Genomic DNA, 56,535 nt, shown 5'->3' with positions numbered 1-56,535 from the left:
CCTCCGCCTCCCCCGTTCCCATCGCCCTCGGGCAGGAAGGGGGAAGCCAGTTCCTCCGTTCCATCGTCTCGAAGGCGATGACCGGGGAGAAAGCCCAAAGCCTTTTGGAAGAGCTCCAGGGGAAAGAGAAGTTGAATTTTTTCGAGAAGGTTCGGCAACTTCATCCCAAAATGGTCTCCACCTTTTTGAGGAATGAGCATCCCCAGACGATCGCCATCATCCTGACCCATCTCGATTCGGATCAGAGCTCGGCCATCCTCAAAGAGCTTCCCTCGAGAGTCCAAGCCGAGGTGGTCAGCCGGATTGCCGAGCTGGAGGATATCCCTCCAGAGGTCGTGGAAGAGATTGACCAGGTCCTCCAACAGGAGATCGCTTCTATCAAGAGTTACGAAGGCCAGAAGCGAGGGGGCCTCCGCCTGGCCGCCGAGATCCTGAACCAGATGGACAGCGCCACGGAAGAGACGATTTTGAAGGAGATCGAGGAGAAGAAACAGAACCTGGCCGAGGAGATCCGAAAACTGATGTTCGTCTTCGAGGACCTCCTGCAGGTGGACGATCGGGGGATCATGGCCATCCTCAAGGAGATCAACAATGAGACGTTGACGATGGCGATGAAGACCGCTTCGGAAGAGTTGAAGGAGAAGATCTTCAAAAATATGTCGGAGCGGGCCGCCCAGATGTTGAAGGAGGACCTGGAGGTGATGGGGCCTGCCCGGCTCAAAGATGTGGAAGCGGCTCAGCAGGCCATCCTGAAGGTGGCCAAAAAGCTCGAGAGCGAAGGGAAGATCGTTCTGTCGAGCAAAGGGAAGGAGGATGTCTTTGTCTGAAAAATTCGTCCCGGGCCTCGTCGGCGAGAAGGCAACCCCTCCAAAGGCCCTTAAAATGGCCTGGCCTGATCTCTCTCCTGCGCCCTCGCAGGCCTTCTACCCAGGCTATAGAGAACTGGAGAGCAGGGTGATGAAGGATTTAGAAGAGAAGGTCCTTCACATCGAAAAAGAGGCTTACGAAAGGGGATTTGAGCAAGGGGAGCGGGATGGGAGGGAACTGGGGTTGAGAAGACTTGAGACCGTGATCCACCAGCTCGGGAAGGTGTTGGCGGAGGTGGAGAGGCAGAAGCAGGAGGTCTTCAAGAGCTGCGAGAAAGAGTTGATGAGATGGATGATCGAGATCGGGAGAAGGCTTTTTCGGAGGGCCGTCCTCCTCCACGAGTCAATGATCCTGGAGGTTTTGAAGGAGGCCTTCCAATATGTGAAGGACCGGAGCGAAATCCTTCTCTACCTCAACCCCATCGATTATCAATATCTCTCGACCCATCCCGAGGCACGACCTTATCTCTCCGATAACGGGGTTGGCCTTCGAATCGTCCCGGATCCCGATGTCACGCGCGGGGGGTGTCTTTTGGAGACCGATTTCGGGACGATCGACGCCACCTTCGAAACCCAATTTGAGGAACTGATTTCTTCGCTCCTCCCACCGCGAGAATCCTCTTCAGGGGAGAATCGACCTTGAGGACTGAGGGCTTAACGGGCTTCTTCAGGGGGGCGCCCGAGGACCATGCCCAGAGACCGGTGAGGATGGTCCGGTGCTACGGGAGGGTGATCCAGGTGGTCGGCCTCGTGATCGAGGGAATCGGCCCCCCTCTGGCCGTGGGAGAAGTCTGCCATATTGAGCGGACCGAAGGGTTGGGGCCCATCGTCGCCGAGGTGGTCGGATTCCGGGAGAAGCGAATGCTCTTCATGCCCCTCGGAGAGACCCGGGGGGTCCAACCAGGGGCCAGAATCCTCCCTCTGGACCGTCCGGCTCAGGTGAAGGTCGGGATGGGGTTGTTGGGCCGCATTCTCGACGGTCTGGGAGAGACCATCGACCAGAGGGGGCCTTTCGTATCCGAACAGGTGTACCCGATCTATGGCTCACCCCCGCCCCCGCTTCTACGACGGAGGATCACCGCTCCGATGGACGTGGGGATCAAAGCCATCAACGGGCTGGTCACCCTCGGAAAAGGACAGCGGATGGCCATCTTCTCGGGATCGGGCGTAGGGAAGAGCACGCTGTTAGGAATGATCGCGCGCCATAGCGCAGCCGATGTCAACGTCGTCGGCCTGATCGGGGAACGGGGCAGGGAGGTGAGGGAATTTATCGAAAGGGACCTCGGGGAGGAGGGATTGAGACGGTCGGTCGTGGTCGTTGCGACCTCCGATCAACCTCCCCTCATCCGCATGCGTGGGGCTTACCTGGCCACGGCGGTGGCCGAATTTTTCAGGGACCAGGGGAAGGACGTCCTCCTGATGATCGACTCCTTGACCCGTTTTGCCATGGCCGCCCGGGAAGTCGGCCTGGCCGTAGGAGAACCCCCTGCTTCGAAGGGATACACGCCGAGCGTCTTCGCCCAGCTCCCCCAGTTACTCGAACGGGCGGGCACCCGGGAGGGAGAGGGGAGCATCACGGGCCTTTACAATGTCCTGGCCGAAGGGGATGACATTCAGGATCCGATCGTGGATGCGGTCCGTTCCATCGTCGATGGCCACCTCGTCCTCAGCCGAGACCTGGCCAACCAACATCATTACCCCGCGATCGACGTCCTCGGGAGCATCAGCCGGGTGATGAACGATATCGTAGGAAAAGATCACCTGGAGGCCCGGGCCAGGATGGTGAGGTTGATGGCGACCTATAAAAAGGCAGAAGATCTGATCCAAATCGGCGCCTATGTCTCGGGGAACAACCCTCAGATCGACGAGGCCATCAAGAAGATGCCCGCCATCCTCCACTACCTTCAACAGGACATCGATGAAAAGGTCGATCTCGAACAGTCGGTGCGACTCCTGAAGGCGGCCTGCGCCTGAGAAAGACCCTCTTCGGAGCGATAAAGGCGACGTTGAGATTTCTCTTCAGATTCCAAACCTTGCTGAACTGGAAGCAGAGCCTGGAGGAGCTTTCCCGCCTCACCTTGGCCAGGCTAAGCCTCCAACGGGAGAGGCAGGAGGAGGAGCTTCGGACCCTCCTCGCCCAGCGGGCAGAGGCCGATCGTTTCCTACGGCGTTCGATGGAGAAAGGGGTTCCGGGTTGGGAGTGTCAAATCTACAAGGACTACGCGGAGGAAGGCTACCAGAATCGGGTTCGGATGGAAGCGAGGAGGCGGGAGATCGAACAGAGGATGGAAGAGGAACGGAACCGGTTGGTTCAACGGATGCAGGAGCGGAAGATCTTCGAGAAGCTGAAGGAGCGGAGATACCGAGATCTGGTCCGCGAGATGGAGAGGAAAGGGCAGAAGGAGCTCGACGACCTCGCGGTCCGGGAGCGTGGCCAAAGGCCGGACCCTTTTCGGTCGGCTCCGGAATGAGGCGGAGATCGTTTGGAGCCTTTTCTCAATCTTTACTCCCTCCTGTTTTTATGTTATTTACGCTTAAAAAGTTCCGTTTAACCCGTTTATTTTTCTTTTCTTATGCCGATCCCTCTACCCAAGAGAAAAAGATGGATCCTCCTCTTTCTGGTTCTGGGCCTATTCGTTCTTCTGATTTACCGCTTCAATTCCGTGCTGTGGGATGAGCTCGTTCAAATCTATAAGCTCCTCCACGACCAACACCACCTCAAAGAGATCATCACTGGCTTCGGGGCCTATTCATTCCTCGCCTACATCCTGATCCAGGCCCTCCAGGTCGTGGTCGTCCCCATCCCGGGGGGATTGATCGAGTTCATCGGGGGTTACCTCTTCGGCGTAAAACTGGGCTTCCTATACTCGATCCTCGGGTCCGTCTTGGGTTCCTGGTTGGCCTTCTCCCTCGCGAGGGCCTTCGAGAGGGTCGCAGTCGAGAAGTTCGTTCACATCCAGACGATGAAAAAATTTGACTATCTGATCGGCCACGAGGGAGTGATCCTCAGCTTCCTTCTCTTTCTCATCCCAGGATTTCCGAAGGATGCCCTCTGTTATATCTTAGGGTTGACGCCCATGCACCTCGGAATCTTTCTCATCATCTCCACGATCGGAAGGATCCCTGGAACCCTGATGGCCTGCCTCCAGGGGGGGAAAGCCTACGACCATCAGTATAAGACCATGTTGATCCTTTTCGGGATCTCGGCCCTGGTCATCTTGATCTTTTATGTCTACCACGAAAAAATTCATCGCTGGATCAAACAACTGAGGAAGGTCTAGACTTAAGGCATCTCGAAAGCGATTCCGTTTCGACCAGAGCGCTATGAGAGGATTGGGAAAGGAGCCTCGCGGGAAATATACCTCTGAACTCGTGATGGACCTTTATGCCACCCTGGTTTTCGAGCTCTGGGAGATCGTCTCGGCGATGTTGGGCGAGGCCGTCTTGGCCCTCTTGTTCAGCCTCTCCCTCAAACACCTCAAAGAGAGGTATCCTTTTTTAGGCCTCGTGGAGGTCTCCGAGGAGGGGGTCGATCTCTCCAAGGTGAGGGAGGAATGCCTGGACCTCTCCCCTACGGAGCTTCACAAAGGGTTTCAGGGGTTGGTCAATCACCTTCTCAACCTCTTTTCGGCATTGACCGAAGGCGTGATCAGCCGGGAGGTCTTCCCCAAGGTTTTTCCGAGGATCCGGGAAGCGGAGCGCCTTGTCTCGCAGAAGTAGGGGAGAAGATGAGACTCATCGTGAAAAACCTCAACCTCCTCCGGTCGATTCTCAACGCCATCAATACGAGTTTCGAGGTGAAGGAGATCGTGGAGGCGGCTGGCGACCATCTGCCGAGCCTCTTCCAATTCTCCGTCCTGGGCGTCCTCTGGAAGGAGTCCTCCGTCCTCTACCTCTACCAGGAGGAGTCCTGTCCGCCAGCCTTCACCCAGCAGGTGGTGGAGAACATGTTGAGGGTCTTCTCGCTCCTGGGGGAGAAACCCGTGGAACCAAACGAGGTGAGCCTCGAGGTCGAAAAGAGGAAGCTTCGACCCTCCCACATGATCATGGATCCGAAGGCGACGCTCAAATCCTACCTGATCCTCCCGCTATCGATTGAGAACGAGATCATCGGGATGATCTCGCTCAACAGCGAACAGCCCAATGCCTTCGACGCCCAGGACCTCCAGTTCTTCTCGGTCATCGGCTACCAGATGGCCGCCACCCTGAAACATTTTCAGAGGTTCAGCTCGGTCAAGAGCATGGCCGTCTACGACACCCTCACCTCCCTCTATAATCGGCGGTATTTCGACGAGCGGCTGGTCGTGGAAACCCAGAAGGCCTTCTATGGCGGGTCCGCCCTCTCCCTGGTGATGGTCGACATCGACCATTTCAAACGGATCAATGACACCTTCGGCCACACCGAAGGGGACAAGGTGCTGAAGGAGATCGCCCTCCTCCTCAAGGCATCGGTCCGGAAGAAGGACACGGTCTCCCGTTATGGGGGAGAGGAGTTCGTGCTGATCCTCCCCGATGCGGGGTTGGAGGAGGCGGTGGCGATCTCGGAGAGGATTCGGCGTCTGGTGGAGCAGACCCTCTTCGATGTCGGAAAGGCGAAGATCCACGTGACGGTCAGCCTGGGCATTGCCAACTCGCCAAGCCATCGGGCCCGGACGAAGGAAGACCTGGTACGGATGGCGGACCAGGCCCTCTATGATGCCAAAAGGGGGGGGAGGAACCGGGTCTGCATCTACAGCCCGCACTAAAGCGAGGAAGCATCCGGGACATTACAACACAGGAGGGAAGATCGATGGAGCCGAAGAAGATTCTATCCATACTCATTCCGATGGGGATGGTGTTCTTCCTCCTCGCCACCGCTTCCATGGCCCAGGAGAAGATGGTCGTGGTCGGCATCGTCAAGGGCATCGAAGGGAGGATGGTGATGGAGATCGAGAACGAGAAGGATAAGTCTTTGATGAGCTTCCGGATAGGACGGAAGACCGTTTACAGCCCGAAGCGGTATCCGGTCCCCGGAGAGAGAGTCAAGGTCGAATATATGCTCCACCGAGGCAGTCTGGTCGCCTATACGGTGACGATCTTGGGCTCGGAAGATTCGAAGGAGAGTCCCAAGGGGAAGACGAAGTAACCCCCCTGAAAAGGCACGAGGCCAGACCGGAAGGCCCTGAGATCGAGAGGGCCTTTTTTCATTTCTCACAAGGGGGGAGGCTTTCTCTTTTCGATGACCCTCGCCAGAATCAGGCCGATCTCGAAGAGGAGGTAGAGGGGACCGCCCATCAGGGCCATGTTGAAGACGTCCGGCGTGGGGGTGAGAAGGGCCGAGAGGATGGCAATGAGGAGGATGGCGTATCTGCGGTGGCGGGCCAAAAAAGAGGCATGGATCGCCCCGAGATAGCTGAGGAGGGCGAGAAGAAGGGGAAGCTCGAAGAGAAGGCCGAAGGCGAAGATAAAGGTGACGCAGAAGGAGAGAAATTTTCCCACCGAGATCATGGGCCTGATCGTTTCCGACTGGTAGCCCATGAGGAAGCGAATGCCAAAGGGAAGGGTGAGGAAGTAGCAGAAGAGGGCTCCCCCATAGAAAAGGAAGATGGCGCTCAGGGGGATCAGGACAGAGGATTTTAACCCCCGCCTGAGGAAGAGAGGAGAAAAGGCCCTCCAGAGGAAGAAAAAGAGGAGCGGCATCGAGAGAAAGAGGCTGGAAAAGACCGTCACCTTGAGGAGGGAGAGGAAGGCCTCCGGAATGCCATAGGCCACCAGATCTTCCTGGAGGGGACGGTGGAGCCACCGGAGGATTTCCTTCGAGAAGGGGAAAAGGAGGAGGCTCAAAAGGATCAGCGTGCCGATCATCATCAAGAGTCTTCTTCTCAATCTCCCCAGGGCCTGAAACAGTTCCTGCCGTTCGATCTTCATCACAGCCTCTCTTGGTGCCATCCCAGACGGAGGTAATGTAACATAAATACCCTCTCCTCGAAATATTGCTCCCTTCACCTCCACAAGGTTTCCTTTCCGAGACCTCGTATTGACAAAGGCGGAAAACGAAGATATAGAGTCACTGAAGGATGAAGGCGTCCTGGAAGCGATTGAGAGTCGGAATCACGTACAATCTGAGAAAGGACTTCTCCTGGCAAGAGGGGCAGCCGATCGACTCCTTCGAGGAGTTCGATTCGGAGGAGACAATCGACGCGATCTGTGAGGTCCTTGAGAGCGAGGGACACGAGGTCATCCGGCTGGGCGGCGACGTGGGGCTGCTCGATCGATTGAGGGCCTCCCGCCCCGACATCGTCTTTAACATCGCGGAGGGGACAGGAGGGCGAAACCGGGAGGCCCACATCCCCGCCCTCCTCGAATTCTTGAACATCCCTTACACCGGATCCGATCCCCTTACCCTCTCCCTCACCCTTGACAAATCGATGGCCAAAAAAGTGGTTCGGAGCGAGGGGATCCCGACCCCTCCTTTCAAAAAGGTCGAGAGCCTACAGGACCTTCAGGACCTCGGCCTCCGCTATCCTCTCTTCGTGAAATTATGTTATGAGGGTTCGAGCAAAGGGGTTCGCCTCGATTCGAAGATCTCCGATTTCTCCCTCTTAAGAGAGAAGGTGAGCTGGCTCCTCGAGACCTATGGCCCGCCCCTCCTGGTGGAGGAGTTCGTGAGCGGTCCGGAGTTCACCGTGGGCATCCTGGGGAATTTGAACCCCGAGGTCCTTGGGGTGATGCAGATCGAGGTGATCGGATCCGCGGCCGAAGAGGCGATCTACTCCCTCGAGGTCAAGCGGGAATGGGAGGAGAGGGTCCGATACCACTGCCCGCCTCCGATCTCCGGGGAGTTGAAGGGCAGGATTGAAGAGGTGGCCTTGCGCGCCTATCGCGCCCTCGAATGCAGGGACGTTTCTCGAGTCGACATCCGGGTGGGAGCCGACGGGGTCCCCTACTTTTTGGAGATCAACCCCTTGCCTGGCCTCTCTCCGGTATATGGCGACCTTCCTATCATGGCTAGGCGGATGGGATGGGAGTATCGGGAGCTGGTTCGGGCCATCTTCCACCACGCCCTGAAACGGTACGGGATGGAGGGGTGACCGATGAAGACCCAACGGCCCGATCCAAACCTCTTTGAAACCATCTTGAGGCATCTGAAGGAGGCCGTGGTCTTCGCGGACGAGCGAGGACGGATCCGAATCTTCAACCCCATGGCCGCAGAATTCTTCAAGGTGAAAGAGAAACAGGCCTTGGGGGAGAGGGTGGAGCGGATCCTTCCCTACCAGCCGATCCGAAAGCAATTCGATGCCGTCTATGAAACCCGGGAAGGGCATCACGATATCGAGCTGGCCATCCATGTCCCGTCTCCGTCCCAGGTCGAGACCCGGCTCCTGCGGTGCAGTTTCTACCCGGTCTTTGATCCCGAGGAGACGTTCATGGGATGTCTGGCCACCTTTGCCGATATCACCGAAAAGGGGATGCTCTCCCGCGAGATCAGCCAGAGCAAAGACCTCTCCACGATCGGGATGCTCGCCCGATGGATGGCCCACGAGATCCGCAATCCTCTCAGCTCCCTCAATATCAACATCGAACTCTTGAGGGACGAAATTCTGGGGGAGGCCCAGCTCTCCAAAAAAGAGGAGATCCAATCCCTCCTCAATTTTATCAGTTACGAGACCCTTCGGCTGGAGAACAACCTGAAGGAGTTTTTGGATTTCAACCGCCTCCCCCCTCTGAAGTTCGAATGGGTCCAGCTGAACGAGGTGCTGGACTCGGTCGTGCGACTGCTCAGGCCCGATGCCCAGATGAAAAAGGCCAGGCTGGAGACCCATTTCCAGAAGAACCTCCCTTTGGTGAAGATCGACGTAAGCCAGATCAATCTGGCCGTCTCCAATCTCCTCATCAACAGCATTCAGGCCGTCTCCGAGAAAGGGGAGGTCCACCTCATCACCCGCGCCTCCAAGAAGAATGTCTTTATCGTCGTCAAAGACAACGGGGTAGGGATTCCCAAAGAGCACCTGCCGAGAATCTTCGACTTCATGTTCAGCACCAAACCGACGGGTTCGGGCCTTGGCCTCTCGATCGTCAAGAAGATCATCGCGGACCACCATGGCGACATCACGGTCAAAAGCGAGGTGAACCGCGGGTCCATCTTTCGGGTCCGGCTTCCGCTCACCCCGAGGGCGGGCTGAGGGCGCCTCTCATGGAAGACCTCCATCTTTCCGTCCTCGCCGGTCGCCCAAGGCGACGGGTGTGAAGGGAAGAGCCCAAGCCCAAACCCGAGGACCGGTGATCCTTCGAAGGCGGGGTTACGGTTGCGACTCAAATGGATAGGAAGACGATCCTCATTGTGGAAGACGATCCGGGAGTAGGCGAGAGCCTGAGCCTCCTCTTCAAAAAGAAGGGGTACCAGGTCCTTCTGGCCTCAAGCGGCAAGGAGGGGTTTCAACTCTTCCAGCAGGAGATGATCGACCTGGTCATCACCGACCTGGTCATGCCGAAGATGGACGGGCTCCAGCTCCTCGAGGCGGTCAAGGGGCTCAGACCCGAGACAGAGGTCATCGTCATCTCGGCCCAGGGCACGATCGAGAAGGCGGTCCAGGCCATGAAGCTGGGCGCTTTCGATTTTATCGAAAAACCGATCAACCCGAAGGTCCTCCCCCTGCTGGCCGAGAGGGCTCTGGAGAAGCAGACCCTGATCTTGCAGAATCGGGACCTCCGTTCCCAGTTAGAAGACCGGTTCCATTTCAAGAACATCATCGGAAGAAGCGAAAAGATGGTCAAGATCTTCGACCTCATCCGCCATATTGCCCCCTACGACAGTTCGGTTCTCATCATCGGGGAGAGCGGGACGGGCAAAGAGCTCATAGCCAACGCCATCCATTACAACAGTCCCCGGGCGGCCAAACCCTTCATCAAAGTGAGCTGCGCCTCCTTGAGCGAAGGGATCATCGAGAGTGAGCTCTTCGGCCACGAAAAGGGGGCCTTTACCGGAGCGATCGCCTCCCGGAAGGGCCGATTCGAACTTGCCCACGAAGGGACCCTCTTTTTAGATGAGGTCGAGGATATCCCCTTGGCCACGCAGACCAAACTCTTAAGGGTCCTCCAGGAGGGGGAATTCGAGCGGGTGGGGGGAAACCGGACGATCAAGGTCAATATCCGAATCATCGCGGCCAGCAACAGAGACCTGCAGGAAGCGGTCAGGAATGGGACCTTCCGGGAGGACCTCTACTATCGGCTCAATGTGGTCAACCTCAGGCTTCCGCCCTTGAGGGAGCGAAAGGAAGACATTCCCTTTTTGGTCCAGTTCTTCCTCGAAAAATTCAACAAGAAGTACCAGATGAAGGTGAGGGGCGTCTCCCAAAAGGCGATGAGCCTGCTCATGAATTATTCTTGGAGCGGGAATGTTCGGGAGCTGGAAAATACGATCGAGTCTTCCCTGGTCATCCACAACCCCGAAATCCTGGACGTCCATCATCTCCCTTTGGAAATCAGGGAGCCTATGGATGAAGAACCCGGGGTGATCACGATCAAAATTGGGACGCCTCTGGAGGAGGTGGAGAGGGAGGTTCTCTTCCATACCCTGAGGGCGACCAAAGGGAACAAGCAGCGGGCGGCCAAACTGCTGGGCATCAACGTCCGGACGATCCATAGAAAGATCGAGGAAATCCAGAAAATTTCCCCAGCGTTGGAAAAGGCCGGCGGAAACCTGCCAAAAAGTCATGATTTTTAAAGAAAATCTGAGAAACTATGACAATTTGTCATGGTTCTTGGTAGGAGTAATGCCATTTTATCGTTCCATTGATGAGGAGGGTTGGATCGGGTTTTCGGACGATGAGTTCGAACAAGTTTAACCCATTGAATTAATTTGGCTTTTGCGGACACGCCCAACCATGGGAAATTTGGCACAAAAATTGTTAAAACAAGCTCGGTATGGTGGAGAAGGTCAAGAGGGCATTCATTTTAGATCGGGACGAGTTCCTCCGGCTCAGCCTGAACAAGATCCTCAAGAAATATGGATTTGAGGTCGAAGAGATCGAGGATCTTGAAGAGCTGGAGAAAAGAAAGAAAGAGATCAAGGAGGGGATGATCATCGCGGATCTGGACTTGGAGACCCTCGACCGGTGGCTGCCTTACCTGAAGCGATGGAACGATCGGTTCATCCTGATGACCTCCTTGATCACTGACGAGCTCTCCCAGCGGTTGAAACAGATCGGCCTCCATCGCATTTTAAAAAAGCCGGTCGAACCGAAACTCCTGAGGAAGGCGATCGGGGAGATCCCCTTCCCCGGGGAGATCCGGTTTCCGGGATCAAGGAAGACGAAGGGAGCACACTCAACCCGGTCAGAAAGGAGGTGAAGGGAGATGAGGAAATGGGTACTTCTCTTTTTCGCGATGGTGCTCGTCGTGAACCTTGCCGCCATGGGCATCGGGTGCAAAGCCAAGGCCCCTGAGAAACCAGCGGTGAAAGAAGAGGCCAAACCGGCCGAAGCTCCGGCTCCGGCTCCGGAGAAACCCGCAGAGGCCCCACCGGCAGTGAAGCCTGGGGAGGCCAAGCCGGCCGAAGCACCGAAGAAGTAAAGACCCAAACGGGCCCGTTTAACCTTTAACCGAAACGAGGTACATCGTGGGTGGTTGGCGTCCCCTCCTTAAACGAGAGGACGCCAACACAAATTTCTTTATGGGAGCAAAGATTCGGTCGTCCATCACCAACCGAAAGAAACGAAAAAGTGCATGCCTGCCCATTGGAGGAGGGATCCTTTCTGAAAGAGGAGGTATCGAAGGGGATATCTCCTCTTTTGTTTTCGGGGAGGGTCATCCCCCAGGCAGGGATGCGGGAAGGAGCCGAGATGGAGCCTGCTTCAGACTCTAATTTGTCTATCCCGCCGAGAAGAGCGGAGAGACCTTGCCAGCTCAGCCTGTTCCGTCCTGTGGAGGGCGAAAAGACCGAGTTCGAGGCCAGAGAGTCCATTCCTTTTTACTGGAGGGAGGTGAAGGAGCGAGATTGGAACGATTGGAGATGGCAGCTCCGGCACCGCATCACGACGCTGGAACAGCTGAAGGAGATCCTCCAACTGACCCCGGAGGAGATCGAGGGGATCAAACATTCCAAGGGAAGGTTGGCCTTGGCGGTCACCCCCTACTTCGTCAGCCTGATGGACCCGTTGAATCCAAACTGTCCGATCAGGCGGCAGGCCATTCCCCGGGTGGAGGAACTCCGTCTCTCCAAGAACGATATGGTCGATCCCTGTGGGGAAGATAAGGATTCCCCCGTTCCGGGACTGGTACACCGATATCCGGACCGGGTCCTCCTTCTCGTCACGGATCAGTGTGCCGTCTATTGCCGTTATTGTACCCGGAGGAGGCTGGTCGGAAGCACGGAGCGGTCGATCACCCAGGGCAATTTCGAGGAGGTCCTGAAATACCTGAGAAAGAATCGGAGGGTTCGGGATGTCCTGCTTTCGGGCGGCGATCCCCTCCTGTTGGAGAATGAAAGGCTGGAGGAGATTCTGAGTCGACTCCGGGCCATCCCGCATATCGAACTCCTAAGGATCGGAACGAGAGTTCCCGTCTCCCTTCCTCAGAGGATCACGCCGGGTCTGGTGAAGATGCTCAAGAGGTTCCATCCTCTGATGATCTCCATTCATTTCACCCATCCCAAGGAGATCACCGATGCCGTAAGAAAGGCATGCAACGACCTGGCCGACGGCGGCATCCCCCTGGGAAGCCAGACCGTGCTCCTGAAAGGGATCAACGACAAACCCCAGATCATGAAGAAACTGGTCCATGAGCTCCTCAAGATCCGGGTCCGCCCCTACTATATCTACCAATGTGACCTGGCCATGGGGACGGAACATTTCAGGACCTCGGTCGCCACGGGCATTCAGATCATCGAGAAACTCCGTGGGTTTACCACAGGCTATGCCGTGCCGACCTTCGTGGTGGATGCGCCAGGGGGAGGGGGGAAGATCCCGCTTGAGCCCAACTACCTGGTGGCGAGGGAGAAGGGAAAGGTCCTCCTGAGAAATTACGAAGGGAAGGTCTACGAATACCCAGAGCCCAACATCATCGAATTCAAGAAGGTTGCCGAGAAGATTGCCGCCAAGAAGGCGATCGTTCGACCTTGATCTTGAGGGGATGGCTTTCCTTCTTCGATGGAAAGCGGGTTCTCTTTCCGTCCTGAGGGAAAGAGGGGGGCAAGGGTCGAGTCCTCCGAGGATAGAGAAGGGCCTCGCAGGGCCATGGGGGATTTGAAATGGCGGAATTGAAGGTGGCCGTTCTTTACAATCTCCTTGAGCGCCTCGAGAAGGGTGAGGAGAAGGACTTTGTGGCCGAGGCAGCGATCGTCGAGGAGATCGGGGCCATCGAGGAAGGCCTTCGCTTCAATGGATATCTCTCCTATGTCCTGGCCGTCCGCGACGAAATCGAGTCTGTGATCCATTGGTTGCAGAAGATCCGGCCGGATGTGGTGTTCAATCTCTGCGAGAGCATTTACGGAGATGCCCGTCTTGAGATGACCATCCCGGCCCTGCTCGACCTGCTTCGGATTCCCTATACGGGCTCTTCTGCCCTCACCCTCGGCCTCTGTCAGGACAAGGGAAAGGTGAAGGATATCCTCACCTCCCACGGAATCCTCACTCCCAAATATAAAGTTTTTGATCGGGAGGTTGGGGTGTTGAAAGGCCATCTCTTTCCGATGATCGTCAAGCCCCTCCACGAGGATGGCAGCCTAGGCATCTCCAAGGAGAGCGTGGTCTTTTCCGACGAGGACCTGAACCGTCAGGTCCGGTATGTGATCGAAAGGTATCGACAGCCCGCCTTAGTCGAAGAATTCATCGAGGGTCGGGAGCTGAATGTGGGTTTGATGGAATCGGATGGGAGGGTGGAGGTCCTGCCCATCTCGGAGATCGATTATTCGGAGTTTCCCGAGGGAATTCCAAAGATCTGTAGTTATGAGGCGAAATGGGTTCAGGAGAGCCCTGAGTATCAGAAGTCGAAACCCATCTGCCCCGCGGCCTTGGACTGGATCCTGCAGAAACAAGTCGAGCACCTCGCCGTCCGGGTCTTCAAACTCTTCGGCTGTCGGGACTATGCCCGGGTGGATATGCGGATCGGCCGGGACGGGAAGATCTATATTCTCGAGGTGAACCCCAATCCCGACATCTCCCCTCCTTCCGGGATGGTCAGGGCGATCAAGGCCAAGGGGATGACCTATGCCGAATTCATCCGGAAGGTAATCGAAAGGGCCCACCTAAGAGGTGCAAAGAGGTGAGGGCTTAAGCGGACAAGCCTTCGCCTCCGATTGAGACATGGCCATCCTGCCGAGGATCGTCCTTAAAAAAGGAAAGGAGATGCCTCTCCTCCGGGGCCATCCCTGGATCTTCTCCGGCGCCGTCGCCAAGGCCGAAGGGGACCTGGAGCCCGGGGAGATCGCTCAGGTCTATTCCAGCGACGGAAGATTTTTAGGGACCGGATACTTCAATCCCCGCTCCCAGATCACCCTCCGTTTGCTCACGAGAAACCGGGAAGCCATCGATTCCTCCTTTTTTAGGGGCCGACTGGTCCAGGCCGATCGCCTCAGGGGGAGGGGACTCCGGGGGCAGACCACTGCCTACCGGGTCGTCAATGGAGAGGGAGATCACCTGCCTGGGTTGATCGTGGATCGGTATGGAGAGACCCTCGTGATTCAATGTTTGACCGCGGGGATCGAACGGGTGAAGAGGCTTCTGGTCGACCTCCTCGTTCAAGAGTTTAGGCCTCAGACCGTCTATGAAAGGAGCGACGTCCCCGCGCGAAAAGAGGAGGGATTGCCCGAGACAAAGGGCCTCCTCTATGGGGAAGGGGTCCCCTCTTTCATCGAGATGGCTGAGCACGGCGGTCGTTTCCTCATCGACATAGAGAATGGCCAAAAGACCGGGTTCTATCTGGATCAGAGGGAGAATCGGTCGACCCTCCAAAAGATGGCCGGGGGGAAGAGGGTGCTCGATTGCTTCAGCTATACGGGGGCCTTCTCCATCCATGCCGGACTGGGCGGGGCCTCGGAGGTCACCCTCGTCGAATCTTCCGAAGAGGCCTTGAGGAGGGCAGAAGAGCATCGGAGGCTCAATGGATTGGAGAAGACTCCCTTTCGACTGATCAAAGGGGATGCCTTCGAGGTGTTGAGGGGCCTCGAGCCTGGTTATGACGTGGTGATCCTCGACCCCCCTCCTTTTGCGAAGAGGAAGGGCCATCTGCCCGGGGCCTCAAGGGGCTACAAAGAGCTCAACCTCCAGGCCTTCCGTCTCCTGCGGGAGGGAGGCCTTCTCTTCACCTTTTCCTGTTCCCACCACGTGGGCTGGGACCTTTTCCAAAAAATCGTCCTGTCGGCAGCGGTCGATGCGGGCAGGGGCGTCCAACTCCTGGGGCGGAGGGGCCATCCCATCGACCATCCTGTCGATCTCTTCCACCCCGAAGGGGAGTATTTGAGAGGGATGATTTTAAGGGTCCGCTGACTCCTTGACCCGAATTGGAGATTGGGTTAACATTTTTTTTTAAAAAACCTTCTCACCGAAATCCCAAATCAACGCAAAGGGAATCATGAATGAATCGAAGGTGACGATCGACCTGCTTGGAGACTGGAGGCGGACCGATTATTGCGGAGAACTTCGCAGAAAGGACTCGGGCCGGGAGGTGACCCTTTTGGGATGGGTTCAGAAGAGAAGGGACCTCGGAGGGCTTATCTTCATCGAGTTGAGGGATCGCCAGGGCCTGGTTCAGGTCGTCTTCAGTCCGGAGGCCAGCCGCCAGGCCCATGAGAAGGCCCAGGGTCTCAGGAGCGAGTATGTGGTCGGGGTTAAAGGAGAGGTCCTTTTGAGGCCCGAGGGGACGGCCAACCCGAAACTCCCCACGGGAGAGGTCGAGGTGGTCGCCCGGGAGTTGAAGATCCTCAATGTCTCCAAGACCCCGCCCTTTCTCATCGAAGATGAAGAGGGGGTGGGGGAGAACACCCGCCTCAAATACCGGTATCTCGACCTCAGGAGGCCAAGCCTTCAGAGAAACCTCATGCTCCGGCACAGGCTGGCCAAGGAGGTGAGGGCCTATTTCGACCGCCTCGGTTTTCTCGAGATCGAAACGCCCATGCTCACCAAATCGACCCCTGAGGGCGCCAGGGACTTTCTCGTTCCCAGTCGGCTGAGTCCAGGCCATTTTTATGCCCTTCCCCAGTCCCCTCAGCTCTTCAAACAGATCCTGATGGTCGCAGGCTATGACCGCTACTTCCAGATCGTCCGGTGTTTCAGGGACGAGGACCTTCGATCCGACCGGCAGCCCGAGTTTACACAGATCGACGTGGAGATGTCCTTTGTCACCGTCGAGGATATCCGGAGGACGATGGAAGGATTGATGGTCCATCTCTTCAAGGAGGTGATGGGGATCGACCTCAAGACCCCCTTCCCTGTTTTAAGTTACGACGAGGCCATGGATCGCTACGGGACGGACAAACCCGACCTTCGGTTTGGCCTGGAGTTGCGGGACCTCAGCTCCCTGTTGCAAGGCACGACCTTCAAGATCTTCGAGGAGGCATTGGCCCAGGGAGGGATCGTCAAGGCGATCAATGTGAAGGGAGGGGCCAATTTTTCGAGGAAGGAGATCGACGACCTTACCCGGTTCGTTTACGATTACGGGGCCAAAGGCTTGATCTCTGCGAGGGTCGGAACGGGGGAGTGGCAGTCACCTCTGCAGAAATCCCTGAGTGCGGAAGAACGGAGGAAGGTGGAGGAGAGGATGGAGGCCCGAGAGGGGGACCTCCTCCTCTTCATCGCCGGGGCATCCAGGGTGGTGAACCAGTCCCTGGCCAATCTTCGGCTCCATCTCGGCCGGAAATTGAACCTCATTCCGGAGGAGGAGTATCGTTTTGTATGGATCCTGGATTTTCCGCTGCTCGAATATGACCCTGAAGAGGGCCGATATGTCGCGGTTCACCATCCCTTCACCGCGCCCAAAGACGAAGACCTCTCGAAACTGAAGGACCGTCCCGAAGAGGTGAAGGCCAAGGCCTATGACCTGGTCCTGAACGGTTCGGAGATCGGGGGGGGGAGCATCCGGAATCACCTGAAGGAGGTTCAGTCCCTCCTTTTCGAAAAGTTGGGGATGGGCGAGGAGGAGGCGAGGCAGCGGTTCGGGTTTCTCCTGGAGGCGCTCGAATATGGCACGCCTCCCCACGGGGGGATCGCCTTCGGGTTCGATCGTCTGGTCATGATCCTGACCCATTCGGGGTCGATCCGGGACGTGATCGCCTTTCCGAAGACCCAGAAGGGGACCTGTCTGATGACGGACGCCCCTTCCAGGGTCGATGCAAAACAGCTCGATGAACTCTGGATCAAGCTGAAAGTTTAACGCCCCTTGCCTACGGAGGAATGCCAATGGTCCTGACGAAAAAGAAGAGAGCGATCCTTGCCAAGACCGCCAACGTCCAGTTTCCGCTCATCGACACTCAGGAGCCGAATCTCTACCGTCACATCTTCCCTTACGACGAGGTCTGCAGGATCGAATTCGACAACCGGTTTGTCTTCATCGACCCTCCCGAGGAGATCTTCATCACGGACACGACCTTCCGGGATGGCCAGCAGGCGAGGCCTCCCTACACGGTGGAGCAGATCGTCGACCTATTCGACATGCTCCATAAATTGGGAGGGGCCAACGGCGTGATCCGTCAGTGCGAATTCTTTCTCTACAGCGAGAAGGACAAGGAAGCGGTCCGAAGGTGCCAGGAGCGCAACTACCGGTATCCTGAAATCACCGGCTGGATCCGCGCCGTCAAGGAGGATTTCAAGCTGGTCAAGGAGATGGGGCTGAAGGAGACCGGCATCCTCACCTCGGTCTCTGATTATCATATCTTCTTGAAGCTGAGGAAGAACCGAAGGGCCGTGCTGAGGGAGTACCTCTCCATCGTCTCGGCGGCCCTCGAACTGGGCATCACGCCCCGTTGCCATTTCGAGGACGTGACCCGGGCCGACATCTACGGGTTCTGCGTTCCCTTCGCCCAGGACCTGATGCGCCTTTCCGAGGAGGCCAAGCTCCCGGTCAAGATCCGGCTCTGCGATACCCTCGGATTCGGGGTGACCTATCCCGGCGCAGCCCTCCCGAGATGCGTCCCCAAGATCATCCGGGCGATGATCGACGATGCGGGCGTTCCCTCGGAATATTTAGAGTGGCACGGCCATAACGATTTCCACAAGGGCCTGATCAACGCCACCACGGCCTGGCTTTACGGTTGCTCGGCGGCCAACGGCACCCTCCTCGGATTCGGCGAGCGGACGGGCAATCCTCCCCTGGAGGGGTTGGTCATCGAATACATCAGCCTGATGGGCCACAACAACGGCGTCGATACCACGATGATCACCGAGATCCGCAACTATTTCGAGCGGAACATCGGGGTCCAGATCCCGGCCAATATGCCCTTCGTGGGAGCCAACTTCAATGCCACGAGCGCGGGCATCCATGCCGATGGGATCCTGAAGAACGAGGAGATCTACAACATCTTCAACACCGCCAAGATCCTCAACCGGCCCATCTCCATCTCGGTCAACGACAAATCGGGCCTGGCGGGGATCGCCCAGTGGATCAACTCCCACTTCGCCCTGACCGGAAAGGACCGGATCGAGAAGACCCATCCGGGGGTGGCGAAGATCAATCGTTGGGTGATGAAACAGTACGAGGAGGGGAGGACGACGTCCATCTCCGATCAGGAGATGGAGAAGGTGGCCCGGAAGTACCTGCCCGAGATCTTCGTCTCCGAATTCGACATGTTGAAGACGAGGGCCAAGGAGATGGCCTACCACATCATCGAACGGGTGATCGAGGAGCCCGGCATCAAATCGATGGATCCAGCCCAGATGGAACCGATCCTCCAGTCGCTCGTGGACGAATATCCTTACCTGCAATATGTCTATGTGGTCAACATCCACGGGATCAAGATCACCCGCACCATCGTTCAACCTGTGGATCAGTCGAAATTTGCCCACGTCGGGGTGGGCGAGGATTATTCTGATCGTTCTTGGTTCATCGCGCCCCTGAAGGACGGCAAGATCCACGTGACCGACCTCTACACCTCGAAACATACCGGGGCCCTCTGCATCACGCTCTCCGGACCGATCCGGAACGAGATGGGAGAGATCAAGGGCGTGCTCGGAATGGATATCCGGTTTGAAGACCTGACCAAGAGCGAAAGCGAATAGGGGGAGAGGGAAGGATGAACCTGGTGGAGACCTTGAAAAAGGCGAGCAAGCTCTTTCCTGGGAAAGAGGCGATCGTCTGCGGAGGGAGGCGTTGGAGCTATCGACAATTTCAGGAAAGGATCAACCAGCTCTCCCGGGTCTTGCGGTCCCTCGGCGTCGAGAAAGGGGACAAGGTGGCGATCCTACACCCCAACTGCCACACCTTTCTCGAGTCCTATTATGGGATCGGCCAGATCGGGGCCATCGCGGTCCCCATCAACATCCGTCTCTCGCCCGGAGAGATGGCCTATATCCTCGAGGACTCGGAATCGAAGGTGTTGATCTCTGATCCCCAATACAGGGGGCCGATCGACTCGATCCGGGAGCGGCTCCCGGGGGTGAAAAGGATCCTCTGGACTGGAGACCCGAGCGGGCTGACGGGGGAGGCAGCCTCCTCCTATGAGGAGATGCTCCGGAGGGAGGCCCCGGATCCCCTCCCCGAAGTCCCGATCGACGGAGAGGACATCGCCCAGCTCTACTACACGAGCGGGACCACAGGGAGGCCCAAAGGGGTGATGCTCACCCATAAGAATGTCACCACCCATGCCCTCGGAACGATCGCCGAGCTTCACCTGACCGACCGGGATGTCTGGGTCCACGTCGCCCCCCTCTTCCACCTGGCCGATGCCTGGGCCACCTGGGCCATCACCTGGGTCGGCGGAACCCATGTCCTGGTGAGGGAGTTCAACCCCAAGGTCGTGCTCGAGACGATCGAGAAGGAGAGGGTGACCCTGACCAATCTGATCCCCACCATGCTCAACCTGATGGTGAACCATCCGGACGCAGGAAGGCACGATTACAGCAGCCTGAGGGTTCTTTTGAGCGGAGGTGCGCCCATCGCGCCAGAGGTGGTCCGGAAGATCGTGGCGACCTTCAAATGCGATTACATCCAGACCTACGGGATGACCGAGACCAGCCCTTACCTCACCCTGTCCATTCTCAAGGAGCCTCTGAGGAGGCTTCCGGAGGAGGACCAGTTGAGATTTAAGTCGAAGACCGGGAGGGAGTTCATCGCGGTAGAGTTGAAGGTGGTCAACGAGAAAGGGGAAGAGGTCCAAAAGGACGAGAAAGAGGTGGGGGAGATCATCGTGAGGGGCGATATCGTGACCCCGGGCTACTGGAAGCTTCCCGAGGAGACGGCCAAGGCGATCCGCCAGGGCTGGCTCTACACCGGCGACATGGCCGTGATGGACGAAGAAGGGTATGTGACGATCGTCGATCGCAAAAAAGATATGATCCTCACCGGAGGCGAAAACGTCTACTCCACCGAGGTGGAGAATGTCCTTTACATGCACCCCGCCATCTTGGAATGCGCGGTCATCGGCGTTCCCGATGAAAAATGGGGCGAGGCGGTCAAAGGGATCGTCGTGCTCAAGCCCGGCGCCCAGGCCACGGCCGAGGAGATCATCCAGTTCTGCAAGGAACGGATCGCCCATTACAAGGCCCCCAAGTCGATCGACTTCCTGGAGGCCCTGCCCAAAACGGGCTCCGGAAAGATCCAGAAGAAAGAACTCCGAGAGCCTTACTGGAAAGGGTACGAGAAGAAGGTCCACTGAAGGAGTGGCAAGGCCTTCCTTGGTCCCATCCTGAACCATGGCTTACCCCGCCGAGCTCAGAGCCTTGATTCGAAGGGTCGAAGAGACCCGGCCCGAACGTCTGGCCAAGAAGCGGGAGGGCTGGGAGTTTCCGAGGCTCTCCCTCTCGGAGAAGGAAGAGCGGCTCAGGCAGTTTCATCCCTCCTACGTCGAAGGGGCCCTGAGGCCGTTGCGGATCGGTCCGAGCAAGGGCTACGCCGTCCCCGTGGAGATTTGTGAGATCTTGGAGGCCTGGGGCCGAATCGACCCGGACCGGGTCGACCTTTCGGATGTGAGTCTCGAAACCGATGTTCTAATCATCGGTGGGGGAGGGGCGGGGACGGCCGCAAGTCTCATCGCCCAGGAACAAGGGGCCAGGGTCCTGCTCGCCACCAAACTGAGACACGGGGATGCCAACACGATGATGGCCGAGGGAGGGATCCAGGCCGCCTCTCGACCGGGCAAGGACTCTCCTTATTATCACTACCTCGATACGATCGGAGGCGGCCACTTCACCAACGTCCCCGAACTCGTCTATACCCTCGTGACGCAGGCCCCCAGGGTCCTGCAATGGCTCGAGGGGCTGGGCGTGATCTTCGACAAGAAACCGGACGGAAACCTCAAGACCTTCCACCTCGGAGGGATGTCCCGGAAGAGGGATCACGTGGCGGCCGACATCACGGGCACGGAGATCATGCGAACCCTCAGGGACGAGGCGCGGAACAGGCCGGGGATCCAGATCCTCGAGTTCACCCCGGCGGTGGAGCTGCTTCTCAACGAGCATGGCGATTGCGCCGGCGCCCTCCTCTACAACCTCGAAACGGAGGAGTATCATCTGGTCAGGGCGAAGGCCGTGATTCTCGCCACCGGAGGTTCCGGTCGGTTACACATCGGCGGCTTTCCCACGACCAATCATTACGGGGCCACGGGCGATGGTCTGGTCCTGGCCTATCGGGCAGGCGTGGAGGTCTGCTTCCTTCACACGACCCAGTATCATCCGACGGGTGCGGTCTTCCCGGAGCAGGCGGAGGGGTTGTTGATCTCCGAAAAGTTCAGGGGAGCGGGGGCCCAGCTGCTCAACATCGAAGGGAGGCCCTTCGTCTGCGAGACAGAGCCCCGGGATGCCTGTGCCTCTTCCATCATCCGGGAGTGCCGTCTGGGGAAGGGGGTCGAAACCCCTTCCGGGAAGGTCGGGGTCTGGCTCGATACGCCGATGATCGATCTCCTCTACGGAGAGGGGACGGTTGCCCAACAGTTCGTCGGAAAGTTTAAGCTCTTCAAACGATATGGGATCGACCTTTCGAAGGATCCTCTCTTGGTCTATCCGACCCTCCATTACCAGAACGGGGGGCTGAGGTTTAACGAGAAAGGGGAGACCTCGATCAGAGGTCTTTATGCCGCTGGCGAGGTGACCGGAGGGGTCCACGGAGAGAACCGCTTGGGAGGAAACTCCCTCATGGATGTCCTCGTCTTCGGAAGGATCGCCGGGAGAAACGGTGCCCTCTATGCCTTGGACATGGCTCGGCAGGGCCGTCTGAGCCTCGACCACGTGAGGAGATTTCACGAGGAGTTGAGAGAGGCAGGCGTCGACCGGCGGAGGATCTCCCCCCTTCTTCTTCCGGATTACACCAATCCTCTCGTGAGAAACCGTCAGCTGACGACAGTATACGAAGGGACCCTCAGGTAGGAAGCTCTTCTATGTCCCCATCTTGTCCGTGAGGAGGATGGCCTCGGCGATCTCCCGCATGCTCTTTCGGCTGTCCATGCTGGCCTTCCGAATCCGTTTGAAGGCCTCCTCTTCGCTCAACCCTTGACGCCTCATCAGGACGCCCTTGGCCCGCTCGACCAGCTTCCTCGCCTCCAGCTCCTCCTGGATCACCTTCGTCTTCACCATCAGCTCCGTGCTCTCGATGCAGATGGCCGCCTGGCTGGCCACCGCCGTGAGGATCTCTTTCTCGCCTTCGGTGAATTGATGGGGATAAGAGGTATAGCAGTTGATGACCCCGATGACCTTGTCCTTGACGCAGAGGGGGACGCTGATCATGGAGACGAGCCCCTCCTTCTTGGCCAGTTCTTTCTCCTTGTAGCGGGGCTCCTTCAGGACGTCGAGGATCGTCAGGGGTTTACGGGTCTGGGCCACGTATCCGACGATCCCTTCTCCTAGCTTGAGGCTCCTCTCCTTGAGGTATTCCTCGCTCATCGTCTGGGTGGCCCGGATCTTCAGCACCTTCTCCTTCTCGTCGAGGAGCCAGAGGGAACAGATCTTCGAGTCCATCACGTTGGCCGTCACCGTGACGATCAGCTTCAAGATGTCGTCGAGGTAGCGGTCCGAGGCGATGGCCTTGCTGATCTCCGTCAGGGCCTTGATCTGCTCTTTGTAGGAGGTCTTTTTCGAAGCCAGAGGCCTCCTCCAGGTTCGAGGTTCCCTCAATTTAAAAAAAAAAGCCTTCCCTGTCAACGGCCCTTTCTGCGAGAGTTGACCGTCCACGGGTCTTTATGCTACATGATAAAAAAATTTAGGGGGGAACGGAGGTCATGGCGACGCTAAACAAGAAGGATGTGTTGCGGATCGTGAAAGAGAAGAAGGTCAAGTTCGTCCGGCTCTGGTTCACCGACATCCTCGGGTTTTTGAAGAGCTTTTCGATCACCGTCCGCGAGCTGGAGGCCGCCCTGGAGGACGGCATGGGGTTCGACGGTTCCTCGATCGCTGGATTTGCCCGCATCGACGAGAGCGATATGGTGGCCAAACCCGATCCTTCCACCTTCCGGATCTTTCCCTGGAAAACGAACGATCATGTGGTGGCCGTGATGTTCTGCGACATCCTCCAACCGGATGGCAGCCCCTATCAGAGCGATCCCCGGTGGGTTTTGAAGAAGAATTTGGAGCGGGCGAGGAAGATGGGGTTTACCTTCAACGTCGGGCCTGAACTCGAATTCTTCTTTTTCAAAAATTCGACCGGAAAGCCCGAGTTTCTCGACTCGGGGGGCTATTTCGACCTCACCCCCCTCGATGTGGCGAGCGACCTCCGGAAGCAGATCGTGATGGCCCTCGAGGAGATGGGCGTCCCCGTAGAATACAGCCACCATGAGGTGGCCCCGAGCCAGCACGAGATCGATCTTAAATATTCGGACGCCCTCACCATGGCCGATCGGACGATGATCTATCGGTTGATCGTCAAGGAGGTGGCCCTCAAGAACGGGGTCTATGCCAGCTTCATGCCCAAACCGGTCTATGGGGTCAACGGAAGCGGGATGCACACCCATCAATCTCTCTTCCGGGGAGGGAAGAACGCCTTCTTCGATCCGAAAGACAAGTACCACCTCTCCGAGATCGCCAAGCACTATATCGCCGGTCTGATGAGACATGCCCGGGAGATCACGCTGGTCACCAACCAGTGGGTGAATTCCTACAAGCGGCTGGTGCCGGGATACGAGGCGCCCGTCTATATCTCTTGGGCCCAACGAAACCGCTCCGACCTCATCCGGATTCCGGTCTACAAACCCGGAAAGGAGATGGCCACCCGAGTCGAATACCGGTGTCCGGATCCGGCCTGCAACCCCTATCTGGCCTTTGCCGTCATGTTGGCGGCGGGCTTGGAGGGGATCGAGAAGAAGTATCCCCTGAGGGATCCGGTGGAGAGAAATGTCTACGAAATGACCGAGAAGGAACGGAGAAGATACCGGATCGAGACGCTACCGGAGGATCTCTGGGAAGCGATCCAGGTGACCGAGAAGAGCGATCTGGTCCGAAGGGCCCTGGGAGACGAGGTCTTTTTTAAATTCATCGAGAACAAGAAGATGGAATGGGAGCGTTACCGGGCCAGGGTGACGGACTACGAGCTGGAGCAGTACTTCTCGATCCTATAGGAGGGGGGCGATGGACTCGATCAAGCGGTGGTGGGCAGAAGAGAGGGCCAAAAGGGCGGTGGAGAGGTTGGAGGCCCACGACTTCAAGGCGGCCTACGTGAGAGATCGGCAGGAGGCCGTATCCGAGATTCTAAAGCAGGTGGCGGCTGGCCAGACCATCGGCGTGGGCGGCTCCCTTACGATCAGGGAATTGGGGATCCTCGAAACGTTAAAAGCGAGGGGCCACCGGCTCTATGACCACTGGGCCTCGGGACTTTCAAAGGAGGAGGTCCTTTCGACCCGAAAGGCCCAGATGGGCTCCGATCTTTTTTTGAGCAGCGTCAATGCGATCACCCTAAACGGAGAGCTGGTCAATATCGACGGGATCGGCAACCGGGTCAATTCGACGATCTTCGGCCCAGGGAAGGTCTTGCTCGTGGCCGGGTATAACAAGATCGTCGAGGACGTTCAGGAGGCGATCCGGAGGATCAAGAACGTCTCGGCACCCCTCAATGCGAGGCGCCTCAATCTCGATCTCCCCTGTGCTCGGGCGGCCCGCTGCGTCGATTGCAACTCCCCTCAGCGGATCTGCAGGGTGATCGTCATCCACGAGAGAAGGCCCTCGTTGACCGAGATGTCGATCCTCATCGTCGGGGAAGAGCTTGGGTTCTGATCTTTTTCATCTGCGCAAGGGGGTTTCCGGGTTTCGCCCCCGGAAACTCCTATCATCCACCTCGAAGGGGAAGCAATCATGGGTAAAATCGGAAGGGCACTGATCAGCGTCTCGGACAAGACAGGGGTCGCCTCCTTTGCCAAGGCACTGGCGGAGATGGGGGTGGAGATCCTCTCGACCGGTGGGACGGCCAGGCTATTGCGAGATCAAGGGATCCCCGTCAAGGAGATCTCGGATTACACAGGATTTCCCGAGATGATGGATGGGAGGGTCAAGACCCTCCACCCCAAGATCCACGGAGGCCTCCTGGGACAACGGTCCAAACCGGAGCATGTCAGGACGATGGAGGAACACGGCATCCTTCCCATCGACCTCGTGGCCGTCAATCTCTATCCATTCGAGGCGACGGTCGCCAGAGAGGATTGCTCGCTGGAGGAGGCCATCGAGAATATCGACATCGGCGGTCCCACGATGCTCCGTTCTGCGGCCAAAAACTATCCGGATGTCACCGTGGTGGTCGATCCCGGCGATTACGATCCGATCCTCACCGAATTGAGGGCCAAGGGGGAGATCTCCCTGGAGACCAATTTTCGGCTGGCGAGGAAGGTCTTTCAGCATACCGCCCGTTACGATGGGGCGATCTCCAACTATTTGGGCCAGATCGAACAAGGAAAGAAGGCCTTCGAATTTCCGGAGACCTTTACCTTTCAGGTCAAGAAGGTCCAGGAGCTCCGCTACGGCGAAAACCCGCATCAGCGGGGAGCCTTTTACCGGGAATATGGCTTGACCGAACCCTCCGTCTCCAATGCGGTCCAGCTTCACGGCAAAGAGCTCTCCTATAACAACATCTTGGACCTCGACTCGGCCTACGAGACCGTGAAGGAATTCGAAGAGACCGCTGTGGTGATCATCAAACACAACAATCCCTGCGGGGTGGCGATCTCCTCGACGAGCCTGGCCGATGCCTATCGAAAGGCCAGGGATTGTGACCCGGTTTCGGCCTTCGGCGGGATCGTCGGGTTCAACCGGCCCGTCGATCCCGAGACCGCCCTCGAGATGCGGGACCTCTTCCTCGAGGCGATCATCGCGCCCGGATACGATCCCGAGGCGCTCGAGATCCTAAAAACCAAAAAGGATCTCCGGATCCTCCAGACGCCTCCTCTCGCCTCCTATTCCCCTCAGAAAGGATACGACCTTCGAAAGGTCGTGGGAGGCCTTCTCGTCCAGGATCGGGACCTCGGCAAGGTCCCCATGGATCAATGGAGGGTGGTGACGAAGAGAAGGCCGACCCCGGAGGAGATGAGGGCCATGGCCTTCGGATGGAAGGTGGCGAAACATGTCAAGTCGAACGCCATCGTCCTGGTCCGAGAGGACCGGACCGTCGGCATCGGAGCGGGCCAGATGAGCCGGGTGGATTCCACCCGGCTGGCGGTGATGAAGGCCAGGAGCACGACCAAGGGAACGGTTCTGGCCTCGGATGCCATGTTTCCCTTCAGGGACAATGTCGATACGGCTGCCGAGGCCGGGGCCGTGGCCATCATCCAGCCGGGAGGTTCGATCCGGGACGAAGAGGTCATCGCGGCTGCGGACGAGTATCACATCGCCATGGTCTTCACAGGGATGCGACATTTTCGGCATTAAACGAAGAGGCGGAGGGAGACGATGAAGGTCCTCGTGGTGGGTGGAGGGGGCAGGGAACATGCCCTGGTCTGGAAGATCGGCCAAAGCCCCCTCGTCTCGAAAGTCTACTGCGCTCCTGGCAATGCCGGGATCTCGCGACAGGCCCATATCGTCCCCATCTCCGCCAGCGATCTGGAGGGCCTTCTGAACTTTGCCCTGGCCGAAAAGATCGATCTCACCGTGGTCGGGCCTGAGGATCCCCTCGCCCGGGGGATCGTGGACCTCTTCGAATCGAGAGGGCTTTCCATCTTCGGCCCGAGCCAGAGGGCGTCCGAACTGGAAGGGAGCAAGGCCTTTGCAAAGCAACTGATGAAAAAGTATCACATCCCCACCGCCTCCTTCGAGGTCTTCGAGGACCGTGACAAGGCCCATGCCCATATCCGTCGGCAGGGCGCACCCCTCGTGGTCAAGGCCGACGGCCTGGCTTCGGGCAAGGGCGTCATCCTCTGCAGGACGGAGGAGGAGGCCCTCCGGGCCGTCGATCAGATGATGGTGGAGAAGGTTTTTGGTGAGGCGGGCAGGCGGGTGGTCATCGAGGAGTATCTCCAGGGAGAGGAGGCCTCCTACCTCGCCTTCACCGACGGGAGATCGATCCTCCCCCTTGCCTCCTCTCAGGACCACAAGGCCGTCTTCGACGGGGATGAGGGACCCAATACGGGTGGGATGGGGGCTTACTCTCCAGCCCCTGTGGTCACCGATGAGGTGAGCCAGAGGATTGTCGAAAGAATCTTGCGACCGATCGTTCAGGCCCTGGCCGAGGAGGGGAGGCCTTATAAGGGGGTCCTCTACGCCGGCCTGATGATCTCCGAAGGAAGGCCCAAGGTGCTCGAGTTCAACGTCCGATTCGGGGACCCGGAGACTCAGCCCCTGCTCCTGCGCATGAAAAACGATATCGTCCCCGTGCTGAAGGCCTGTCTGGACGGCACCCTCTCCGGGTGCAAGCTCGAGTGGGATCGTCGCGCCTCAGTCTGCGTGGTGATGGCTTCGAGGGGCTATCCGGGGAGTTATGAGAAGGGAAAGCGGATCAAAGGGCTTGAGGAGGTCTCGAAGATGGAAGGGGTCGTCGTCTTCCACGCCGGGACGGCCTTCCAGGACGGCCAGGTGGTGACCAGCGGAGGAAGGGTCTTGGGGGTCACCGGCCTCGGAGAGACGATACTCCAGGCGATCGAAAGAACCTATGAGGCGGTTGGGAAGATCTCCTGGGAAGGGGTCCATTATCGCCGGGACATCGGAAAGAAGGCCTTGTGCTGGCTCTGAAAAGGAGTGGGCATCGGAAAAGATCGGATTAAAACAGAGGAGGATGGAAGGGAGAAATGTACAAGATCGCGGTGATTCCAGGAGATGGGACCGGCCCCGAAGTGGTGGCAGAGGGGTTGAAGGTCCTGAAAGCGGTTTCGGAAAAATTCGGATTCCGCTATGAACTGGCCCATTACGAACTGGGCGGAGACCATTATCTCAAGACCGGAGAGGTCCTGCCCGATCAGGTTCTCGATGCCTTGAAAAAGGTAGATGCCATCTACTTGGGCGCCATCGGCCACCCGGAGGTGAAGCCGGGGATCCTCGAGAAGGGGATCCTTCTGAGGATCCGTTTCGAGCTCGATCAATATATCAACCTGAGGCCAGTCAGACTCTACCCCGGGGTGGAGACCCCACTTAAGGACAAAGGCCCAGAGGACATTGACTTCATCGTCGTCCGGGAGAATACCGAAGGGGCCTATCTGGGCGCAGGGGGCTTTCACAAGAAGGGCACACCGGATGAGATCGCCATCCAGGAGGCGATCCACACCCGCAAGGGCGTGGAGCGGTGCGTCCGTTACGCCTTCGAATTGTGCAGGAAGAGGGACGGAAAGAAGAAGGTGACCCTCTGCGGGAAGACGAACGTCCTCACTTACGCCTTCGATCTCTGGGAGAGGACCTTCAAGGAGGTGGCCAGGGAGTTTCCCGACATCGAGACCGATTACGCCCACGTCGATGCCATCTGTATGTGGATGGTGAAGAATCCGGAGTGGTTCGACGTCATCGTCACCGACAATATGTTCGGAGATATCATCACCGACCTGGCCGCGATGATCCAGGGAGGTTTGGGCATCGCCGCAGGGGGGAACATCAATCCCCATGGGGTCTCCATGTTCGAACCGATGGGAGGCTCCGCCCCGAAATACACGGGCCAGGGGGTGGTCAGTCCCCTGGCGGCCATCATGGCCTGTCAGATGATGCTGGATCACCTGGGGGAGAGGGCGTCGGCCAGGGCCATCGAAGAGGCGGTCATGAAGGTCGTCCGGAACGATGTGAAGAACCTGAGCGCGGGCAAGATGGGCTTGAGCACCTCCCAGGTCGGCGACCGGGTGGTGAGGTATATCTTAGAAAGTTAGGAGTCGAAGATGGATTGGGGGATGAAAAACCGTTTGGCGCAGCTGATCCAACCCGATGGGCATTGCCTCTTTCTGCCCATCGACCATGGATATTTTCAGGGGCCCACGCGAAAGCTGGAGAGGCCTGGCGAGACGGTCAAGCCCCTGCTTCCCTACTGCGATGCCCTCTTCGTCACCCGAGGGGTGCTCCGATCCTCGATCGATCCTGCCCGTTCCAAACCGATCATCCTCCGGGTCTCGGGCGGCACCAGCATGGTGGGCAAGGACCTGTCGGACGAAGGGATCACCACGTCCATGGAGGAGGCGATCCGGCTCAATGCCTCCGCCGTCGGCCTCTCCATCTTCATCGGGAGCGACCACGAAAAGGAGAACCTTCTCAATCTGGCCAGGCTGGTCGATGAGGGTGAGAAATACGGGATCCCGGTGATGGCGGTCACGGCCGTGGGAAAGGAGCTGGAGAAGCGGGATGCCCGCTACCTTGCCCTGAGCTGCCGGATCGCGGCCGAGCTGGGGGCCCGGCTCGTCAAGACCTACTGGTGCGAGGGGTTCGAGCGTGTCGTCCAGGGCTGTCCGGTTCCTGTGGTCATGGCCGGCGGCCCCAAGGTCGACTCCGATTTAGAGGTCCTCCAGTTCGTCCACGATGGCATGGAGAAGGGTGCCATCGGCGTCAACCTCGGAAGGAATATCTGGCAGAACGAGCACCCCGTGGCCATGATCAAAGCCCTTCGAGCCATCATCCACGAAAAGGCCTCGCTAAGAGAAGCGGCGGAGATCCTCGAACAGGAAAAGGCCGCGGGCCTCCGTCTCTCTCATCCTTCATAGATTTCGGTCGATGCGGGTTGCCGTCTATTACAACAATCGGGACATCCGTCTGGAGGAGAGGCCCGTGCCCCGGATCGGCCCGGGAGAGCTGCGGGTTCGGGTAATCGCCAGCGGCCTCTGCGGCAGCGATGTGATGGAGTGGTATCGAATCCAGAAGGCCCCGCGGGTCCTCGGGCACGAGATGACCGGCGAGATCGTGGAGGTGGGGGAAGGGGTGGGCCGGTTTAAAGTGGGCCAGAGGGTCTTCGTCTCTCATCATGTCCCGTGCAATACCTGCCGACATTGCCTCAAGGGGCATCACACGGTTTGCGATACGTTGCGAAAGACCAATGTCGACCCCGGGGGGTTTTCCGAATATGTCCGAGTTCCCCAACTCCAGGTGGAACGGGGGACCTTCGTCCTCCCCGAGGAGGTCTCCTTCGAAGAGGGGGTCTTTATCGAGCCCCTGGCCTGTGTCCTCCGGGGTCAGAGGCTGGCACGATTTGAACCCGGCCAGAGCGTCTTCGTGATCGGAAGCGGGATTTCGGGAATCCTCCACATCGCCCTGGCTCGCGCCTCGGGGGCGGGGAGGATCATCGCCTCGGATCTCCAGGAGACCCGAATTCGGATGGCCAGCACCTTTGGAGCGGATGAGGTCCTCCTGGCCAAAGAGGCCAGCCCAGAGACGATTCGAGAGGTGAACGGGGGAGATCTGCCCGATTTGGTCATCGTCTGTGCGGGGGCGGTTTCAGCCTACCGGCAGGCCCTGGAGACCGTGGAGCGAGGAGGGACGGTCCTCTGCTTCGCTCCCCTCGAACCGGAGCTCAATTTCGTCCTCCCCTTCTTCCAATTCTGGAACGACGGGATCACCCTCCTCCCCACCTATGGGGCCGCGCCCGGAGACCTTCTCCAAGCCATCGAGCTGATCCGATCCCATCGACTTCCCCTCCGGGAGATGATCACCCACCGCCTCCCTCTTGCGGAGATCGAGATGGGTTTTAGGCTGGTGGAGGAGGGGAAGGAGTCCTTGAAGGTCGTCATAGAACCCCATCGATGAGGGGCCATGTCACCGACGCTGCGCGAGATCCAGAGGGAGTATTTACAGAAGGCCTGGTCCCGACCCCTCAGGGACCTCGAAGCCTCCTTGCCCGGAAGATGGGAGGGGGGCGCCCTCCGCTTCAGGGCCTTCGGAGGGGCCTGTGAGCTCCGTCCGGAGGAGGTCCTCCTCGACGGAGAACCCCTCGACGGTCCGGAGGGGGTCTTGATCGCCCTCTATGCCAGTCAGGCCGATGAGGAACCGGTTCGACTCCAGCCTTTGAAGGCCTTCCGGCAGTTCAGGGGAGGGATGAACTACCAGGCCGCCTTCAGCCAGAACGCCGAGAGGATCCTCCTTCCCTATGTCCCCTCTATCCAAAAGGCCAAGGAGGCATTGATCGCCCGTTTCGACGGAAACCTCAATCTGGATGTGAAACGCTACCACTTCTCGTTTACGCTCTATCCTCTGCCCAAAGTCCCTCTCTACTATCTGTTCAATCTCGAGGACGAAGAGTTTCCCGCGACCGTGACCTGCCTCTTCAGCTCCAACGCGGACCGTTTCCTGCCGGTGGAGGGGCTGGCCGATACGGCCGAATATACGGCCAAGAGGATCATCGCCCTGCTGGCCCAAGGTTCACACGAACCTCAGATCCGGATGAGATCGTAACCCCTTCGGCCCAGGCCGATCTCCTCCGCATAGGCGAGCTGGATGGTCCAGTCCACCTCGGGGTAGAGACCGCGAAATTTGTCTCCCCCGGCCTTCAAATTCTTCGTTAGCTTCGAAGAAGGGTTGCCCTCCTGGGCATTGACGAGATCGGCCGAGGCCTGATCGATCGCCACCGGATCTTCCGAGGCCAGGATCCCGATGTCGTTGACGATCGGGACGTCGGAGAACCCGTAACAGTCGCAGGCGGGAGAGATCTGGGTGAGGAAGTTGAGGAAGAGGGCCTTGCCCCTTTTCTTGACCAGGGCACCGAAGGCGTACTCGACCATCTTCTTCTGGAACAGGGGGATCGATTCGTTCCACTGGATCTGGACGGCCCCGGCCGGACAGGCCAGGATGCACTCGCCACAACCGATGCATTTTTGGGGGTCGATGAGAGCGACCCGAGGCCTCTGCCGGCCTTCCACCTCCTGGGGGACCATCGAAATGGCCCCGGAGGGACACCAGGGGAGGCAGCTTTCGCATCCCTTGCACGCCTTCTTCTTCACCTGCGGCGAGATGTTCGAGTGCTGCGTTAACTTCCCCTCCCGGCTGGCACATCCCATCCCGAGGTTCTTCAAGGCTCCGCCGAATCCCGAAAGCTCATGGCCTTTGAAGTGGGTGACGGCGAGGAGGACATCGGCCATGTGAATCTCGTGGGCGATGGAGACCGTCTTCAAGAGGGGCTTGTCGATCCGGACCTTCACGGCGCTATTGCCCCTGAGCCCGTCCGCGATCAGGACCGGTGCGTTGACCGTGAGCGGGGTGAAGCCATGTTCATAGGCGGTGTGAAGATGGGAGACCGCCTCGCTCCGGGCCCCGATATAGAGGGTGTTCGTGTCGGTCAAAAAGGGCTTCCCTCCACACTCCCTCACCCGGTCTACGATCCTTCTCACATAGACCGGCCGGACGTAGGCGGTGTTCCCCCTCTCGCCGAAGTGGAGCTTGATGGCCACCAGATCCTTCTCCTTGATCTTTTTCCTCAGTTCCGTGCGATCCAGAAGGAGGTCGAGTTTGTCGAAGAGCGTCCTTTTGGGTTCGACCTTCAGGTCGGAGAAGAAGACCGCGCTTTTCATGGGGGATCCTCCGCGGCAGAATTCTAAGAGAATCTCGGAGGGCTGTCAACGAAACGGGATCGGGTGGATTTTCAAGGAGCAGGGTTGATTTTATTCGGGAAATAGGGTAGGAAAAATTGTTCTATCGATTTCGGTCGGACGGGACGGGAAAGGAGCCAAGATGAAACGATTCGAACCGAGCCATATCCGCAACATCGGGACTTTCGGACATGGGGGAGAGGGAAAGACCTCCCTGGTCGAGGCCATCCTCTTCGACACAGGAGAGAATACCCGTCTGGGTCGGGTGGACGACGGTTCTTCGTTGATGGATTTCGAACCTGAAGAGGTCAACCGGAAGATCAGCATCAGCGCCTCCTTGGCCCACTTCGAATGGGATAAACACCGGTTCTATCTCATCGACACCCCAGGCTACGCCAACTTCATCGCCGAGGCGAAGGCCTCCATGCGGGTGGTGGACGGGGCCGTGATCGTCATCGGCGGAAATTCCGAGGTGAAGGTACAGACCGAAACGGTCTGGGGATATGCGAACGAGTTTCAGGTGCCGAGGATCCTCTTCGTGACCAAGATGGACCTGGAGCGGGCCGATTTCCTGAAGGTGGTCGAGGAGGTGGGAAAGAGTTTTCCAACCTTCTCCCTCGTCCCGGTCCAGCTCCCGATCGGCGCGGAGAGGCATTTCAAAGGGGTGGTCGATCTCATCGAACAGAAGGCCTACGTCTACAAAGAGGACGGAAGCGGACAGTTCGAGATCGCCGAGATCCCGGAGGACCTGAGAGAGGAGGCCGGGCGGCTTCGCGAGAAGATGATCGAGGCCGTGGTGGAGATGGACGACCAGTTGATGGAGAAGTATCTCGAGTCAGGGGAGGTCTCCCGCGACGAGATCCTCCGGTGCCTCCGAAAAGGGACGATCGAGAGGAAGGTGGTGCCGGCGCTTTGCGGTTCCTCCCTGAAGAATATCGGAGTCCAACCCCTCTTGGACCTCATCATCCGATGCTTCCCGTCCCCGGCGGAGAGAGGCGCCGTCCAGGGAAGGCATCCCAAGACCGGCGAGGTGGTGACCCGGGAGCCCAAGGAGGACGGTCCCCTTTCGGCCTTCATCTTCAAAACGATCGCCGACCCCTTTGCGGGCAAGCTCAACCTCTTTCGGGTCTACTCCGGAAGCCTCAACGCCGATTCGACGGTCTATAATTCGAAGAAGGACGTGAAGGAGAGGATCGGCCAGATCTTCCTCCTGGAGGGGAAGAAGCAGAAGCCCATCGGATATGTGAGCGTGGGGGATATCGCAGCCGTCGCCAAATTGAAGGAGACGACGACCGGGGACACCTTCAGCGACGAAAAGAACCCGATCGTCTTCGAAGAGACGAAGCTCCCCCAACCCATGATCACCTATGCGATCACTCCCAAGTCGAAGGGCGACGAAGAGAAGATCGCAGCCTCCTTGGCCCGCATCCACGAGGAGGACCCGACGATGACCGTGGGACGGGATGAGCAGACCGGCGAGATCCTCCTCTCCGGAGTGGGCCAGACCCATGTAGAGGTGATCATCGAGAAGCTCCGGCGGAAGTTCGGGGTGGAGGTCAACCTGAGCACGCCCAAAGTCCCCTACAAAGAGACGATCCGGGGATCAAAGCAGGGGGTGATCTACCGGCACAAGAAGCAGACCGGCGGAAGGGGCCAGTTCGCCGAAGTCCACTTCGACATCTCCCCCCTCCCCCGAGGACAGGGCTTCGAATTCGAGAATGCCCTGGTGGGGATGAACGTGCCGAGGAATTTCGTCCCCGCCGTGGAGAAGGGGATCCTCGAGGCGATGCAGAGCGGCGTTCTGGCGGGGTATCCGGTGGTGGACGTGAAGGTTCGTTTTTACGATGGGAAATCCCACGAGGTCGACTCCTCGGAGATGGCCTTCAAGATCGCGGCCATCATGTGTTTCAAAAAGGGGATCCAAGAGGCCAATCCCGTTCTGCTCGAGCCGATCATGAAGGTCGAGGTGATCGCGCCGGAGGAGACCATCGGGGATGTGATCGGCGATTTGAACAGCCGGAGGGGGCGGGTCCTGAAGGTCGATGCCAAAGGGAATTATCAGGTGATCCAAGCCCACGTCCCCATGGCCGAGATGCTCAAATATGCCCCAGACCTCAACTCCAAAACCGGTGGCCGGGGAACCTTCACCATGGAGTTCTCCCATTATGAGGAGGTCCCTGCCCAGCTGGCCGAGAAGGTGATCGCCCAGGCCAAAAAAGAGAAGGAGAAAGAGGATTGAAAGAGGGGGTTCCAATGTCCGGCGAACCCCTGGCTCCTTAACGTCGAATCCGTTTCGAGCTCCGGATCTCGGATCCCATAGGGCCATGAGGGCTGTCATCCAGCGGGTGAAGTCTGCGGAGGTTCTGGTCGACGGTCAGGTCACGGGAAAGATCGGTCAGGGCCTACTCGTCTTCTTGGGCGTGGGCAAGGGCGATGGCGATGACGATCTCTCCTTTCTCGCCACCAAGATCCCGGAGCTGAGAATCTTCGAAGACGAATCCGAAAAGTTCAACTTATCCCTCAAAGAGATCGGGGGAGAGATCCTGGTCGTCTCCCAGTTCACCCTCTATGCCGATTGCCGGAAAGGGAGGAGGCCCTCCTTTACGGAGGCCGAAGCGCCTGGGCGGGCTCGGGAGCTCTACGAAGGCCTCGTCCGGAGATTGCGGGAGCAGAACCTTCGGGTCGAGACCGGCCAGTTTCAGGCGAAAATGGAGGTCCATCTGGTGAACGATGGACCGGTTACCCTCATCCTCGAAAGTCGACACAAAGCCTAAGGCGTGAAAAAGGAAGGGTGCGCCTCCACGTTCTAATCTTCTGTTTCGCCGTGGTCTTCCTCGTTCCATTTCTCCTCATCGGTGAACCCTTCGGTTTCAGGGAGAGGAAGGAGGTGGGGATGGGAGAGATCAGAGAGCCTGCGGTTTCGGGGACGTTCTATCCGGATCGACCGGAGATCCTTCGAAGGGAGATTCAAAAATATCTCGACCAGGTCAAGCGGGAGACGATCGAGGGCGAGATCGTTGGGCTGATCGCCCCTCACGCCGGTTACATCTACTCAGGCCTCGTGGCGGCCTCGGCCTACAAATTGATCCAGGGGAAGGAGTTTCCGTCCGTGGTGGTCGTCGCCCCCAGCCACCGGGTCGCCTTCAAAGGGGCCTCCCTCTACGACCGAGGAGGGTATCGGACCCCTTTGGGGGTCGTGCCCATCGATGAGGAGCTGTCGAAGAGGATGATGGAGCGTTGGAGGGGGATTCAATTCCTTCCCGAGGCCCATCGGCAGGAGCATTCCCTTGAGGTCCAGATCCCCTTTCTCCAGGTCGCCTTAAAGTCGTTCAAGCTCGTCCCCATCGTGATGGAGCCCTACTGGAGTCTCGAGACCTGCAGGTCCCTCAGTCAGGCCATCGCCGAGACGGTCCGGGGCAAGAGGGTGTTGATGGTGGCCAGCACCGACCTCTCCCATTTTCATCCTTATGAGAAGGCGGTTCAACTGGACCGGATCTTTCTCGGCCATGTGGAACGATTCGACCCAGAGGGGCTGAGCCGCGATCTGAGGGAAGGCCGCTGCGAGGCCTGTGGGGGAGGGCCCGCCCTCACGGTGATGATGGCTGCAAAAGCCCTGGGGGCGAATCGAAGCAAGGTCCTTCAGTATTTAAATTCGGGAGACGTTACCGGAGACCGGGGCCGCGTCGTCGGATACGTCTCCGCCGTCCTTTATCGGAAGGCCGAGGGAGAGGTGCAGATGAAAGGGGAGAAGCGGGTGGGCGTCGATTTGGGGTTGAGCGAGGAGGAGAAGAAGATCCTCCGCCACATCGCCAAGACCGTCATCGAGAATCGGGCCAAAGGGAGGCCCCTGCCGGAATTCAAAATCGAGGCTCCCAGGCTCAGGGAGCATCGAGGGGCTTTCGTCACCCTCCATAAGAGAGGCCAGCTGAGAGGGTGCATCGGCTACATCGAGGGAAGGGGGCCCCTTTACAAGACGGTGGAGGAGATGGCGGAGGCGGCCGCCTTCCGAGATCCCCGTTTTTCGCCCGTGACGGAGAGCGAACTTCCAGAGCTCGAGATCGAAATTTCGGTGCTCACTCCCCTCAAAAGGATCTCGGACGTCAACGAGATCGAGGTGGGAAAGCACGGGATCTACATCCGAAAGGGATGGTTCTCCGGCCTACTCCTTCCCCAGGTGGCCACCGAAAACGGATGGGACCGCAAAACCTTCCTCGAGCATACCTGCCAGAAGGCGGGGCTTCCTCCCAATGCCTGGAAGGAGAAGGATACCGAAATTTACATCTTCTCCGCCGATATCTTTTGAGGGCACCTCTTTCTTCAGGGGGGGGCGAAGAGATAGAAGGCCAAGTAGAGAACGAAGAAGAGGAGGATGGTCCCGATGGCGGCGCCCAGAGGAAAAAGAATGGCCGAGGCGGGATACTGCCTCTTCCTCTCCTCGATCGCCTGATAGGAGAGGCCCTTGGCCAACGGGAGCGAAAGGGCCTTCTGGGCTTTGAGAAGAAGTTCCTTTCCCCCGATCTCGAGGGCGGCTAAGGGATTGCGGCTCACCCAGACGACCCATCGAACCCCCACCATCACCATTCGGTCCACATAAGAGGCAAAGTTCATAAGAGGACCCTGACAGAGACGGATCAGTTTTCTTCCCAGGATCCGGAAGGGCCAATCCGTGTCGAGGGTGAGGCATGGACGGCCGACGAGGTGACCTCTCAGGACCCAGAAGCCGAGGAAGGTGAAGAGGAGCATCTGGGTGATCGAAAAGACCCGGGCAGGGGTGAAGGGGATGAACTCAACCGGATAAGGAAGCCATACATAAAGGACCTTGGGATAGACGCCGATGAGAAGGCAGAGGAGTGCGAGGATGGCCATGCTCAGGATCATGTAGATCGGTGTGGTCAAGGCAGCGGTCCCGAGCCTGGCTCGAATCGGGGCCGGGGCATCCTGCTTTCCTTGAAACCAGATGTTCCAAGGGAGCCTCAAGCCGGTGGTCAAAAACGTCCCGATGGTGGCTCCCTCGAGGAGGAGATAGACCGGGACGTTGTGGATCAACTCGGCGGCCTCGATCGTCATCGTCTTGCTGATGAAACCGTTGAAGAGCGGGACCCCCGAAATGGAGAGGCCGCCTACCAGATAGAGCCAGAAGGGGAGGGGCATATATCGGTATAGTCCTCCCAGCTCATGGAATTTGGCCGTCCCCGCGGCCGCCAGGACCGAACCCACCCCCATGAAGAGCAGGGAGTTGTAAAGGATATGGCAGAGGGCATGGGAGATGGCGCCGTTGATCGCCAGGTTGGTCCCGATCCCTACGCCGACGACCATATACCCCACCTGGGAGATGATATCATAGGAACAGAGCCTTCGGCCGTCGTTTTCAAGGAGGGCCAGGAAGAGGGCGAGGATGGCCTGAAGGGCTCCCAGCCATATCAGCAGTTCCAGCCCTGGGAAGGTCCGGAGCAGACAGTAGATCGCCGTCTTCGTCGTAAAGGCGGTCAGATAGACCGATCCGCTCGGCGTGGCCTCGGAGTAGGTGTCGGAGAGCCAGCAGTGGAAGGGGGGGGTGGCCGCATTGACGAGGAACCCGAGAAGCATCAGGTTGGAGCCCAGATGTTCTCCGCCCCATCCCCACGGAAGGCGACCGAGTTCGATCGAGCCCGTCTGATGGACGTGAAGGAGGATCCCCGCGAGGATGCAGGCCCCGCTGAAGTGATGCCAGAGGGCGTAACGAAGCGCCGCACCCATGGCGCTCCGGGTCCCTCTGAACCAGATGAGAAAGACAGGGGCCCAGGACATGATCTCGAGCCAGAAGAAGAGGGTGAAGAGGTCGCCGGCGAAGACGGCCCCGAGGGCGCTTCCTAAATAGACCATGGCGGCGACGTGCTCCCAGTTGTTCCTCGCGCCGAAGGCATAGAGGTTCATGCAGAACCCGGCGATGAGGAAGACGTAGGCGAAGACCGTGGCCACCCGGTCGATGCGCCCCCATTCGATCGTGTAATCGAGGAAGTCCATCCGGCCGCGATGGAGGGCCTCGGGCCAGTCCGGAATCGCCCCGTTATCGCCCCATGAGGACCAGAGAAGCAATCCGATTCCCGCAATCGGCAGGAGCAGGAGGTAGGTCAACCGGAACCGCCTCGACCTGATCCAAGGGATCAGCAGGGCACCCAGGACGATGACCATGCCGGGATGGATCCACGTTCTCATCGGCAACCCCTCCCCTCCCTCTCATAATAATCTTCCTCCTTCAAGAGGAGGGAGCCCATGGCTTTGGCGATCAGAATGAGCAGGAGACATCCGAGGAGACCGAAGAGGCCGAAGAATTGGGGAAAGGATTGAAAAGGGAAGTGGGGATGGAGGAGACCCAAACGAGGGAGGAGGAAGCCAAAGAGGAGGCTCAAGCCAAGGCCGGCTCCATAGAAGATCCAGAAAGCTCTCTTGGGAAGTTCTCTCCACCTGTTCATCGGGTTGACCCTCGCTTCATAGAACCCCTCTCACGGCAATCCGGGCAAGGTTCAGGATATCGAAGAGGTTTGGAAAGAGGCAGAAGAGGATGGAGCAGAGACCTGTGACCGAAAGGGGAAGGAACATGAAGGCGTAGAGCCTTCGGGCCGTCTCGATAGGCAAAGGCCTTTCCGAAAGGATCTCCACCCCTTTTGCCAAATCTCCTGGGAGGATTTCCTCCCGGGGCATGGCCTCGAAGAAGGCGGTCCGGATCAGGGGGAAGAAGTAGACCACGTCGAGAAGGGAGGCGATGAGGAGGATGGCGAGAAAAGGTAGGGATCCGGATTGAACCGCCCCGAGCCCCAGGTACCATTTGGTCAGAAGTCCAGCCACGGGAGGCGCTCCGCACATCCCGAGGGCCCCGATGGTGAAGGCGAACATGGTGATGGGCATGGCCCTTCCGATCCCGGCCATCTCGCTGATGTCCTTTTTTCCTGTGGCAGCCAAAATGAAGCCGGCACAGAGAAAGAGGGTGATCTTCATGAACCCGTGGAAGGGGATGTGGAGGATGGCGCCGGTGAGGCCCATCGGGGTCAGCAGCCCCGCCCCGAAGAGGATGTAGGAGAGCTGGCTGATCGTCGAGTAGGCCAGCCTCTTTTTCAAGTTGTCCTGGGCGATGGCGAAGAGGGAGGCCCCGATCATGGTGAAGCCCGCCAGGGCGGCGAGCATCGTCCCCAGGCCCAGTTCTTTCATCAGATCGGTTCCATAGACATGACAGACGACCCGGAGGACCCCAAAGACGCCCGCTTTGACGACCGCTACCGCATGGAGCAGGGCGCTCACCGGCGTGGGCGCTACCATCGCCGTGGGCAACCACGAGTGGAACGGCATGTAAGCCGCCTTCATCAACCCGAGGAGGAAGAGGAAGAAGAGGGTCGTGAGGAGAGGTTTCGAGGCGGTGGCCGGGCTCAGATGGCCCCCTGGACGAAAATCGGTCGTCCCGGCGAGGGAGTAGTCGAGGGCCGTGGCCGCAAGCAGGAAGACGCCCGAGGTGAGCAGATAGGCGAGATATTTTCGACCCGCAAAGAGGGCCTCCTGGGACTCCTCGTGGGCCACGAGGGGGTAGGTGGAGACGGTCAAAATTTCGTAGAAGAGGAAGAAGGTCAGGAGATTTTTGGAAAGGGCCACGCCCACCGCGCCGAAAATGGCCAGGGCGAAGCAGAAGTAGTACCGCGTCTGACCGTGTTCTTCGAGGGCCCGCATGTAACCGACGGAAAAGGCCGAGACTAATATGTAGAGGAAGGAGGAGGTGATGGCGAAGACGAGTCCGAGGGCATCCACCCTCAACCCCAAGTCGATCCCGGGAAGGACGCCGGTCAGAAGGTTGCACGAGACGGTCTTCCCCTGGAGGAGGAGGGGTTTCATGGAGAGGATCAGGAGAAATTGGCCGATCCCCGCCAGCAGACTCCAGCTCTCCCTCACGTTGGGCCGCCCTCTCGAGAGAAGGATCAGGAAGGAGGCGATCAGGGGGCAGGAGAGCGCCAAGGCCGGGATCGTGGATTCGACCGTGTCCATCATAGACCCTTTCCCAATCCAAAGAGATGGTTGATCTGAGTGAGCATCGGGATCGGCGCCTTCGCCAACCAGACGATCCCCATCCCGATACAGAGGGAGGCCAGGAGGAGGATGGGGATCAACATGCCGATCGGGGCCTCCCCTCCGGAGCCGTGGGAGGAGTGACCGTCGTGTCCGGCCTCTCCCTGTCTCATATACATCGATTCGATGATCCTCCAGAAATAGACCAGGTTCAAAAGGGAACTCACCAGGAGGGCGGCCACGAAGAGGTAGTTTCCGGTTTCGATGGAGGCGAGGATGAGGTAGAGCTTTGAGACGAACCCGACGGTGGGCGGGATCCCGATCATCGAGATGGCCGCGACGAGGAAAGCGGCACAGGTGTAGGGCATCTTCCTCGCCAGGCCTTCCAGTTGGGGGATCTCCCAGAGTTCGCCTTTATAGATGAAGGCCCCTGCCGCGAGGAAGAGGCACCCCTTCATCAGGGCGTGGTTGGCGATGTGGATCAGGGCGGGGTTGAGTCCCCCCCAGGGCGATTCCTTGGTGGAGAGGGAGAGGCCGACCCCGAGCACGATATAGCCCATATTGGCGACGCTCGAATAGGCGAGCATCCGCTTCAGGTTGACCTGGGAGATGGCCATCGTCGACCCGAAGAGGATGGCGGCCACCGCCACGGCACAGAGGATATCGAAGACGGGAAGGACCTTCAGAAATTGAATCGTGAAGACCGAGAAGGCGAGCCTCAGGAAGGCGTAAGTGGAGACCTCGATCATGATGCCGGAGAGGATGGCGCTCACCTCCGCAGGGGCGAAGGCATGGGCATCGGGGAGCCATGTGTGGAAGGGGAAGAGGGCCATCTTGATGCTCAGCCCGATGAGGAAGAAGACGAAGGCGGTCTTGATCACCTTATTTCCGTAAAAAGGAGGCAAGAGGAGTGACAGGTCGTGGATGTTCAGGGTCCCCGTGATCGAATAGAGGCATCCGATCCCGAGGACGAAGAAACAGGTGCCGATGGAGCCCAAGATCAGGTAGGTAAAACTGGCCTTGAGCGCGATCTTCCCGCGGGAGGCGATGAGGGCATAGGCAGAGAGGGAGAAGATCTCGATGAAGACGAACATATTGAAGATATCGCCGGTGAGGGTGGCCCCGCAGAGCCCCGCGACCAGAAGGAGGAAGAGGGTATAATAGGAGCCCCTCTTGTGGGGGAGTTCGTGTTCGATATTCCTCTTCGAATAGACGGCGCAGAGGAGGCAGAGGAAGAGGAGGATGAGGAGGATGTAGGCGTTCAAGGTGTCCACGACCAGCTCGATGCCCCACGGAGGCATCCACCCCCCGACCCAGTAGCGGATGGGGCCATCGGTCAGCACACGGTGGAGGATGAATAAGGACAGGACGAACTGGATCGAGAGGGCCGCCCAGACGAAGAAGATGCAGGAGCCTTTTCGAAACCAGCCTACGACGAGCGTGGCGAAGGCGGAGAAGAGGGGGACGAGGATGGTCAAGATGGGAAGGTGTTCGACAAGAGGGATCACTCTACTTCCCTCCCCTCTTGATGGCCTCCAGGAGCTCCGGCTCCTCGATCGTTCCGTATTCCTCCTTCAACCGGATGATCAGCGAGAGCCCGACCGCGGTCGTGGCCACGGAGACGACGATGGCCGTCAGGATGAGGACGTGGGGCAACGGGTTCACATACTGGTAGCCTTTGAGGACCATCTCTTCGCTGAGGATCGGGGCGGTCCCGTTTTTGACGTAGCCCAGGGAGATATAAAAGAGAAAGATGGCCGTCTGGAAGATGTTGAGGCCAATGATCTTTTTAAAGAGGTTCTGTTTCAGGATAATGGCATAGAAGCCGATGAGCATCAGCAAGATCGAAACCCAGTAGTTGTATTTGGCGAAGACCTCTTCGGCGATCCACTGGAACATGAACCTAACCCTCCCCTTCCTTTGGGCCTCCGGCGAGGTCGAAGAAGATGGAGATCATGATGGCCATCACCGTGATGGCCACCCCTATTTCCACCAGGTCGATTCCGAGGGCCCGATTGGTCTCGAAACGGGAGGTGAAGGGGATGAATCCGTAGTTGAGATACTGGGCGGCCCCCAGGCTGAAGAGAAGCCCGAGCAGGCCCACGCCGGCATAGAGGCCCACGCCCGCGGGGCTGAGAAAGGTCACGGTCGATTCGGGGATCCTCTGCCTCGCCTGGAAGAGGTGGAAGGCGACCCCATAGAGGATGAACGAGGAGGCGAAGATGGCCCCTCCCTGGAAGCCCCCGCCCGGGCCGAGCGATCCATGAAAGACCACGTAAAGGGCGAAGAGCTGGATGAAGGGGATCATGATCCGGGTGACGGTTTCGATGACGACGCTTTTCGATTCCTTTTGCGGTTTCACAGCCTCCCCTGCCTCCTCAACAGGAGAATGACCGAGACGCCCGCCGTGAAGATGACGACCGTCTCCCCCAGGGTGTCGTAACCCCTGTAATCGGCCAATCCGTGGGTGACCATATTGGGGACCTCCGTCTCCTTGAGGCCTTTTTCGAACCAACGGACGACAAAGGCATATCGGAAGATCCGGAGCTCCTGGCCCTCTTTGACGATCCAGTAGTACTTCTCTTCCTTGTCGTAATAGATCTCTTCCTTGGGAATGTAACCGATCCACTCAGCCGCCCCTTCTCTCACCTTTTCGATCCGGACCGGAAGGGGAAATCCCCTCTGCCTCAGGGCGTCGAGGAGCGCCTCGGGGGGCTTCCCTTGATCCAAGGCCGTATCGAAAGAGAGGAGAGGGAGATCGAAAAGCTTCACCGCCCGGATCGCAGGGGATCCGGGGTCACCGAACTCCGGAAGGTCCTCGACCACATAGAGGAAGAGGAGGCCGAGGAGGATGAGAAGGGCGAGGGCCGTGGCCTTAAACCATTTCATTATTTTTCCCACCTCGTCGTTCGGCTCAGGGCGGCGATCATAAAGGCGGTGGTCACCCCTGCGCCCACGGTCGCCTCCATGAAGCCCACATCGACCGAATGCATCTCCACCCAGAGCAGGGCCATGAGAAAACTGTAGGCGCCCAGCAGGATGACGGCGCTCAAGAGGTCCTTGATGACCACTGCCGCCACCGCCACGACGACGACGAAGGAGAGGAGAAGAATGTCGATCCAGATCGTCATCCCCTGTCCCCCTTTTTGATCGAAGGTTCCATGAAGACGTGACCCACCTTTCTCTGCATCGTCTGCTCGAGGGTGAGGGCCTCTTCCGCCTCTTTGGAGATCCCGTGGACCAAAAACCTTCCCCTCTCTGGTTCCACCTGGATGGTGATGGTCCCAGGGGTTAAGGTGATCGAGTTGGCCAGGGTGGTCAGGGCCCAGTCCCCTCTCAGGTCGGTTTCGAATTCGAAGATCCGGGGATCGATGGGCAACTTGGGGTGGAGCACCCGATAGGCGACGTCGAAATTGGCCAGGACGATCTGCCAAAGTTCCCACGGGATGTAACGAATGAGCCTCCAAGACTTCGTCAGGAGCTTTTCGGCCTTTCCCTGCACCAGGAGGTCATGGGAGAGCAAGGCCACGAGGGCGCTGCTGAAAAGCCCGGCGATGAGGTGAAAGGCGCCAAAGAGGCCGGACAGGATGACCCAGAAGAAGAACATCACAAGGAAGGTGAGGAGAAATCCCTCTCTCTTCTTCGGCCGTTTCATCGCCTCTCCTCTCCGACCTTCCAGGGTTTCAAACCGGTCCGATAGGCTGCGCGTATGAGGGCGTGGGTGGCCGTGGGATTGGCGACGAAGATGAAAAAGATCAGAAAGACGAGTCGTAACGGCACGAGGGGATATTGGGGATAGTGAAAGAGGTGGTAGATGAGGAGGCCCAGGACGATGAGCCCGACGCCCAGGGTATCGCACTTTCCTGTGGCATGGAGGCGGGTGTAAAAATCGGGCAGCCTCAACAGCCCGATGGCTCCCACCAACAAGAAGAAGACGCCCCCCGCTAAAAAGGGGACCACCAAGAGATGGGCTATGACCATAGGTCACCTCTCTCGAGATACTTGGCGATGACCAAGACCCCGATGAAATTCAACATGGCGTAGAGGAGGGCGATATCAAAGAAGAGGGGCCTTTCAAAGAGGTATCCGAAGACCAACAGGAGGGCGACGGTCTTGGTTCCGATGACGTTGACCGCGGCCACTCGATTAAAAACGCCCGGGCCAACGGCTCCACGGTAGAGGCTCAAGGTGATGGAGATGAGGATGAGGAGGGAGAAGGCTAATAAGAGATCCAGCATCGTCAATCTCCCGCTCCCTTATCCGGGGTTTGGAATCGGTCTTTCCCATCCGTTGGGTAGGGATTGGAGATCCCTCTGACCTCTCCGATTCAACCCGATGATCAGAGAGGCGTTACCCTTACTTGTTAAAAATCGGACAGATCATAAAAGGTGCGTCTGAAATAGTCAAGAGAGAGTTCGGCGAGGTTGACAGGCCTAAAAAGATTGAGTAAATTGGATCGAAGTCCGATCGTCAAAGGTTTCTTCATGAGTGTCTCGGTCCAGATCAAGCCCTTTTTATCGAGAACCCTTACCCCTTCGAGGATCTTCATTCTCAGTTTTGCCGGCGTCATTCTAGTGGGCACGGCCCTCCTCTCCCTTCCCATCGCCTCGGCCCACGGCCAGCTTCGCCTCATCGATGCCCTCTTCACCTCGGCCTCCGCGGTCTGCGTCACCGGCCTGGTGGTCATCGATAACGGAAGGGACCTCTCCCTGTTCGGACAGGTCGTCACGATCCTTCTGTTTCAAATCGGAGGGTTGGGCATCATCACCTTCTCCACCATCTTCTTCGTCCTCATGGGGCGGGGCATCTCCTTCAAAGGAAGGGAGATCATCCTTTCCACCTATCTTCAACCCCGACGGGGGGACCTCCTCCTCATCCTGAGAGCGATCTTGGTTTCGACCTTGCTCTTCGAATCGGCGGGGACCCTCGTCCTCTTCGTTCGATTTTCCCAAGAGTTCCCGGCCTGGAGGGCCCTCTATTTGGCGGCCTACCATGCCATTTCCGCCTTCAACAACTGCGGGTTTTCTCTCTTTCCCGACAGCCTGGTGCGTTACCAGGGCGATCCGCTGGTCAATGTTGCGGTGATCGGCCTGTTGGTTGCAGGAGGGATCGGGTTCATTGTGCAATATGAGATTTATTTGAGAGGGAGAGGCCATCAAAAGAGGTTCTCCCTCCACACGAAGGTGGTCCTGCTGACCACGGCCCTCCTCATCACCCTAGGAGCCCTCCTCTTCTACCTCTTCGAAAGGACGGGGGTCCTCCGGGAGGTGCCTCCCCTGAATCAACTCCTGGCCTCCATTTTTCAGTCGGTGACGCCGAGGACCTGCGGGTTTAACACGGTCGATATCAGTGGCTTGAAGAATGCCACCCTCCTCCTCCTGATCGTTCTGATGTTCATCGGGGCCTCTCCAGGATCGACCGGAGGGGGCATCAAGACGACGAGCGCGGCCCTCCTCGTCCTGATGATATGGAACCGGTTCCGGGGCAATGAGGAGGTGAACCTCTTTTCCCGGACGATTCCCAAGGAGGTGGTCAGCCGCACCCTCTCCATCATCTTCGCCTCGGCCTTCTCCATCTCCCTCGTCACCTCTTTTCTCTTGATGGTCGGGGGACAGGACCTCGCCCCCCTCGAAAGCCGGCGACTCTTCGTGGAGTATCTCTTCGAGGTGGTCTCGGCCTTCGGGACGGTCGGATTGTCCATGGGGGTGACCCCGCAGTTGAACGACCTCCAAAAATGTGCGATCATTCTAATGATGTTCGCCGGGAGGGTGGGGCCTCTCACCCTGGCCTATTCCCTTTCGAGGTCCGGTCGAAAGAGGAGCCTGGTCTATGCCGAGGAAGGGGTGATGGTGGGGTGAGGATGAGAGAGCGGGGAGGGGATTGACCCATGGGGTCGAGATTTCTGGATCGGGAGAGATCGGATGAGACGAGCGGTGGTGATCGGCTTGGGGATCTTCGGCTTCAATATTGCCAAAGATCTTTTTGAGAATGGCTTCGAAGTGATCGCCATCGACAAAGACCGTGACGTCCTCCAGAAGATCAAGGACTATTCCACCAAGGCGATCTTGGCGGACGGAACGGACAAAGAGGTGATGGATTCGATCGGCCTCCAGGAGGATGACGTGGTCATCATCTCCTTCGGTGAGGATCTGGCGGCCGCCACCCTCCTCACCCTTCACCTCCGGGAGATGAGAGTCAAGCGGATCATCGTGAAGGCCCCCGACGAAGATCACAAGAAGGTTCTCGAGAAGGTTGGGGCCACAGAGGTCCTCATCCCAGAAAAGGAGATGGCCGCCAAGATCGCCCGAAGCCTGATTTCGCCCAACGTCCTCGATTATATCCCCCTTTCCGAAGATTACACCATCAGCGAAGTGGTCCCCCCTCCCAGTTTTTTTGGGAAGGCCATCGGGGAGCTCCATCTCCGGAGCCGGTATCACATCGAGGTGATCGCGGTGAGGGAGGTGCTGCCCGACCGAATCCGGTTGATCCCCAGCGCCGATTTCGTGATCAAGGACAGCGACATCCTCGTCGTCCTCGGCCGGGAGGAGGACATCAAAAAGATTCGGTGAAGGCAGGGGGCAGGAAGAAGGATCGATGAAGATCGCCATCATCGGGGCCGGCGAGGTTGGGTTCTACCTGGCCCAGAGGCTCTCGCTCGAAAAACACGATCTCGTCCTGATCGACAACGACCCGGAGAAATGCGCCCACGCCCAGGAGATGCTCGACGTCTCGGTGATCGAGGGCGATGCCTCGAGCATGAAGGTCTTGAAAGAGGCGGGCCTGGAATCGGTCGATATGCTGATCGCGGCCTCGGGGGTGGACGAGATCAATTTGATCGCCTGCCTGATCGCCTCGAAGATGGGGGTGAAGAAGAAAATCGCCAGGGTCAGAAACCCAGACTATTATGAGGCCTCTTCCATCCTGAAACCCCAGGACCTCGGGGTCGACCTCTTCATCCACCCCGAAGAGGAGGTGATCGAGGAGATCATCCGCCTCCTCATGCGCGCCTCCGCCTCCGAGGTGATCGAATTCGAGAACGGGAAGATCGTGGTGGTCGGGTTGAAGCTCGATGCGCAGTGCCCGCACCTGAACAAGCCCCTGAAGGAGATCGGCCGGGAGGAGGAGCGTCGAAATCTCCGGGTGGTGGCCATGCTGAAGGGCGAGCGGACGATCATCCCCACCGGAGAAGACTATCTCAGCAAGAACGATCAGATCTTCGTGGTGACCAAGCGGGAAAGCCTCCCCCTTGTCCTCTCCCTGGCGGGCAAGGCCGACCAGAGGCTGGAGAGGATCATGATCCTGGGAGGCGGAAAGATCGGAAGGGGGCTGGCGGGCAAACTGGAGGAGAGGGTCGAGGTGATCCTGGTCGAATCGAACAAAGAGAAATCGATGAAGATCGCCTCCCAGCTCAGACGCACCACCGTCTACCAGGCCGATGGGACCGAGATCGATACCCTCGCCCGGGAAGGGCTCCTCAACATGGACGCCTTTATCGCCGTCACCGGCGATGACGAGGACAACATCCTCTCCTGCCTGTTGGCCAAGCATCTCGGGGTCCAGAAGACCATCGCCCTGGTCAATAAACCGACCTATCTTCCGATCCTGCCGGTCATCGGGATCGACTCCACCGTCAACGTCCGCCTTTCGACGGCCTCGGCCATACTCCGTTTCGTCCGTCGAGGGGCCATCCTCTCGGCCGCCACGTTTCACGGGATCGAAGCGGAGGCGATCGAATTTGAGGTGATGAAGTCGAACAAGATCACGGGCAGGCCGCTCAAAGACCTCGGGTTGCCCCAAGGGTCCCTGATCGCCGCGATCATCCGGCGGGATGAGGTCATCATCCCCCACGGCAAGAGCGCCCTCGAGACCGGAGACAAGGTGATCGTCTTTGCCTTGCCAAAGGCGATCCCCGCCATTGAAAAGAAATTTGCATAGAAGACCAAACCGGTCCTATCGCCCGAGGGGGCCGGCTGGAAGGGGTCCTAAGCTGCGATGCCCTCCGTGGCCTTTGGCTGACCGAGGAGACGGTCTTGAAAATTTCTTCGATCCTCTACACCCTTTCCTCGCTCTGGTTGCTCCTCTGTGGGTTTCTCGTCCTCCCCCTGCTCGTTTCCCTCTATTATCGTGACGGGCTCTTCGATCATTACCTCCTCCAGATGGTCACCGTCGGCCTTCTGAGCCTCCTGCTGCGCTATCTTACCCGAAAAGCGCCAGAGCTCCAGATCCGGGAGGCCTTCTTGACCGTCTCCCTCACCTGGGTGACCTTCTCCTTCTTGGGCGCCGTGCCCTTCATGACCTCCGGCGCGATCCCCGACCTGACCGATGCCTTTTTCGAGACGATGTCGGGATTCACCACCACCGGCGCGAGCATCCTCACCGATATCGAAGCCCTCCCCAAGAGCCTGCTGGCATGGAGGAATATGACGCAGTGGTTGGGAGGCATGGGCGTCATCGCCCTGGCAGTGGCGGTCCTCCCGTTTTTGGGGGTCGGGGGCGTCCAGCTCTTCAAGGCCGAGGTCCCGGGGCCGACCAAGGAGAAGATCTCCCCACGCATCAGCGAGACCGCCAAGATCCTCTGGGGGGTCTATCTCCTCTTCACCCTGGCCGAAATCCTCCTCTTGTGGTTGGGTGGCCTCTCGCTCTTCGATTCGGTCTGTATCACCTTCGGCACGTTGGCCACCGGCGGGTTCGCTCCCACCAATTTGAGCATTGCCGCCTTTCCCTCCCCCTTCGTCCAGTATGTGATCACCCTCTTCATGCTGATCGCCGGGATCAATTTCTCGCTGCACTACTGGGCCCTGCGGGGGAAGGTCCATCTTTATTGGTCGAACCCGGAGTTTCGATTCTTTCTGGGCCTCACCGGGGTTGCTACGGGATTGATTCTCCTCGCCCGGCTGTTCGGGGGAGAGGCCCTCACCGAAGAGGCCTTCCGTAGCACCCTCTTTCATACCGTCTCCATCGTGACGACCACGGGCTTTGTCACCCAGGATTACGAGCAGTGGCCCTATGTGACCCAGATCATCCTCCTCGCCCTGATGTTCTTCGGAGGATGCACCAGTTCGACCGGGGGAGGGATCAAGAACGTGAGGATGCTGGTGGCCTTTAAGTTCATGGGGTCCGAATTGAAAAAGCTCTTTCAACCTCACGGCATCTTTCCGGTCAGAATGGGAGGCAGGGCCGTTCCGGAACGGCTGGTGGCGAACATCACAGGGTTCATCGGCCTCTATCTCTTGATCTTCTTCTTAGGGGTGATGGCGATGACGAGCCTGGGCCTGGACATCGAGACCTCGGTCGGGGCCGTCACCGCCACCCTTGGCAATGTCGGGCCTGGCATAGGGGGAGTCGGCCCGGTGGACAATTATGCCCACCTGCCGGCCCTGGGGAAGTGGATCCTCTCCTTTTTAATGCTCGTCGGACGGCTGGAGATCTTCACCGTCCTCATGATCTTCACCCGGCCGTTCTGGCATTGAAGGCCGTTTCTTGGGAGGACTGCGTCGGACCTTGCCGGAGACGACGAGGGTGACCTCTCCCTTCACCTTCTTTTCGGCAAGCCGTTGCCTGATCTCGCTCACCTTGCCCCTCAAGACCTCCTCGAACAGTTTGGTCAATTCCCGGGCCAGGACGATCTCCCGGTCGCCGAGGACCTCGAAGATATCCTTCAGGGTCTCGGCCAGACGATGGGGTGATTCGTAAAAGATGAGGGTCTCCCTCGTCTCCTCCAGCTCTTTCAAAACATTTCTCCTCCTCGTGGGTCGGTGGGGAAGGAAGCCTTTGAAAAGGAAGGCATCGGTGGGAAGGCCCGAGATGCTGAGGGCAGCGATCAGGGCGGAGGGCCCGGGCACGGCGACGACCGGGATCGCGTGGTCTACCGCCAGCCGGATGAGGCGGTAGCCCGGGTCGGAAATGCCCGGAGTCCCCGCATCCGAGACCAGGGCCACCCGCTCTCCCCGGTTCAGCCTTTCGAGGATGAGAGCCCGCTTTTTCATCTCGTTTCCTTCGAAGTAGCTGGTGAGGGGGGTTCGGATGCCATAGTGGTTGAGAAGCTGAAGGGTCCTCCGGGTATCCTCGGCGGCGATGAGATCGACCTCTTTCAAAACCCTGAGGGCCCTGAGGGTGATGTCCTCGAGATGGCCGATGGGCGTGGAGACGACGTAGAGGCACCCTTTTTCGCGATGCTCGATCGAATGGGCCATGGTCTTTTTTTATCACGACCCTTCGAAGGGTTCAAGGGCAGCCTTCTCTCAAGGAGAGAGCCTGCCCTTTTCAAAAAAGTATTGACAATTGAGGGATAAAACAATAAAAATTAACAGACTTGACGGGATGAAATGGCTATGCCCGAGGAGATTCGTCCGGAAAAGAAACCGACCGATCTGGCCGAGGAGTGGGTGGCGACCGAAGGGATCGAGGCAGACGAAGAGCTCCTTTTGGCCAGAGACCTAGTGAGCTTCTTCCTCAAGACCTTCAAGGCCATCCGGTTTTACCCGCCCGACAACCCTACGATCAAAGGATTCAAAGAGCAGCTCTCGAAAAAATTCCAGCATTTTTTAGGCCGCTATCCTACCTTCGTCCTCCAAATCGATGAGTATTCACTCCTCTTCAAAGAGAGAGTGCTTTACGAGAACCGGGATCCCAAATCGAGCTTTGCCTTTCTCTTCTATAAAGATGGGTTGAGAGAGCTGAGATTCATGAAAGGGCTCGAGGAATGGGAGATCGAAGGGTTGCTGGAGGTGATCCGGACCAGCGATCAGATCAACGAGATGGAGGACGATCTGGTCACCCTCCTGTGGGAGCGGGATTTCCCTCACATCAGCTACTTAGCCACCGACGAATTTCTTGAGGAGACGCCCATCCTGATTCCCGAAAACGGGGAACAACTGCGAAGGGGGCTCGTCTTTAAACCCCTGGCCTACAATGTCCAGGTCGACCTGCTGGACGAAGAGGGGCAGGATCTGGAGAGGCTTTTGGCCAAGAGCGCCAGCGCGCTTTCCTTAAAAGATCGGGTCGTCTATCAGCTCACCCCGGAGGAGATCGAGAGGCTGCAAGGCGAGGTGACCCAGGAGCTCGATCCGGCCTTTGTCTTTGAGGGGGCAGACATCCTTTTCGAGATCTTGAACCTCGAGCAGGACAGGGGACCCTATCAGCAGGCCGCCCATCTCTTAATGAAGAATTTGGACGGCCTGATCACCCTCGGGGAATTTAACCGGGCGAGTGAACTCTTGAGGCGCCTCTACCACATGGTGAAGAGCTACGGGCTGAAGGATTGGCAGGTGGAGATCCTCCACCAATTCCTCGAGAAGGCCGGGGACGAGGAAAGGATCGAGCGGATCGGAAATCTCCTCGAAAAGGAAGTCCCCCTCCGTTTGGAAGAGGTGAGCGAATACCTTGCCCTCCTTCAGCAGAATGCGATCAAACCCCTCATCCACCTCCTGGGGAGGCTGAAGAATTCGAAGGCCCGGCGAATGGTCTGCGATGCCCTCTCCGAGATCGGAAAGAATGCGATCGAGCTCTTTGCGCCCTTCATCGAGGATCGACGGTGGTATCTCGTCCGGAATATCACCTACATCCTGGGTCGGATCGGGAAGGAGAAGGGGCTGCTCCATGTCCAGAAGGCCTTCAATCACGAAGACGTCCGGGTCCGCAGGGAGGCCGTTCAGGCTCTGGGGCTGATCGGGGGCCCCAAGGCGGTCTCCCTTTTGATCAAGGCCCTCACGGACAAGGATGCCCGAATCCGGGCCATGGCCGCCCTCAATCTCGGAAAGATGGGGAAAAACGTCGGCCTTGCAGCCCTCCTCGAAGTCGTCCAGTCCAAAGATTTTCAGAAGAGGGATTCCGCCGAGATCAAGGCCTTCCTGGATGCGGTCGGGTTGGTAGGTTCCAATGAGGCGATTCCGGTCCTTCAGCAGATGCTGGAGCGGAAAAGCCTTTTTGGGCTTGGGCTCAAGGACGAGATCCGCCTCGGCGTGGCCAACACCCTGGCCATGATCGGGACGCCCGAGGCGAAGGCCGTCCTTGAGAGGGGGATGCATTCGAAAGAGGAGGCGATCCGGACAGCCTGCCAGCAGGCCCTGAGGAAGCTCTCCTCGAAGGAGCAGACGGCTTGATGTCCGAAAAGATCTTCACGAGTCAGGAGGACCTTCCCACCCAGAGGGCGACGGATTTTGTCGTCCGGTTTTTCCGCGTTCTGAAGGGGACGGCCATCTACGAGCGGAACAATTTGGTGATGGAGCAGTACCTCCAGGATTGCCTTCCCCTGATCAACTCCGTGATCCAGTCCGAAGGATACCTTTCCTTCAAAATTGTCAGGGAGAACTGTTTCTTCAACCACGCCAAGGTCCAGATGAAGGCCCACCTCTACCCCATTTTCAGGGAGTTTATGAACACCCTGAGGAAGCGGTGGATCGGTGAGATCAGCTTCGACGGAACGGTCAAAAAGGAGGAGCTCGGGGATTTCGCCTACCTCCTGTCGGGATTGGAGGAGCAGAACGAGGGCAACTACCTCTATGTGAGAAGACAGTTGCAGCATTGGGGGTTCGGCCATATCCACGTGGAGAAATTGGAATGGTTCAGAGATGAGGAGATCTACATCGATTCCGAAGACCAGAAACGGCGATCCCGGGAGGTCTACTTCAAATCGGTCCATCTGGTCAAAGAGGTGATGGAGGGCATCAAGAACCAGAGGGTGGTCAACCTCCGCAAGGCCAAGCGCCTGATGCAGAATGCCGTCAACATCATGCTCCAGGACGAGTCTACCCTGTTGGGCCTGGCCAACATCAAAAATTATGACGAGTACACCTTCAACCATTCGGTCAACGTCGCCCTCTATGCGATCGCGCTCGGCCAGAGATTGGGCCTCCCCAAGAAGCATCTCTCCCACCTCGGCATGGCAGGTCTTTTCCACGACATCGGAAAGACACGGATCCCGAAAGAGATCCTCAACAAAGAAGGGAAGCTCACCCCTGAGGAATGGGAGACGATCCGGACCCACCCGGTCGTGGGGGCCGAGATCGTGATGGCGATGAAGGAGTGGGGCGACCTCTTCACCCGGATGTTGAGCGGGGCCTTCGAACACCATCTCCGGTACGATTTGAACGGATATCCCAAGTTGACGGAGAAAAAGAGGGTGAGCCTCTTCGGCCGGATCATCACCCTGGCCGACTTCTTCGATGCCCTGGGCAGGCCGAGGGTCTATAACCGGTTCCCCTATGTCTCGGAGAAGATCTTGGGCTTGATGATGGAGCGAAGGGGGAAGGAGTTCGATCCCATTTTGGTCAAGGTCTTCGTCAACCTGATGGGCCTCTTCCCTTTAGGGACGCTCGTCCTGCTCGATACGAACGAGATGGGCATCGTCGTCAAGGCTCAGGAAGACCCCGAGCTGATCGATCGGCCCAAGGTCAACCTCCTCTACTATCAGGATGGAGCGTATCGGAAGGGAAAGGTGATCGACCTCGCCGAAAGGGATGAGAAAACCGGGCAGTTTAAATGGACGATCATCAAGACCCTCGATCCCAACGACTACCATATCAACATCGCCGAATTCGTGATTTGAGCCCCCTCCTCTCCAAGGCCTCGAAGGGTTTCGAAAGCCTCCGCCCCTTCGGATCAAGGCCGCTTCCGATCGAAACGCCGGCCTTTGGCCTCCTGCCAGAGTTCCTCCATCTCGAGGAGGTCGGATTCGACGAGAGACTTCCCCGCTTTCTTGACCGACCTCTCGATATACTTGAACCTCGAGACGAACTTTCTGATCGTTCCTTTTAAGGCCCTCTCCGGGTCGATCCCAACCCATCTCGCCAGGTTGACCAGCACAAAGAAGAGATCGCCGATCTCCTCCTGGATATCCTCCCTGTCGCTTGAAGCGATGGCCTTTTTCAATTCCTCCATCTCCTCGTCCAATTTGGCGATCAGGCCTCTTAGGTTGGGCCAGTCGAAACCCACCTCCGAGACCCGCTGGGTGATCTGGCTTGCCAGGGTGAGGGAAGGGAGGTGTGTGGGAAGGCCGTCGAGGAGGGAAGCCATCTGCTGGCGATTTCTTCTCTTTTTGCTCCCATCAGGGTTTGGAGCCATCGGGTTTGAACCTCCAGGGCATCGATTTTCTGTTTAAGCAAAGGCAATATGTCCCCTTAACTGCAAAGCGAAAATGTCCCCTTGAATCTTTTTCAAATGGATAGGTTTTACAGAGAACAAATGATCTTTGAACGTTTGTTATGAAATCCAAGGTTCAACGAATCGCCAGGATGCACCGGAAACGACGATTGTCTTGTTGTCCATAGGTTGATATATCCCCTCCAGAAACCAAAAGGCTGATTCATGGATCCTGTACTCAAGTCCCTTGCTCCGACGGAGCAGAGGCCCAGTAAACCCATTGATCCGGAGAAGCTCCCTTGATGCGCCGACTGTGTTTGAGGGCTCGAACCGGTTCTCGAAGCTCGGTTGAAGGGTGTGTGCCGATGAGTTGGTCGTGGTAATAGACCCTCCAGGCCCCATTGAGGAGTTGTCTGACTTCAACTTGAGCCTTGGCATAGGAGCGTCGGTGGGGACCGGGAGGCAGATCCAGGATCAAACCTCCAATGCGAACACAGTTGTCATTGCCTACGACCGAGCGGTACCGGAAGCTAATCCATCGGTCCAGATCAAGCTCTTTAGGCACCTTGCGCCAGGCTTTCTCAGAGTCTCGGGCAGGGAGGGCAAAGCGACGATTAAACCGGGGGATAAAGGTTTTGAGAAAGTCATTGGCTGCCTCCAAGCTCTGGATCCCTTGGAGGCCCAGTTCAGCTATGAGGCGATCCTGCAAGGTCCCAAAGAGCCTTTCAATTCGTCCTTTAGCCTGCGGGGAGAGGGCTGCGATCGAAGCAATCCCCAAGGCCTCAAGCGCCAAGCCCACCTGGGTCGGCTCCTGACGGCCAGCCAGTTGCTCCTCCAAGCTCCAATGAGAGTCGTTTCGATGAAGGGACCCATGACGATCATGATACATCACCAAAGGAATCCCGTAGCGTTTCACCACCTCTCGAAGAAGCCATAAATATCCCGAGGAACCTTCAAAAGGAAAAAACCGCGCCGCCAGCAGTTTGCCGGTCGCATCATCCATGGCCGCCATCAAACAACACGCAGGCTGCTCTGAACCTAACCAGGGATGGGGAGACCCGTCCCAAAGCACCATCGCCCCCTCCTGCGCCTTTCGCTCCCGACGCTTGCGGTGCCCCGGCACTCTGCGCCTCCGCTTGGGCCCGATCCCCGCCCGACGCCTTAACTTCCTCACCGTCTCTCGACTCAGCTCAATCCGATGCTCCTCAGAAAGCTTCTCCGTAAAATGCATGTCATTAAAATCCCCGTAGAGCTGTTTGGAAAGCTCAAGCACTCTCTGACGGACAGAATCCGCCGTAACATTCCATGGAATGCGCCCCGTGTTTCCATGGATCATCCCTTTGACTCCCTTGACTCGAAGCGCCCTTCGAATTCGTTTGGCCTGCCGGTAGGACACACCTATCTTCTCTCTCGCCTCCTTCAAGGTGATCTTGCCTTCCTCCACCAAACCCATAATCTGCCACCTCGACAACTGCCTCTGACTCATGAGTATCTTTTCCCCTTTCATAGGGGACATTTTAGCTTGGCAATTACAGGGGACATAATCGCTTTGCTAACACA

55 protein-coding genes (1 of these 55 only partly in view) are annotated in these 56,535 nt (G+C 58.1%); 37 read left to right on the top strand and 18 right to left on the bottom strand.

Annotated features, from left to right (window positions below; genetic code table 11):
- The 8 genes from fliG to N3G78_10190 form a co-directional block, all read left to right on the top strand.
- Positions 1-827: the 3' portion of a flagellar motor switch protein FliG gene (fliG, locus tag N3G78_10225; GenBank protein ID MCX8118296.1), read on the top strand. It extends 190 nt beyond the left edge of the window; 827 of the gene's 1,017 nt are visible here — the last part of the coding sequence; its start codon lies beyond the left edge, outside the window; the stop codon is at positions 825-827.
- Positions 820-1,509 carry a FliH/SctL family protein gene (locus N3G78_10220; GenBank protein MCX8118295.1) on the top strand — a complete coding sequence of 230 codons (690 nt, stop codon included), beginning with the start codon at positions 820-822 and terminating at the stop codon, positions 1,507-1,509. The genes fliG and N3G78_10220 overlap by 8 nt, the downstream gene beginning before the upstream one ends.
- A gap of 65 nt (positions 1,510-1,574) precedes the next feature.
- On the top strand, positions 1,575-2,840 hold the full coding sequence (locus N3G78_10215; protein ID MCX8118294.1) for a FliI/YscN family ATPase: 1,266 nt from the start codon (positions 1,575-1,577) through the stop codon (positions 2,838-2,840).
- A 32-nt stretch (positions 2,841-2,872) separates the two neighbouring features.
- Positions 2,873-3,337, top strand: a complete 465-nt coding sequence (gene fliJ / locus N3G78_10210; GenBank protein ID MCX8118293.1) for a flagellar export protein FliJ — start codon at positions 2,873-2,875, stop codon at positions 3,335-3,337.
- Between the two features lie 102 nt (positions 3,338-3,439).
- Positions 3,440-4,147: a TVP38/TMEM64 family protein gene (locus N3G78_10205; GenBank protein ID MCX8118292.1), complete on the top strand. Its 708-nt coding sequence runs from the start codon at positions 3,440-3,442 to the stop codon at positions 4,145-4,147.
- Between the two features lie 94 nt (positions 4,148-4,241).
- Positions 4,242-4,586 carry a hypothetical protein gene (locus N3G78_10200; protein MCX8118291.1) on the top strand — a complete coding sequence of 115 codons (345 nt, stop codon included), beginning with the start codon at positions 4,242-4,244 and terminating at the stop codon, positions 4,584-4,586.
- An 8-nt stretch (positions 4,587-4,594) separates the two neighbouring features.
- Positions 4,595-5,611, top strand: a complete 1,017-nt coding sequence (locus N3G78_10195) for a diguanylate cyclase (protein MCX8118290.1) — start codon at positions 4,595-4,597, stop codon at positions 5,609-5,611.
- A 44-nt stretch (positions 5,612-5,655) separates the two neighbouring features.
- Positions 5,656-5,991 (top strand): hypothetical protein, encoded by a 336-nt coding sequence (locus N3G78_10190; GenBank protein MCX8118289.1) that lies wholly within the window; start codon positions 5,656-5,658, stop codon positions 5,989-5,991.
- A gap of 65 nt (positions 5,992-6,056) precedes the next feature.
- On the opposite strand, the gene tatC is transcribed toward N3G78_10190, so the two are convergent.
- Complete coding sequence (gene tatC / locus N3G78_10185) at positions 6,057-6,773, bottom strand: twin-arginine translocase subunit TatC (GenBank protein ID MCX8118288.1); 717 nt, start codon at positions 6,771-6,773, stop codon at positions 6,057-6,059.
- Between the two features lie 149 nt (positions 6,774-6,922).
- Between tatC and N3G78_10180 the strand changes: the two genes are divergently transcribed.
- From N3G78_10180 to N3G78_10125, 12 genes are all read left to right on the top strand, one after another.
- A complete protein-coding gene (locus N3G78_10180; GenBank protein ID MCX8118287.1) occupies positions 6,923-7,936 on the top strand; it encodes an ATP-grasp domain-containing protein in 1,014 nt (337 codons plus the stop codon).
- A gap of 3 nt (positions 7,937-7,939) precedes the next feature.
- Positions 7,940-9,028, top strand: coding sequence for an ATP-binding protein (locus N3G78_10175; GenBank protein MCX8118286.1), 1,089 nt, complete (start codon positions 7,940-7,942; stop codon positions 9,026-9,028).
- A 134-nt stretch (positions 9,029-9,162) separates the two neighbouring features.
- On the top strand, positions 9,163-10,569 hold the full coding sequence (locus N3G78_10170; GenBank protein ID MCX8118285.1) for a sigma-54 dependent transcriptional regulator: 1,407 nt from the start codon (positions 9,163-9,165) through the stop codon (positions 10,567-10,569).
- 200 nt (positions 10,570-10,769) lie between these two features.
- Positions 10,770-11,195 (top strand): response regulator, encoded by a 426-nt coding sequence (locus N3G78_10165; GenBank protein ID MCX8118284.1) that lies wholly within the window; start codon positions 10,770-10,772, stop codon positions 11,193-11,195.
- Positions 11,196-11,201: 6 nt separating this feature from the next.
- Positions 11,202-11,417 carry a hypothetical protein gene (locus tag N3G78_10160; protein MCX8118283.1) on the top strand — a complete coding sequence of 72 codons (216 nt, stop codon included), beginning with the start codon at positions 11,202-11,204 and terminating at the stop codon, positions 11,415-11,417.
- Between the two features lie 269 nt (positions 11,418-11,686).
- Positions 11,687-12,964, top strand: a complete 1,278-nt coding sequence (gene ablA, locus N3G78_10155) for a lysine 2,3-aminomutase (GenBank protein MCX8118282.1) — start codon at positions 11,687-11,689, stop codon at positions 12,962-12,964.
- Between the two features lie 128 nt (positions 12,965-13,092).
- Entirely contained in the window at positions 13,093-14,109 is a 1,017-nt protein-coding gene (locus N3G78_10150; GenBank protein MCX8118281.1) for an ATP-grasp domain-containing protein, read from the top strand.
- A gap of 37 nt (positions 14,110-14,146) precedes the next feature.
- A complete protein-coding gene (locus tag N3G78_10145; GenBank protein MCX8118280.1) occupies positions 14,147-15,328 on the top strand; it encodes a class I SAM-dependent rRNA methyltransferase in 1,182 nt (393 codons plus the stop codon).
- Between the two features lie 85 nt (positions 15,329-15,413).
- On the top strand, positions 15,414-17,210 hold the full coding sequence (aspS, locus tag N3G78_10140) for an aspartate--tRNA ligase (GenBank protein MCX8118279.1): 1,797 nt from the start codon (positions 15,414-15,416) through the stop codon (positions 17,208-17,210).
- Between the two features lie 26 nt (positions 17,211-17,236).
- Positions 17,237-19,051: a histone-lysine N-methyltransferase gene (locus N3G78_10135; GenBank protein MCX8118278.1), complete on the top strand. Its 1,815-nt coding sequence runs from the start codon at positions 17,237-17,239 to the stop codon at positions 19,049-19,051.
- 14 nt (positions 19,052-19,065) lie between these two features.
- On the top strand, positions 19,066-20,646 hold the full coding sequence (locus tag N3G78_10130) for a fatty acid--CoA ligase (protein ID MCX8118277.1): 1,581 nt from the start codon (positions 19,066-19,068) through the stop codon (positions 20,644-20,646).
- A gap of 37 nt (positions 20,647-20,683) precedes the next feature.
- Complete coding sequence (locus N3G78_10125; protein ID MCX8118276.1) at positions 20,684-22,351, top strand: FAD-binding protein; 1,668 nt, start codon at positions 20,684-20,686, stop codon at positions 22,349-22,351.
- A 9-nt stretch (positions 22,352-22,360) separates the two neighbouring features.
- Here N3G78_10125 and N3G78_10120 read toward each other — a convergent pair whose 3' ends face one another.
- Entirely contained in the window at positions 22,361-23,095 is a 735-nt protein-coding gene (locus N3G78_10120) for a GAF and ANTAR domain-containing protein (GenBank protein ID MCX8118275.1), read from the bottom strand.
- Between the two features lie 104 nt (positions 23,096-23,199).
- Here N3G78_10120 and glnA point away from each other — a divergent pair, with 104 nt between their 5' ends.
- From glnA to N3G78_10080, 8 genes are all read left to right on the top strand, one after another.
- A complete protein-coding gene (gene glnA / locus N3G78_10115; protein ID MCX8118274.1) occupies positions 23,200-24,531 on the top strand; it encodes a type I glutamate--ammonia ligase in 1,332 nt (443 codons plus the stop codon).
- A 10-nt stretch (positions 24,532-24,541) separates the two neighbouring features.
- Positions 24,542-25,183, top strand: a complete 642-nt coding sequence (locus tag N3G78_10110) for a lactate utilization protein (GenBank protein MCX8118273.1) — start codon at positions 24,542-24,544, stop codon at positions 25,181-25,183.
- 78 nt (positions 25,184-25,261) lie between these two features.
- Positions 25,262-26,824 (top strand): bifunctional phosphoribosylaminoimidazolecarboxamide formyltransferase/IMP cyclohydrolase, encoded by a 1,563-nt coding sequence (gene purH, locus N3G78_10105; protein MCX8118272.1) that lies wholly within the window; start codon positions 25,262-25,264, stop codon positions 26,822-26,824.
- A 21-nt stretch (positions 26,825-26,845) separates the two neighbouring features.
- Positions 26,846-28,120 carry a phosphoribosylamine--glycine ligase gene (gene purD, locus N3G78_10100; protein ID MCX8118271.1) on the top strand — a complete coding sequence of 425 codons (1,275 nt, stop codon included), beginning with the start codon at positions 26,846-26,848 and terminating at the stop codon, positions 28,118-28,120.
- Between the two features lie 56 nt (positions 28,121-28,176).
- Positions 28,177-29,235 carry a 3-isopropylmalate dehydrogenase gene (locus N3G78_10095; protein MCX8118270.1) on the top strand — a complete coding sequence of 353 codons (1,059 nt, stop codon included), beginning with the start codon at positions 28,177-28,179 and terminating at the stop codon, positions 29,233-29,235.
- A gap of 9 nt (positions 29,236-29,244) precedes the next feature.
- A complete protein-coding gene (gene lsrF / locus N3G78_10090; protein MCX8118269.1) occupies positions 29,245-30,057 on the top strand; it encodes a 3-hydroxy-5-phosphonooxypentane-2,4-dione thiolase in 813 nt (270 codons plus the stop codon).
- A 10-nt stretch (positions 30,058-30,067) separates the two neighbouring features.
- Positions 30,068-31,093: an alcohol dehydrogenase catalytic domain-containing protein gene (locus N3G78_10085; protein ID MCX8118268.1), complete on the top strand. Its 1,026-nt coding sequence runs from the start codon at positions 30,068-30,070 to the stop codon at positions 31,091-31,093.
- A 6-nt stretch (positions 31,094-31,099) separates the two neighbouring features.
- Complete coding sequence (locus tag N3G78_10080; GenBank protein ID MCX8118267.1) at positions 31,100-31,738, top strand: DUF3786 domain-containing protein; 639 nt, start codon at positions 31,100-31,102, stop codon at positions 31,736-31,738.
- On the opposite strand, the gene N3G78_10075 is transcribed toward N3G78_10080, so the two are convergent.
- Positions 31,717-32,850, bottom strand: a complete 1,134-nt coding sequence (locus N3G78_10075) for a DUF362 domain-containing protein (protein MCX8118266.1) — start codon at positions 32,848-32,850, stop codon at positions 31,717-31,719. The two genes, N3G78_10080 and N3G78_10075, sit on opposite strands and share 22 nt — an antisense overlap.
- A 160-nt stretch (positions 32,851-33,010) precedes the next feature.
- Between N3G78_10075 and fusA the strand changes: the two genes are divergently transcribed.
- The 3 genes from fusA to amrB all read left to right on the top strand — a co-directional run bounded on the left by fusA (position 33,011) and on the right by amrB (position 37,171).
- The gene (fusA, locus tag N3G78_10070) at positions 33,011-35,107 is read left to right on the top strand and encodes an elongation factor G (protein ID MCX8118265.1); all 2,097 of its coding nucleotides are present in this window, start codon (positions 33,011-33,013) and stop codon (positions 35,105-35,107) included.
- Between the two features lie 85 nt (positions 35,108-35,192).
- Positions 35,193-35,642 carry a D-aminoacyl-tRNA deacylase gene (gene dtd / locus N3G78_10065; GenBank protein MCX8118264.1) on the top strand — a complete coding sequence of 150 codons (450 nt, stop codon included), beginning with the start codon at positions 35,193-35,195 and terminating at the stop codon, positions 35,640-35,642.
- Positions 35,643-35,659: 17 nt separating this feature from the next.
- Positions 35,660-37,171, top strand: coding sequence for an AmmeMemoRadiSam system protein B (amrB, locus tag N3G78_10060; protein ID MCX8118263.1), 1,512 nt, complete (start codon positions 35,660-35,662; stop codon positions 37,169-37,171).
- 14 nt (positions 37,172-37,185) lie between these two features.
- Here the strand turns inward: amrB and N3G78_10055 are convergent, their stop codons facing one another.
- The 12 genes from N3G78_10055 to N3G78_10000 form a co-directional block, all read right to left on the bottom strand.
- Positions 37,186-39,063 carry a Na(+)/H(+) antiporter subunit D gene (locus N3G78_10055; protein ID MCX8118262.1) on the bottom strand — a complete coding sequence of 626 codons (1,878 nt, stop codon included), beginning with the start codon at positions 39,061-39,063 and terminating at the stop codon, positions 37,186-37,188.
- Positions 39,060-39,320, bottom strand: a complete 261-nt coding sequence (locus tag N3G78_10050) for a hypothetical protein (GenBank protein MCX8118261.1) — start codon at positions 39,318-39,320, stop codon at positions 39,060-39,062. The genes N3G78_10055 and N3G78_10050 overlap by 4 nt, the downstream gene beginning before the upstream one ends.
- Positions 39,321-39,336: 16 nt before the next feature.
- Positions 39,337-40,875: a monovalent cation/H+ antiporter subunit D family protein gene (locus N3G78_10045; GenBank protein ID MCX8118260.1), complete on the bottom strand. Its 1,539-nt coding sequence runs from the start codon at positions 40,873-40,875 to the stop codon at positions 39,337-39,339.
- Positions 40,875-42,404, bottom strand: a complete 1,530-nt coding sequence (locus N3G78_10040; GenBank protein ID MCX8118259.1) for a monovalent cation/H+ antiporter subunit D family protein — start codon at positions 42,402-42,404, stop codon at positions 40,875-40,877. Before N3G78_10040 ends, N3G78_10045 begins: the two co-directional genes overlap by 1 nt.
- A 1-nt stretch (position 42,405) precedes the next feature.
- Entirely contained in the window at positions 42,406-42,795 is a 390-nt protein-coding gene (locus tag N3G78_10035; GenBank protein ID MCX8118258.1) for a cation:proton antiporter subunit C, read from the bottom strand.
- Between the two features lie 4 nt (positions 42,796-42,799).
- Positions 42,800-43,258 carry a Na(+)/H(+) antiporter subunit B gene (locus N3G78_10030; GenBank protein MCX8118257.1) on the bottom strand — a complete coding sequence of 153 codons (459 nt, stop codon included), beginning with the start codon at positions 43,256-43,258 and terminating at the stop codon, positions 42,800-42,802.
- Positions 43,255-43,785, bottom strand: a complete 531-nt coding sequence (locus tag N3G78_10025; GenBank protein MCX8118256.1) for a hypothetical protein — start codon at positions 43,783-43,785, stop codon at positions 43,255-43,257. Before N3G78_10025 ends, N3G78_10030 begins: the two co-directional genes overlap by 4 nt.
- A complete protein-coding gene (locus N3G78_10020; protein MCX8118255.1) occupies positions 43,785-44,027 on the bottom strand; it encodes a DUF4040 domain-containing protein in 243 nt (80 codons plus the stop codon). The genes N3G78_10025 and N3G78_10020 overlap by 1 nt, the downstream gene beginning before the upstream one ends.
- On the bottom strand, positions 44,024-44,551 hold the full coding sequence (locus tag N3G78_10015; protein MCX8118254.1) for a Na+/H+ antiporter subunit E: 528 nt from the start codon (positions 44,549-44,551) through the stop codon (positions 44,024-44,026). Before N3G78_10015 ends, N3G78_10020 begins: the two co-directional genes overlap by 4 nt.
- Positions 44,548-44,877 (bottom strand): monovalent cation/H(+) antiporter subunit G, encoded by a 330-nt coding sequence (gene mnhG / locus N3G78_10010; GenBank protein ID MCX8118253.1) that lies wholly within the window; start codon positions 44,875-44,877, stop codon positions 44,548-44,550. The genes N3G78_10015 and mnhG overlap by 4 nt, the downstream gene beginning before the upstream one ends.
- Positions 44,868-45,134, bottom strand: a complete 267-nt coding sequence (locus tag N3G78_10005) for a monovalent cation/H+ antiporter complex subunit F (protein ID MCX8118252.1) — start codon at positions 45,132-45,134, stop codon at positions 44,868-44,870. The genes mnhG and N3G78_10005 overlap by 10 nt, the downstream gene beginning before the upstream one ends.
- A gap of 125 nt (positions 45,135-45,259) precedes the next feature.
- The gene (locus N3G78_10000; GenBank protein ID MCX8118251.1) at positions 45,260-45,382 is read right to left on the bottom strand and encodes a hypothetical protein; all 123 of its coding nucleotides are present in this window, start codon (positions 45,380-45,382) and stop codon (positions 45,260-45,262) included.
- On the opposite strand from N3G78_10000, the gene N3G78_09995 reads away from it, so the two are divergent.
- The 4 genes from N3G78_09995 (at position 45,381) to N3G78_09980 (ending at position 50,366) form a co-directional block, all read left to right on the top strand.
- Positions 45,381-46,754 carry a TrkH family potassium uptake protein gene (locus N3G78_09995; GenBank protein MCX8118250.1) on the top strand — a complete coding sequence of 458 codons (1,374 nt, stop codon included), beginning with the start codon at positions 45,381-45,383 and terminating at the stop codon, positions 46,752-46,754. The genes N3G78_10000 and N3G78_09995 overlap by 2 nt on opposite strands.
- A 63-nt stretch (positions 46,755-46,817) precedes the next feature.
- The gene (locus N3G78_09990; GenBank protein MCX8118249.1) at positions 46,818-47,465 is read left to right on the top strand and encodes a TrkA family potassium uptake protein; all 648 of its coding nucleotides are present in this window, start codon (positions 46,818-46,820) and stop codon (positions 47,463-47,465) included.
- 25 nt (positions 47,466-47,490) lie between these two features.
- Positions 47,491-48,831 (top strand): Trk system potassium transporter TrkA, encoded by a 1,341-nt coding sequence (gene trkA, locus N3G78_09985; protein ID MCX8118248.1) that lies wholly within the window; start codon positions 47,491-47,493, stop codon positions 48,829-48,831.
- A gap of 95 nt (positions 48,832-48,926) precedes the next feature.
- Complete coding sequence (locus N3G78_09980; protein MCX8118247.1) at positions 48,927-50,366, top strand: TrkH family potassium uptake protein; 1,440 nt, start codon at positions 48,927-48,929, stop codon at positions 50,364-50,366.
- On the opposite strand, the gene rsmI is transcribed toward N3G78_09980, so the two are convergent.
- Positions 50,298-51,089 (bottom strand): 16S rRNA (cytidine(1402)-2'-O)-methyltransferase, encoded by a 792-nt coding sequence (gene rsmI, locus N3G78_09975; GenBank protein ID MCX8118246.1) that lies wholly within the window; start codon positions 51,087-51,089, stop codon positions 50,298-50,300. The two genes, N3G78_09980 and rsmI, sit on opposite strands and share 69 nt — an antisense overlap.
- A gap of 138 nt (positions 51,090-51,227) precedes the next feature.
- Here rsmI and N3G78_09970 point away from each other — a divergent pair, with 138 nt between their 5' ends.
- A complete protein-coding gene (locus N3G78_09970) occupies positions 51,228-52,997 on the top strand; it encodes a HEAT repeat domain-containing protein (GenBank protein ID MCX8118245.1) in 1,770 nt (589 codons plus the stop codon).
- Positions 52,997-54,442 (top strand): HD-GYP domain-containing protein, encoded by a 1,446-nt coding sequence (locus N3G78_09965; GenBank protein MCX8118244.1) that lies wholly within the window; start codon positions 52,997-52,999, stop codon positions 54,440-54,442. The genes N3G78_09970 and N3G78_09965 overlap by 1 nt, the downstream gene beginning before the upstream one ends.
- 53 nt (positions 54,443-54,495) lie before the next feature.
- Here the strand turns inward: N3G78_09965 and N3G78_09960 are convergent, their stop codons facing one another.
- Together N3G78_09960 and N3G78_09955 are read right to left on the bottom strand one after the other, a co-directional pair.
- On the bottom strand, positions 54,496-54,957 hold the full coding sequence (locus N3G78_09960; protein ID MCX8118243.1) for a hypothetical protein: 462 nt from the start codon (positions 54,955-54,957) through the stop codon (positions 54,496-54,498).
- Positions 54,958-55,213: 256 nt separating this feature from the next.
- The gene (locus N3G78_09955) at positions 55,214-56,461 is read right to left on the bottom strand and encodes an ISNCY family transposase (protein ID MCX8118242.1); all 1,248 of its coding nucleotides are present in this window, start codon (positions 56,459-56,461) and stop codon (positions 55,214-55,216) included.
- Positions 56,462-56,535 lie beyond the last annotated feature (74 nt).

This window comes from Thermodesulfobacteriota bacterium (assembly GCA_026415035.1).
Taxonomy (GTDB): domain Bacteria; phylum Desulfobacterota; class BSN033; order BSN033; family UBA1163; genus RBG-16-49-23.
Note: the sequence above shows the minus strand (reverse complement) of the source record. Positions and strands in the feature narration are given on the sequence as shown.

Coding starts and splice junctions, on each gene's coding strand:
- N3G78_10145 (MCX8118280.1), top strand. CDS start 14,147: ATGGCCATCCTGCCGAGGATCGTCCTTAAAAAAGGAAAGGAGATGCCT.
- N3G78_10175 (MCX8118286.1), top strand. CDS start 7,940: ATGAAGACCCAACGGCCCGATCCAAACCTCTTTGAAACCATCTTGAGG.
- trkA (MCX8118248.1), top strand. CDS start 47,491: ATGAAGATCGCCATCATCGGGGCCGGCGAGGTTGGGTTCTACCTGGCC.
- N3G78_10055 (MCX8118262.1), bottom strand. CDS start 39,063: ATGAGAACGTGGATCCATCCCGGCATGGTCATCGTCCTGGGTGCCCTG.
- N3G78_10170 (MCX8118285.1), top strand. CDS start 9,163: ATGGATAGGAAGACGATCCTCATTGTGGAAGACGATCCGGGAGTAGGC.
- N3G78_10080 (MCX8118267.1), top strand. CDS start 31,100: ATGTCACCGACGCTGCGCGAGATCCAGAGGGAGTATTTACAGAAGGCC.
- N3G78_10085 (MCX8118268.1), top strand. CDS start 30,068: ATGCGGGTTGCCGTCTATTACAACAATCGGGACATCCGTCTGGAGGAG.
- N3G78_10000 (MCX8118251.1), bottom strand. CDS start 45,382: ATGAAGAAACCTTTGACGATCGGACTTCGATCCAATTTACTCAATCTT.
- fusA (MCX8118265.1), top strand. CDS start 33,011: ATGAAACGATTCGAACCGAGCCATATCCGCAACATCGGGACTTTCGGA.
- N3G78_10125 (MCX8118276.1), top strand. CDS start 20,684: ATGGCTTACCCCGCCGAGCTCAGAGCCTTGATTCGAAGGGTCGAAGAG.
- N3G78_10045 (MCX8118260.1), bottom strand. CDS start 40,875: ATGGACACGGTCGAATCCACGATCCCGGCCTTGGCGCTCTCCTGCCCC.
- mnhG (MCX8118253.1), bottom strand. CDS start 44,877: ATGGTCATAGCCCATCTCTTGGTGGTCCCCTTTTTAGCGGGGGGCGTC.
- N3G78_10190 (MCX8118289.1), top strand. CDS start 5,656: ATGGAGCCGAAGAAGATTCTATCCATACTCATTCCGATGGGGATGGTG.
- N3G78_10025 (MCX8118256.1), bottom strand. CDS start 43,785: ATGAAATGGTTTAAGGCCACGGCCCTCGCCCTTCTCATCCTCCTCGGC.
- N3G78_10180 (MCX8118287.1), top strand. CDS start 6,923: ATGAAGGCGTCCTGGAAGCGATTGAGAGTCGGAATCACGTACAATCTG.
- N3G78_10200 (MCX8118291.1), top strand. CDS start 4,242: ATGGACCTTTATGCCACCCTGGTTTTCGAGCTCTGGGAGATCGTCTCG.
- N3G78_09965 (MCX8118244.1), top strand. CDS start 52,997: ATGTCCGAAAAGATCTTCACGAGTCAGGAGGACCTTCCCACCCAGAGG.
- N3G78_10050 (MCX8118261.1), bottom strand. CDS start 39,320: ATGAACAGGTGGAGAGAACTTCCCAAGAGAGCTTTCTGGATCTTCTAT.
- tatC (MCX8118288.1), bottom strand. CDS start 6,773: ATGAAGATCGAACGGCAGGAACTGTTTCAGGCCCTGGGGAGATTGAGA.
- dtd (MCX8118264.1), top strand. CDS start 35,193: ATGAGGGCTGTCATCCAGCGGGTGAAGTCTGCGGAGGTTCTGGTCGAC.
- N3G78_10020 (MCX8118255.1), bottom strand. CDS start 44,027: ATGACGATCTGGATCGACATTCTTCTCCTCTCCTTCGTCGTCGTCGTG.
- N3G78_10130 (MCX8118277.1), top strand. CDS start 19,066: ATGAACCTGGTGGAGACCTTGAAAAAGGCGAGCAAGCTCTTTCCTGGG.
- N3G78_10095 (MCX8118270.1), top strand. CDS start 28,177: ATGTACAAGATCGCGGTGATTCCAGGAGATGGGACCGGCCCCGAAGTG.
- N3G78_09990 (MCX8118249.1), top strand. CDS start 46,818: ATGAGACGAGCGGTGGTGATCGGCTTGGGGATCTTCGGCTTCAATATT.
- N3G78_10005 (MCX8118252.1), bottom strand. CDS start 45,134: ATGCTGGATCTCTTATTAGCCTTCTCCCTCCTCATCCTCATCTCCATC.
- N3G78_10035 (MCX8118258.1), bottom strand. CDS start 42,795: ATGTTCCAGTGGATCGCCGAAGAGGTCTTCGCCAAATACAACTACTGG.
- purH (MCX8118272.1), top strand. CDS start 25,262: ATGGGTAAAATCGGAAGGGCACTGATCAGCGTCTCGGACAAGACAGGG.
- aspS (MCX8118279.1), top strand. CDS start 15,414: ATGAATGAATCGAAGGTGACGATCGACCTGCTTGGAGACTGGAGGCGG.
- N3G78_09995 (MCX8118250.1), top strand. CDS start 45,381: ATGAGTGTCTCGGTCCAGATCAAGCCCTTTTTATCGAGAACCCTTACC.
- purD (MCX8118271.1), top strand. CDS start 26,846: ATGAAGGTCCTCGTGGTGGGTGGAGGGGGCAGGGAACATGCCCTGGTC.
- N3G78_10135 (MCX8118278.1), top strand. CDS start 17,237: ATGGTCCTGACGAAAAAGAAGAGAGCGATCCTTGCCAAGACCGCCAAC.
- N3G78_10195 (MCX8118290.1), top strand. CDS start 4,595: ATGAGACTCATCGTGAAAAACCTCAACCTCCTCCGGTCGATTCTCAAC.
- N3G78_10015 (MCX8118254.1), bottom strand. CDS start 44,551: ATGAAACGGCCGAAGAAGAGAGAGGGATTTCTCCTCACCTTCCTTGTG.
- N3G78_10110 (MCX8118273.1), top strand. CDS start 24,542: ATGGACTCGATCAAGCGGTGGTGGGCAGAAGAGAGGGCCAAAAGGGCG.
- rsmI (MCX8118246.1), bottom strand. CDS start 51,089: ATGGCCCATTCGATCGAGCATCGCGAAAAAGGGTGCCTCTACGTCGTC.
- N3G78_10215 (MCX8118294.1), top strand. CDS start 1,575: ATGGTCCGGTGCTACGGGAGGGTGATCCAGGTGGTCGGCCTCGTGATC.
- lsrF (MCX8118269.1), top strand. CDS start 29,245: ATGGATTGGGGGATGAAAAACCGTTTGGCGCAGCTGATCCAACCCGAT.
- N3G78_09955 (MCX8118242.1), bottom strand. CDS start 56,461: ATGAGTCAGAGGCAGTTGTCGAGGTGGCAGATTATGGGTTTGGTGGAG.
- ablA (MCX8118282.1), top strand. CDS start 11,687: ATGGAGCCTGCTTCAGACTCTAATTTGTCTATCCCGCCGAGAAGAGCG.
- N3G78_09960 (MCX8118243.1), bottom strand. CDS start 54,957: ATGGCTCCAAACCCTGATGGGAGCAAAAAGAGAAGAAATCGCCAGCAG.
- N3G78_09970 (MCX8118245.1), top strand. CDS start 51,228: ATGCCCGAGGAGATTCGTCCGGAAAAGAAACCGACCGATCTGGCCGAG.
- N3G78_10165 (MCX8118284.1), top strand. CDS start 10,770: ATGGTGGAGAAGGTCAAGAGGGCATTCATTTTAGATCGGGACGAGTTC.
- glnA (MCX8118274.1), top strand. CDS start 23,200: ATGGCGACGCTAAACAAGAAGGATGTGTTGCGGATCGTGAAAGAGAAG.
- N3G78_10075 (MCX8118266.1), bottom strand. CDS start 32,850: ATGAAAAGCGCGGTCTTCTTCTCCGACCTGAAGGTCGAACCCAAAAGG.
- N3G78_10150 (MCX8118281.1), top strand. CDS start 13,093: ATGGCGGAATTGAAGGTGGCCGTTCTTTACAATCTCCTTGAGCGCCTC.
- N3G78_10160 (MCX8118283.1), top strand. CDS start 11,202: ATGAGGAAATGGGTACTTCTCTTTTTCGCGATGGTGCTCGTCGTGAAC.
- N3G78_10205 (MCX8118292.1), top strand. CDS start 3,440: ATGCCGATCCCTCTACCCAAGAGAAAAAGATGGATCCTCCTCTTTCTG.